Below are 56,066 nucleotides of genomic sequence, written 5' to 3' on the forward strand. Positions count from 1 at the left end.
CCCGCGATGGGTGTTCACGCCATTGGTGGTGGCGAGCATCGCTTGCTCGCCTTCCCTTCCGATGCGGCCGATGGCTTCGCGCAGCGGCAAGCCGATTTCGCCGAACTCAAGCGCGGCCTCGGCCATTTCCTTGAACGCCGGCCACAGCGCCAGCGCCGAGGCGTGCATCAATCCCAGGTGCAGGTCGGTGTGCGCACCGTTGCCGCGACGGTCGACCAGCGCCGGTTTCGGCGACAGGTCGGCTTCGTCGATCAGCGCGTCCACGGCCAGATCCGCCAGCCGTTCGGCGAGGGTGATGGTTTTGGGTTGCAGGTTGAGTGCGTGCATTACCAGCTCCTGAACTTGGCGGGCGGGTTGTAGAGGCCGCCGGACCACTCGACCAGATCGGCCACGCTTTTCGCCGCCAGCAATTCGCGGGTGGCGTCGGTGCGGCGGATGCCAAGGTCTTCGGGCAAGGCAATCAGGCCTTCGCGGCGCATGCGTTCGGTGTCTTTCGGGTTGTGCCGCAGGCCGATGGCGGTGACGCCGGCCACCGCTGCGATCATCGCCTGACGCTCTTCCAGCGAACGCGCCTTGTACAGGTAGGCGATGCCCTCTTCGGTCAGCAGGTGGGTGACGTCGTCGCCGTAGATCATGATCGGCGCGAGCGGCATGCCGCTTTTCTTCGCCACCTCCACCGCGTCGAGGGTCTCGACAAAGGTCGGTTTGCCGCCCTCCTGGAAGGTCTCGACCATCTGCACCACGAGTTTTTTGCCACGTTCGAGCATCGGCTGCTGCGAATCGTCATGGCGCATATCGAGCCAGGCCGGAGTGCCGTGACGCCGACCACGCGGGTCGTGGCCCATGTTCGGCGCGCCGCCGAACCCGGCGAGACGACCACGGGTCACGGTGGAGGAATGACCATCGCCATCGACTTGCAGGGTCGCACCGATGAACAGGTCCACCGCGTATTGCCCGGCCAGTTGGCAGAACATCCGGTTGGAACGCAGCGAGCCGTCACGGCCGGTGAAGAACACGTCGGGACGAGCGGCGATGTAGTTTTCCATGCCCAGTTCGGTGCCGAAGCAATGCACGCTTTCGACCCAACCGCTTTCAATCGCCGGGATCAGCGTCGGGTGCGGGTTGAGCGTCCAGTTGCGGCAGATCTTGCCCTTGAGGCCGAGGGATTCGCCGTAGGTCGGCAGGATCAGTTCAATGGCCGCGGTGTTGAAACCGATGCCGTGGTTCAGCGACTGCACGTTGTGTTTTTCGTAGATCCCACGGATGGCCATCATCGCCATCAGCACGTGCACTGGTTTGATGTGGCGCGGGTCGCGGGTGAACAGCGGCTCGATGTAGAACGGCTTGTCCGCCACCACCACGAAATCGACCCACGACGCGGGGATGTCCACACGGGGCAGCTCGCTGACATCGTCCACCAGTTGGTTGACCTGGACGATGACGATGCCGTCGCTGAACGCCGCCGGTTCGATCAGCGCCGGGGTGTCTTCGGTGCTTGGGCCGGTGTAGATGTTGCCGGCGCGGTCGGCCATGAACCCGGCCGAGAGCACGACGTTGGGGATCAGGTCCACCACCAGCCGGGCGTAGAGTTCGATGTAGGTGTGGATCGCGCCGATTTCCAGCAGACCGTCTTCGAGCAACTGGCTGATGCGCAGGCTCTGGGTGCCGGCGAAGGAGAAATCGAGCTTGCGGGCGATGCCGCGTTCGAACAGGTCCAGATGCTCGGAACGGCCGACGCTGGGCATGATCATGTGCAGGTCGTGGAGCTTTTCAGGATCGGCCTTGGCCAGCGCACGCGAAAGGAAATCCGCCTGCTTCTGGTTGTTGCCCTCCAGCACCACACGGTCGCCCGGATGGATCAGCGCTTCGAGTGCCGCGACGATTTTGTCGGTGGGCAACACCGCACCGTCGGCCAGACCTTTGACCAACTCAAGACGCCGCTGCTTCTCGCTGCGCCGCCGCGACCATCGCGCGTCGGGGGATATTGTTGTAGTCATGACCACTCCACGGGTTCGCTGTCGTGGGGTCACAGTAGGAGGGTTGGGTAGGGGCATCAATCAAGCTGGGTGGTGGATTGTTACGGTCAGAGTAATGGTTGCCTGAACTGACGTCATCGCTGGCAAGCCAGCGATAGGGCCAGTGAGGCGACACAGCTTTGAGACATGCAACGTTTTCTTCATTTACCCCCGGATTTCCAGCCTGCGTACAGCTGCCACCCCTTCGCCTGGAAATCGAATGGTGCAGCTAAAAATCACTAAATGAAGGTACTACTATGTTCAAAGTCACTCCCAATCCCCCAGACACAAACTCCCAATCCCCCCACGAAGACGAAAAGCTCAAGAAAGCCGCCGAGCGCGCCTTCTCCCATTACTTCCCACCCGCGTCCGAAAAATCGGACAAGCGCCGAAAATTCCAGCTGTTCACCGTTGCGCCTGGTATCACTACCGAAGCCCTGCTGACCAATGCTTCCGAAGACTTGCTGTCCATCAGCGCCATTGCGGCGGATCTGGCGGACGATGTGGAGGGCTCGCGTCAGTCTGTAGCCTTGGCGTTAAGCCGTATGGCGGATGGCGTGCATTTGTTGGTGGAGCGGGCGTTGGATCATCAGGAGGCGTTGGCTCAGGCCAAGCGCTGACGCGAAACCTCTGTGGCGAGGGAGCTTGCTCCCGTTCGACTGCGCAGCAGGCGCTAAATATTCAGCGTGCTGGAGATAATGGGGCCGCAGCGCAGCCCAGCGGGAGCAAGTTCCCTCGCCACAAAAGCTATTGCAATGGCCCAGGCCAAGGTAATCGCTCACTAAAATGACATTTTCATCGCAAAACAATATAACTGACTGTCATTTTTGACAGGTGCGACTCAGTCGCCGGTTGAGTTAGTGTAAAACCCAATGAAATTCATAAATATTAAATTGTTGTCTATTGAACAACTATAGCTCCACTTTTTCCCTGGGCGGGTGAACGCATCGTCGCGAGAGGACTGCTTAGATGATAGATCTCCAAAAAAAGTCAATGATACTTGATTTGCAAAAATCGCTGGATTTAACGCAAAGAGACTATCGCATCTGCGATAAAAAAACACCTCGGGAAAATTTATCTGACCTTGAGGTATTCACAATAAGGTTTGCGTTAAACAGTACATCTACTGATGAACTAATACTGTTCTTGGATGGAATATATGGCAGTACCGATGGTCGATCCATTAGGACCTTGCTATCACTCGCGGTTCTCTATGGTGCGGATCGATTTATCGTTAATTTGATTTCTCATCCTTTATTTGAGTTTGTTACAGCATACTCAAAAGAATTAGTTGATTTAGCGTCTGGTCTATTGTGCAAGAATGAGATCGAATCCGCTAAAACCTTAATACAGTATCTTGTCGGCGTTTGCCCGTATGATCTGAAAATAAAAGCTTTAGAGCTGAGGCTGACTGCTGAATGTTATGGAGAAAGAGAGGTCGATGAGCTATTTTTAAAAATAACTCCTCAAGACTTTATGATGGAGTCAAGCCTCGCGGAATTTAGAATAGACTTTCTCTGTGAACATAATAGGCTGGATGAGGCAGGAAAGCTGATTGCTGGGTATTCGGAACTTTCATGCGTGCCATCATCGCTCCTAGGAAGAATTATTTATTACCATATTGAAGTGGGAAACTTTTTTATTGGTAGAGCGTTATTAAAATACTGGTTGCGCCCTGAATTTTGCTATCACACACAAATGCAAACTGTCCTACGGGTAATCGACAGCAAAGCAGGGGCTCAAGAAGTGGTAGGAATGATAGAGGATGTTGAAGGCTGGTATCGTTTTCCAGATTTGCTTTCTTGCAGAGAGGCAATTTCCTCCACTTATGGCTTAACGTCCGGATATGATTTATCTGATTCTGGTTTTTTAGATTTTAATACTTTTGGATCGCCACTGAAAAATCCAGATGCCAAAAACGTTATTCTTTTTTGTATTGATCGTTCTTATCGAGTCCCCGCACTCGTGGCAATTTTTGGCTTGGTAAGGGAAATGTCTCATTGTTCAGAGAAACCAGTGCTTGCACTATTTCTGCCTGAGGTAGAAATGCCATTCTGGATAATGATATCCCAACAATTGTCAAAGTTTGAGGAATGGCCAGATTTTTTACTAATTCACGAAAACATGCCAGACATCAGCAAGACCCGAGAGCATTACGGTTGCCTGAGTCTACGCACACTTCCACCTATGGCTTACGGTAGATTGTTCGCTATAAAAATGCTGTCCCGCCTAGGCTATGATAAGTTGCTTTATTTAGACGCTGACGTTGTGATAACTAACGATCTCACACCCATTTTTGCTACTAATCAGCTGGGTTACCCAGTGTCTGGCGCCGTAGATAGGCCGATAGATAAAGTTGTTCGAGCGATGAAGATTCATGGGATATCAAATAAAAAATACATGAATTCTGGTGTCATGTTATTTAATCTCAAGCATCCGGCAACCGAGGTCATTTTGAAAAAGGCAATAGGCTACGTATTGGACCCGGATGTAGAGTTAATATTTCACGATCAGTGCGCGATTAATCGAGCGCTAAAAGGTCATTTTCATCCACTACCCAGAAAATATAATACTTTTTTATTTCCCGGCATGTTGACTAACCGAGAAAGTGAGAGTGTCATACTGAATTTCTTAGACTGTCCAAAACCATGGGAAGTTGCTCATCGAGGTGGGCATGCGGTGTCCCTATGGCATAACCAAATGTCACTTGCAAAAAAAGATTCAGAAAAATTTGGGCTTGATGAGCTGGAGTGTGTGAATAAAGAAATGATGCCAAGTTAGTTTTATCAAATTAATAAGCGACGATTAGAAGCTCGGGGAAAATACGCAGGCGCCAGCGTCACAGGGGGTAGTGAACGGCTGAGTGGTTGGTTGGCAGCAGCTAAATGTCGCAAAGCGGCCTCTTGCGTCTTTCGGATGAAATGAACTGTCAGTAGCGCAGAATGTTTAGCGCGCTGGAAATAATGGGGCCGCTGCGCAGCCCAGCGGGAGCAAGCTCCCTCGCCACAAAAGCCGTCGCGTTGCCAGCTCTGAAACTGAGGTCGGTCAGACCAGGCCGGCGTTTACCAGCAACTCCTCCAGCGCCAACAAATCCGGCACCTTCGCCACCTGCTCCCCGACCTGCACCGCCGCCTGCTCCAGCGCACACAACGGCACGTCGACATAACTCAACTGGCTGTCGAGCTTGTACGAGCGCGGAATCCCCTGCACCAGCAGCGCGATGAACTTCAACTCCGGCCGCCCGCCCAGGGCATTGAGGATGACAATCCGTGCCCGCTCGCCGATGACGATTTTGTTGCCGCACGCCGACTCGAAACTCAGCAGCGGAATCTGCCGCTCACGCCAGGTCACCCGCCCCAGATACCACGGCGGTGTGTCGAGATCGAAGGCGCTGGACTGGTAGTCGATCAGCTCGGCGACGGCGACGTTGGGCAGGATCAGGTTGCGATCCGCCAGCGGCAGCAGCAGCCCGGTGAGCTGGCTGCTGCGTTGGTTGTGCCGGGGTTCATGCATGTTTTTTGCTCCACAGGGCGATGCTTTCGAGCAGCACCGATTCCTGGTACGGCTTGCCGAGGTAGTCGTTGACGCCGATGGCCATCGCGCGGTCGCGGTGTTTCTGTCCGGTGCGCGAGGTGATCATGATGATCGGCAGATGCTGCAGGCGTTCATCTTGGCGTACCTGGGTCGCCACTTCGAAGCCATCCATGCGCGGCATTTCGATGTCGAGCAGCATCAGGTCCGGCATGTGTTCTTCCAGCAGCAGCATGGCATCGACCCCGTCCTTGGCGGTCAGCACGTTCATGCCATGACGTTCGAGCAGGCGGCTGGTGACCTTGCGCACCGTCACCGAGTCGTCGACCACCATCACCAGCAACGGCTTGTGCGGTTCGCTCTCGATTTCATGGCCGGCCGGACGCTGCGGCAACCGCGCCTGCATCGCGCGGATCGGCGCCAGCAGGTCGAGAATCAGCACCACCCGGCCATCGCCGAGAATCGTCGCCCCCGAAACGCCCTGCACCGAGGCGAACTGCGGGCCGAGGCTCTTGACCACGATCTCGCGGGTGCCGGCCATCGTGTCGACCTGCACCGCGATGTGCCGGTCGTTGCACTGCACCAGCAAGACCGGCACCGGCAGGCTCTGGCCGGACAGTTTCGGCCGTGGCGCGGTTTTCAGCAGCTCGCCCAGATAGCACAGTTCATAACGCTGGCCGCCGTACTGATAAGTCGGCGGGTCGAGACGGAAATGCCCGTCCAGTTCATTCGGCAGTACGCGGACGATGCCGTCGATGGTGTCCAGCGGAATCGCGTATTGATCCTCGCCGCACTGCACCATCAGCGCACGGTTGACCGACACGGTAAACGGCAGGCGAATGCGAAAATGCACGCCCTGCCCCGGCACCGAATCGATGCTCATGGTGCCGCCCAGTTGCCGCACTTCTTCATGCACCACATCCATGCCCACGCCGCGCCCGGAAATCTGGGTGATTTTCTCGGCCGTGGAAAAACCTGGCTGGAGGATGAACTGCAACACCTCGCGGTCGCTGATCTCGGCGTCCGGCGCCAGCAGGCCGCGCTTGATCGCCTTGCGCCGCACGGCATCCAGCGGCACGCCGGCGCCATCGTCGCGGATGTCGAACACGATGTCGCCGCCCTCGCGGGACAGGTCGAGGCTGATCTGCCCCTGCGCCGGTTTGCCCGCCGCCAGCCGGACTTCGGCGGACTCCAGGCCATGGTCGACGGCATTGCGCAGCATGTGTTCCAGCGGCGCCGCCATGCGCTCGAGGACGTTGCGGTCCATCTCGCCTTCGGCGTTGCCGACGCTGAACGCCACGTCCTTGCCCAGCTCTTCGGCGACCTGGCGCACGATGCGTTTCAGACGCGGCAACATGCGCTCGAACGGCACCATGCGCGTGCGCATCAGGCCTTCCTGCAACTCGGTGTTGATCCGCCCCTGCTGCTGCAACAGGTTCTCCGCGTCGTGGGTGCGCCGGTCGAGGGTTTCCTTCAAGTCCAGCAAGTCGGAAGCAGACTCGAACAGCGCCCGTGACAACTGCTGCAACTGCGAATGGCGGTCCATTTCCAGCGGGTCGAAATCTTCGTAACCGAGGCGTTCGGCATCCACTTGCTGACGGCTGAGGATCCGCCCCTGGGTTTCTGTGTCGAGCCGGCGCAACTGGTCGCGCATGCGCTCGATGGTGGTTTCCATCTCGTGCAGGGCGGTCTGCGCATCGTTGACTTGCTGCTCGATGCGCCCACGGAAAATCGAGGTTTCGCCAGCGAGGTTGACCAGCTCGTCGAGCAGTTCGGCGGAGACCTTGACCATGTCCGCCCCGGTCTCGGGCGCCGGGGCCGCAGGCTCGGCCTTGACCGCAACCGGCGGCACGGGCGCCGGGGTTTGCACCGGCACGGGATGGCTGAAATTCTGGATCGCGCTGATCAGCCGGTCCGCCGGCGGACACGGCTGACCGGCGCGCACCCCGTCGAGCATCTGCGCCAAGCGGTCATGGCCGCGCTGCAACAGCGCGAACAGTTCGGCGCTGCCCTGCAGGGTGCCGGCAGACAGGCTTTCGTAAAGGTTTTCCAACTCATGAGCAAGGTCGCCGATCGGGCCGATTTCCACCATCCGCGCGCCGCCCTTGAGGGTGTGCAGATCGCGCAGCAGGGTTTCCACTTCCTGGCGATTGCCGGGTTCGGCCTGCCAGCGCAGCAACGCGGCGCCGGAGTTTTCGATGATGTCGAAACCTTCCTCAAGGAAGATCTCCAGCAGCTCCGGATCGTGCCCGGGGCCGTCCTGTGTGGCGGAAGCGGTCGGCGTCTCAGGACTGGCGCTCGGGCCCTGGCGAAAGCGGCGGATCGCCTCGATCAGGTCCTGCGCCGGATCCAGCGGCTGGTGCCGGTGCAACTGTTCGAGGAACAGCGCCAGGCGCTCGTGGCTCTGGCGCAGCAATCGATCCAGAGCTTCGCTGTGGCTGTACCGACGATCCACCAGCCCTTGGTAAAGGCCTTCCAGCTCATGGGCCAGATCACCGACGGCCGCCACCTCGGCCATACGCGCGCCGCCCTTGAGCGTGTGCAAATCCCGTTGCAGCGACGACAGCGGTGCGCCGTTTTCCGGATCCTTCAGCCAGCGCTGCAAGGCTTGGCCGGCGCTGTCGAGAATGTCCACCGCCTCTTCGAGGAAGATCTCGACGATCTCGTCGTCCGGCCCGCTGTCGGCGCTGTGTTGTTGCAGTTCGGCGGTGGCGCTGCCCAGTTCGCGGATGCTCGTGGTGCGGCTGCCATCGCTGCGGATCAGGCCCATGGCCGACGGGTCGAGGCTCTCGTCGAGCAGTTCGTGCAAGGCGCGGATGCGTTGCGGTTGCGGGGTGATTTCCTGGCCGGCGGCCAGTTCGTCGAGCATGTTGATCAGCGCTTCATGAGCCTGCTGCGCCTCATGGAAAAACCGCTCGCTGACCGCCAGGCTGCTTTCTTCGACCGCACCGTATAGATCGAGCAAGGCTTCGCACAGCACATCCACCGGCAGCAGATCCGCCAGGTGTGCGCCCTCGCCCAGGGTGGTCAGCTCATCCAGCAGCGCGCTGAGTTCCTGACGTTCGCCGGGGTGCTGCTGCCAGCGCTGCAAGAGGCTTTCGGCGTCGAGCAGGATGTCCATGCCTTGGGCCAGGAAGTTGTTGATCAGTTGCGGATCGCGCTTGACCCGCACCGCACTGCTCGGGGCATTGAGGATCGATTCCAGACGCTCGCCGAGCAGGGTTTCGGTGCGTTTGATCAGCGACTGCGCGCCGACAATCGGCGCCAGCGGATCGTGTTTGAGCTGACGCAGACCGACGCGAAACAGGCCCTCGGCTTCGAGCAGCAGTTCCACTTCGTCGAGGTCTAGCGCCAGTTGATGGGCCTTGAATTCCCGGGCCAGTTTATCCAGCGGCGCCGCCAGTTCGGCAATCGGTGACACCCCCGCCATCGAGGCGCTGCCCTTGAGGGTGTGCAGGGCTCGTTGCAACTCGTCGCTGGCCTGCAACGGCACATGCTCGGCAGCCTGATCGAGGAAGCGATTGAGGCTGGCGAGGTGAGTCTCGGCTTCGTTGCGGAAGATCTCCAGCAACAGCGGATCGAGGGCCGTGACATCTTCCACATCTTCGGCGGGCAGCGGCGTGTCGCCCTTGGCCAGCGCATGGGCGCGGGCCGCCAGTTGATCGACATCGTGGCGCTGGCGCTGGCCGTTGGTGGCGAATTCGGCGATCAGGTCCGGCAACAGCAGCAGCGTGTCGGCCAGCAACTGGCGCACCGCCGGGCCGGGTTCGACGCTGTGTTCCAGCACGCGGTTGAGCAGGTTTTCCACCGCCCATGCCAGCTCGCCGAGGACCAGCGCGCGCACCATCCGGCCGCTGCCCTTCAGCGTATGGAAGCCGCGGCGCAGCTCACTGAGGGCGGCGCGGTCATCGGGCTCGGCAGACCAGCGCGGCAGGTAGTCGCTCAGCACCTCGAGCACTTCCCCGGTTTCTTCGAGGAACACTTCGCGCAGCTCGTCATCCACCGGTTCTTCATCGGCCGGTGGTGGCAGCAGGCTGCCCGGCGTGGTCAGCGCCGGCGGGTTGACCGCCGAGACCGGGCTGGCCAGCACTTCGGCCAACGACTGCACGATCTGCGGGTCGTCCAGCTCCTGTAAATCCTGCATCACCAGCGCTTCGCTGGGGCTGAGCACATCGTCGAGCACCGGCACATGCGGCTCGCCGGGCTGTTCGTCAGGAAAAAAACCGAGACTGGCGAGGCTTTTCTGCGCGATATCCAGCAAATGTTCGCTGGGTGCCTGCGGATCGTCGGTCAGGCGCTCGAGGTAATACTCGAGGCTAGTGATGGCGTCGGCGAGGCTGTCGAGTTGCTGCCAGCCCGGCTCGTGCGGGTCGAGCAACAGGTGCTCGCGGATAAATCCGTTACAGGCTTCGAGCAGGCTGGCCGCCCGCGCCAGCGGAATCATCGCCAGCGCACCGCGCACCTGGGTCAGCAGCGCCGGCAGGCTTTGCAGTTGCTGGCGGTCCCAGTCGGCGTCGATGTAGTCGACGATCATGTCCTTGGCCTGTTGCAGACAGATGCGCGCTTCCTTGATCACGATCTGATGAATCTGCGTCAGGTCGGTGGTCGGCAGCCGCGAGTCATCCGGGCTCTCCGGCTCCACCGTACCGACCATCCCGGCCAGCGTCGCCTCGACGTAGAGCAAGGCGCCGGCGACGTCCATCAGCGTGGCGTCGTTCGGTTCGCGCTGGCCCTGCGCGAGGCTGAGCACCACCGCCAGTTGATCGATGATCACCTTGCGCGGCTGGCCGAAACCGAGCACCGCCAGGGTGTCGGCGATCTGGCGCAGCGGCGCCAGCAGGCTGTCCAGGTCCGAGGCGTGCTGGCGGTCGCTGCGCACGAACAGGTCGAGGCGTTCCTTGACCCGCACCAGCTCTTCGCACAGCGCCGCGAGCACCGAGCGCATGGCATCGCGGTCAGGGCCGGCCAGGCGCGCGCGTTCTTCGTCGACCATCGCGCTGTCGGGCAGCGCGTCGTCCAGGGAGTAGCGATCTTTCATGGTCAGCATCTGCCCGGTGGGGTGTTCGGCTTTGGCGATATAAAACAGCAGGCTTTTCAGCAGTTCAGGCGGTGGCGGCTGGTTAAGGCCGGGCATGCCCTGTTCGAGCAGGCGCTTGAGTTCCTTGTCGGCGTCCTTGAACAGGCTGCGCAGCGCCGGGCTGTTGGCGATTCGCCCTTCACGCATGCCTTCGACCAGCGCCGAGGCGACTTGCCACAACGGGCTCAGCGGCGAGTTACCGCTCAACGCTTCGAGGCGGGTGAAGACCTTGGCCAGATAACCGAGGTGCGTCTGGTCATCCTGTTCGCGGAGCAATCCGACCAGCGCCATTTGCAGCATCTGGCGCAATTTGCGCAGCACATTCGGCAGCTCTGCCGGCTCCAGCAGCGCCAGGGTTTCCTCGCCCAAAGACGCAAGTTCAGGCAACTGCGGGCTGAACAGGCTGGTTTCCGACAACAGGCTTTCGCCCCGGGCGCTGCGCAAGTCGTTGATCAGCGGCAGCACCACCAGTGGCAGGTCGCGGCGGGCGCCCTGCACGCGGTCGAGGTAGATCGGCAATTGACCCAGCGCCTGCAACAGCAAGTGCAGCGCTTCGTCACGGTGGCTGACGCGGTCGTTCTGCAACGCTTCGACCAGGTGTTCCATTTCTTCGGCGAGCAATGCCGCGCCGTAGAACTCGACCATCTGCAGGCTGCCGTGCACCTGATGGATGCAGGCCAGGCATTCGTCCAGCCCGGGCACGGACTGCGGATCGTCGAGCACGGCTTCGATGGCCTGATGCGCCTGCCTCAGCGTCTCGGCGATTTCACCCTTGACCCATTCAAGGGCCACGTAATCGTGCCGGTCACCCATAACCACTCCGCTCGACATTGCCTCGCCCGCAGGCCTCACGCCTTGTCCGAGACGGGCGCAGACGCCGCCGGCAAGGTGAACCCGGACACCGAGCGACGCAACTGGCTGGCCATTTTCGCCAGGTTGCCGATGCTCTCGGCGGTAGCCGTGGAGCCGGACGAGGTCTGCGAGGTGATCTGCTGGATCACGTTCATCGTCAGGGAAATCTGCCCGGCCGAAGACGTCTGCTGCTGCGCCGCGTTGGAAATGCTCTGGATCAGCGCCGCGAGGGTCTTGGACACGCCTTCGATTTCTTCCAGGGCCACCCCGGCATCCTGCGCCAGCCGCGCGCCGCGCACTACTTCGGTGGTGGTCTGCTCCATGGAAATCACGGCTTCGTTGGTGTCGGTCTGGATCGCCCGCACCAGCGTCTCGATCTGCCGGGTCGCGGCGGACGAGCGCTCGGCCAGCCGCTGCACTTCGTCGGCCACCACGGCAAAACCGCGCCCGGCATCACCGGCCATCGACGCCTGAATCGCCGCGTTGAGGGCGAGGATGTTGGTCTGGTCGGCAATGTCATCGATCAGGCTGACGATGTCGCCGATTTCCTGGGACGACTCGCCCAGACGCTTGATGCGCTTGGCGGTGTCCTGGATCTGTTCGCGAATGTTGTCCATGCCGTGGATGGTGTTGTGCACCACTTCGTTGCCCTTGTTGGCAATCTCCACCGAACGCTCGGCCACTGCCGAGGATTCGGCGGCGTTGGCTGACACCTGATCGATCGACTGAGCCATGTCGCTGATCGCGGTCGAGGCTTCGGAAATCTGCTGGGCCTGATGCTCCGAGGCCTGGGCCAGATGCATGGCGGTGGCTTGGGTTTCCTGCACCGCAGCGGCGACCTGGCCGGCGGTGAGGTTGATGGTGGCGACCAGATCGCGCAACTGGTCGACCGAATAGTTGATCGAGTCGGCGATGGTTCCGGTGAAGTCTTCGGTCACCGAGGCGGTCACGGTCAGGTCGCCGTCGGCGAGGTCTTCGATCTCGTCGAGCAGGCGCATGATCGCGTTCTGGTTGCGTTCGTTCTTTTCGGCGGTCTCGCGCAACTGACGGTTGGTTTCCCGGACCATGACCAGGCCGATCAGGATGATCGAGGCCAGCGCCAGCAGGCCCAGTACGTAGCCGCCGATGGTGTCGGTGTTACGCCCGCCGGCAAGGTTTTCGAAACGGCTGGCCAGGTGCGAGGCTTCGTCGAGCAAGGTCTGCGACAGGCTGAAAATATTGGTGGCCGACTCACGGACCTTGAACAGCTCCGGCGAGGTTTCGAGGATTTCATCCACCGAACCCGAGACGAACTGGAACAGCTCGGAAATCTCGCTCAGACGCGCACGGGCATCGCGGTCTTCGACCTGGCTGATCTTCAGCGCCGGGTTGCCTTGCAACATGCCGTTGAGCACTTGGCCGAAGCGTGCGGCATCGCGGCCGAACGCGTCGGCAGCCTGCTGGGAGTTTTCATCGCCCGAGAGCACGGTGTTCACCGCACCGAGAATCCGCTCGGCCAGCAGCGACTGACGCTGGGCCATCGCCACCTGCGCCGCCGGCGCACCGCGTTGCAGGAGGATTTCCACGACCTTTTCGTATTCGATCTGCAACTGCGGCACGGTTTCGGCCAGGGTCGCGGCCACTTGATGCAGGGACAGCACGGTCTGCTCGCTGGAGAGAATCGCGTCGGTGTTTTTCAGCAGGCGTTCCCAGTCCAGCTGCACGGCGCGCATTTCCGGGCGCACGACGGATGGCGCCGGCGGCAGGCCGGTGCTCGGGTCGCCCTTCTTGAGGTAACCCCAGCGCTGGGCGAAGTCGTTGCGCGCATCGCTGAGCAGTTTGAACGCGGCGGCTTTGCCGGCGGCAGCCTCGGTGGCGTTCTTGGCGATCCGCTGCGACAGCACCCGCAGCTCGCCGGCGTGGCCGATGTACTGCTTGTCGTAGTTGGCCTGGGTGTTGAGGTAAGCGAAATTGGCGAACAGCAGCATGATGAACACGATCAGTGCGATAAACAGCACGATGATCTGCGAGCGGCTGCGCGAGCCTTCTGCGGGCTTGCCTGTTTTTGCTTTGATCATCGGTCCTCGCCTGTTAAACCGCGACGTGCATGAAACTCGGTGACTGCGCCAGCGCAAACAGGCTGAACACCCGCCAGTTCTGCTCGCGCCGGAAATAGCCCTTGATGAACTCGCCTTTGGAGCCCTGCCGTTTACTGATCGAGACGGATTCGAAACTGTCCTGCTCGAAGTGCTGCAGGCCGAAGACTTCATCGACCAGCAACCCGGCAAACACGTCCTGATGCTCTACCACCAATACCCGCCGCTGTTTGCGCATCGGTGACAGCTCATGGCCGAAAAAGCCGCACAGGTCCATGACCGGCAGCAGCCGTCCGCGCAGATTGGCCACGCCCTTGACCCATGGCTTGACGCCCGGCAGCTGGGTGACACGCAGTTCGGGCAGCACTTCGCTGACTTCGCCCATCGGCGTGACGTACCAGTGCTCGCCCAGACGAAAGCCGATGCCGCTCCAGCGATCCTGGCGCGCCGGTTGCGACGGCAGGTCCGCCGCCAGCAGGCGACAGCGCTGGTCGATCTGCCACAACAGTTCGAACGCGGTCAGCGACTCGCTCATGGCGGCGCGATCAACCGGCCAGCACGTTGTTCAGGGTCTTGATCAGCGTGTCTTCGTCGACCGGTTTGGTCAGGTAGTCCCTGGCGCCCTGGCGGGTGCCCCAGACCTTGTCGGTCTCCTGATCCTTGGTGGTGATGATGATCACCGGGATGTGGCTGGTTTCCGCATCCTTGGTCAACTGGCGGGTAGCCTGAAAGCCGTTGAGGCCGGGCATGACGATGTCCATCAGCACCGCGTCGGGTTTTTCCTGGCGGGCCAGGGCCACGCCGTCGGCGCCGTTTTCGGCTTTCAGCACTTCGTGCCCGTGCTTTTCCAGCATGCCGGTGAGTTTGTACATTTCGGTCGGCGAGTCATCGACGATCAGGATACGTGCCATGGTCTTCCCCATTTTTCTTGTCGACACCGGGCCCGCTGGCCGAGCGTCTCTGTGCGTGTCTTACTGCGGCAAAGCGGCAGCGAAGCCCGGAACATGGGCCGAGATCGCGTCGAGCAGTTCTTCCTTGCTGAAAGGCTTGGTCAAAAATTGATCGGAACCGACAATCCGCCCCTTGGCCTTGTCGAACAGCCCGTCCCGGGACGACAGCATGATCACCGGCGTGCCCTTGAACGCATTGTTGTTCTTGATTAAAGCGCAGGTCTGATAACCATCCAGACGCGGCATCATGATGTCGACAAAGATGATCCCGGGATGGTGGTCGGCGATCTTCGCCAGAGCGTCAAAACCGTCGATCGCGGTGATGACTTCGCACCCTGCATTTTTCAACAGGGTCTCGGCGGTGCGACGAATCGTTTTCGAGTCGTCGATCACCATGACCTTCAAGGCGCTGGACTGCTGTTCCATAAGGGGGCTCTACCGTCGCCTTTGCGAATCAATTTGTCCGTTTTGCGATGCGTAATGGCTGGAAACCCTTGATGTTCAAGGGCCAGCACGACATGGCAGCCTTTTTAGCACAGTCTCCTGATCCAATCTATCGACGGGTTTTTCCTTGACCGAAAACCCGCCCGGCGCCACTCTGGCGGCACTTTTTTCATACCGATCCGGTAGCCAATTTTCGAGGAAAACCCAATGAGCGTTCGCGTCGGGATTGTCATGGACCCAATCGCCAGCATTTCCTATAAAAAGGATAGCTCGCTGGCCATGCTGCTGGCGGCGCAGAAGCGCGGCTGGGAACTGTTCTATATGGAACAGAAAGACCTTTACCAGGGTGAAGGCCAGGCACGGGCGCGAATGAAGCCGCTGAAAGTCTTCGCCAACCCGGAAAAATGGTTCGAACTGGGCGCCGAGCAGGATTCGCTGCTCAGCGATCTGAACGTGATCCTGATGCGCAAGGATCCACCGTTCGACATGGAGTTCGTCTACTCCACCTACCTGCTCGAACAGGCCGAGTCCGCCGGGGTGCTGGTGGTCAACAAACCGCAGAGCCTGCGCGACTGCAACGAAAAGCTGTTCGCCACGCTGTTCCCGCAGTGCACGCCGCCAACCGTGGTCAGCCGCCGCGCCGACGTGCTGCGTGAATTCGCCGCCAAACATGGCGACGTGATCCTCAAGCCGCTGGACGGCATGGGCGGTACTTCGATCTTCCGTCACCGCGCCGGCGACCCGAACCTGTCGGTGATCCTGGAAACCCTGACGGCCCTCGGCGCCCAGCAGATCATGGGCCAGGCCTACCTGCCGGCGATCAAGGACGGCGACAAGCGCATCCTGATGATCGACGGCGAGCCGGTGGATTATTGCCTGGCGCGGATTCCGGCCCAGGGCGAAACCCGTGGCAACCTCGCGGCTGGCGGTCGTGGCGAAGCCCGTCCGCTGACCGACAAGGATCGCTGGATCGCCGCCCAGGTCGGCCCGACCTTGCGCGAAAAAGGCCTGCTGTTCGTCGGCCTGGACGTGATCGGCGAGCACCTGACCGAAATCAACGTCACCAGCCCGACCTGCATCCGCGAAATCGACAATGCCTTCGGCACCGACATCGGCAGCCTGCTGATGGATGCCATCGAGAAAAAGCTGCAAGCTTGATGTGCATCACATGCAGCCTGTCGCTTGATGCTTGAAGCCCAAGGCGTGAAACCAACATTGCGTTATCATGCGCGGCCTGTGAAAAACGCGATGTTGGTTTTCTTGTCATGACACTTCCGTCCGATCTGCCCGCTGAACTCGCCCATAAAGGCGTGCGCCCGGTCGATCGCCTCGGATTTACCCTGTTTCTCGCGGCGCTGATCCACCTGGCGCTGCTGCTCGGCGTGGGTTTCACCATGGTCGAGCCCAAGCAGATCAGCAAAACCCTGGAAATCACCCTCGCCACCTTCAAGAGCGAAAAGAAGCCGGCGAAGGCCGATTTCCTAGCCCAGGAAAACCAGGAAGGCAGCGGTACCCTCGACAAGAAGGCGATCCCCAAGACCACCGAAGTCGCGCCGTTCCAGGCAAACGAAGTCAAGAAAGTCACCCCTCCACCGGCCGCCAAGCCGGAAGTGCAGGAAGCCGCGCCCAAGGCGGCCGTGACCACCGTCGCGCCGAAACCGAAAAAGGCGCCGACCAAGAAAGAAGAAGCCAGGACCGAGACCAAACCGACGGTCGATGCGCCGACTTTCGACAGCTCGCAGCTCTCCAGCGACATCGCCAGCCTTGAAGCCGAACTGGCCAACGAACAACAGCTGTACGCCAAGCGCCCGCGCATCCACCGCCTCAGCGCCGCGTCGACCATGCGCGACAAGGGCGCCTGGTACAAGGACGAATGGCGCAAGAAGGTCGAGCGCATCGGCAACCTCAATTACCCCGACGAAGCCCGGCGCAAGCAGATCTACGGCAATCTGCGCCTGATGGTGTCGATCAACCGCGACGGCTCGCTGTATGAAGTGCTGGTGCTGGAGTCTTCCGGCCAGCCGCTGCTGGATCAGGCGGCGCAACGTATCGTGCGACTGGCGGCACCGTTTGCACCGTTTACCGGGGACCTGTCGGACATCGACCGGCTGGAAATCATCCGCACCTGGAAATTCGCCCGGGGTGACCGGCTGTCCAGTAACTGAGTCGATCTTTTGCCCGCTCCAGCTTGTCAGTTCGCCCCCCGAACGCCACACTACCGCACATGAAAAACGTCAGCCCCAGCTACCTCAAGCATCACTTCCTGATCGCCATGCCACACATGGCCGACCCGAACTTTGCCCACACCTTGACCTACATCGTCGAGCACACGGCCAATGGCGCCATGGGGCTGGTGGTCAACCGACCGCAAGAGCTGAATCTGGCCGACATCCTCGAACAACTGCGCCCTGACATCGACCCGCCAGCGCTGTGCCAGCATGTGCCGATCTTCATCGGCGGCCCGGTGCAGACTGATCGCGGTTTTGTCCTGCACCCGGCGGGCAAGACGTTCCAGGCGACCGTCGAGCTGGAGGGCGATCTGGCCCTGTCCACCTCGCAGGACGTGCTGTTCGCCATCGCCGATGGCGTGGGCCCGGCCAAAAGCGTCATCACCCTCGGTTATGCGGGCTGGGAAGCCGGGCAACTGGAGGCCGAGCTGGCCGACAACGCCTGGCTGACCTGCCCGTACGACGCCGACATCCTGTTCAACACCAGCAGTGAACTGCGCCTGGAAGCAGCGGCCAGGCACCTGGGGATCAACCTCAGCCTGCTGACCAGCCAGGCAGGACACGCCTGATGGCCCTGCGCCTGATCCTCGGCTTCGACTACGGCACCAAACAGATCGGCGTGGCGGTCGGCCAGGTGATTACCGGCCAGGCCCGCGAACTGTGCACCTTGAAGGCGCAAAACGGTGTGCCGGACTGGAATCAGGTCGAAGCCCTGATAAAGGAATGGAAACCCGACGCCGTGGTGGTCGGCCTGCCGCTGAACATGGACGGCACGCCCAGCGAGATGTGCGCCCGCGCCGAGAAATTCGCCCGCCGCCTCAATGGCCGCTTCAACCTGCCTTTCTATACCCACGATGAGCGCCTGACGACCTTCGAAGCCAAGGGCGAGCGACTGGTGCGCGGTGGGCAGAAGGGCAGCTACCGCGACAACCCGGTGGACGCCATCGCCGCCGCCCTGCTGCTGCAAGGCTGGCTCGACGAAAACACCGCACTATTTGAATCCTGACAAGCGCTACGGCGCTTTTCTTTTGGTTACAACCCGAGCCCCGGTTCGCGAGAACCGGCTCGACCCCGAGAAGGAGCAACCATGAGCCTGCCCAATCCCGCCGATCTGATCAGCCAGATGGCGACCCGCCTCAAGGCGCACCTTGCCCAGCGTGAAATCAGCGAACCGCGTTACATCGGCATCCGCACCGGCGGCGTCTGGGTCGCCCAGTCCCTGCTCAAAGAGCTGGGCAGCGATGCGCCATTGGGCACGCTGGATGTTTCCTTCTACCGCGACGACTTCAGCCAGAACGGCCTGCACCCGCAAGTGCGCCCTTCCGCCCTGCCCTTCGAAATCGAAGGCCAGCATCTGGTGCTGATCGACGACGTACTGATGAGCGGCCGGACCATCCGCGCTGCCATGAACGAACTGTTCGACTACGGCCGCCCGGCCAGCGTGACGCTGGTCTGCCTGCTGGACCTGGACGCCGGCGAACTGCCGATCCGCCCGAACGTGGTCGGCGCGACCCTGTCGCTGGCCGCCCACGAGCGGGTCAAGCTGTCCGGGCCGGAGCTGGCCCTCGAACTGCAAGACCTAGCCCTTTAATCCGCCCTATTGAGAGTCCCCCTCGCGATGACGCCTCTAGATACCAAGCGCCCGCTGCAGCTCAATGATCAGGGCCAGCTGCGCCACTTCCTCTCGCTCGACGACCTGCGCCGCGAGCTGCTGACGGAAATCCTCGACACCGCCGACTCGTTCCTCGAAGTCGGTGCCCGGGCCGTGAAGAAGGTCCCGTTGCTGCGCGGCAAGACCGTGTGCAATGTGTTCTTCGAAAACTCGACCCGCACCCGCACCACCTTCGAACTGGCGGCCCAGCGCCTGTCGGCGGACGTGATCACCCTGAACGTGTCGACTTCGTCGGCCAGCAAGGGCGAAACCCTGCTCGACACCCTGCGCAATCTGGAAGCCATGGCCGCCGACATGTTCGTCGTGCGCCACGGTGACTCCGGCGCTGCTCACTTCATCGCCGAACATGTCTGCCCGCAAGTGGCGATCATCAACGGCGGCGACGGCCGGCACGCGCACCCGACCCAGGGCATGCTCGACATGCTGACCATCCGCCGCCACAAGGGCGGTTTCGAGAACCTCTCGGTGGCCATCGTTGGCGACATCCTGCACTCGCGGGTGGCGCGCTCGAACATGCTCGCCCTGAAGACCCTCGGTTGCCCGGACATCCGCGTGATCGCGCCGAAGACCCTGCTGCCGATCGGCATCGAGCAGTACGGCGTGAAGGTCTACACCGACATGACCGAAGGCCTGAAAGACGTCGACGTGGTGATCATGCTGCGCCTGCAGCGTGAGCGCATGACCGGCGGCCTGCTGCCGAGCGAAGGCGAGTTCTACCGCCTGTTCGGCCTGACCACCGCGCGCCTGGCCGGCGCCAAGCCCGATTGCATCGTCATGCACCCCGGGCCGATCAACCGTGGCGTGGAGATCGAGTCGGCGGTGGCCGACGGCCCGCACTCGGTGATCCTCAATCAAGTCACCTACGGCATCGCGATCCGTATGGCCGTGCTGTCGATGGCCATGAGCGGGCAAACGGCGCAACGTCAATTCGAGCAGGAGAACGCCCAGTGAAGCTCAGCATTCTCGGCGCCCGCGTCATCGATCCAAGCAGCGGCCTGGATCAAATCACCGATATTCACGTTGAAGCCTGCAAGATCGTCGCCCTCGGCGCTGCACCGGCCGGTTTCACTGCCGTCGAAACCATCGATGCCCGAGGCCTTGTTGCCGCTCCAGGTCTCGTAGACCTCAACGTCGCCCTGCGCGAGCCGGGCTACAGTCGCAAAGGCACCATCGCCAGCGAAACCCGCGCTGCGGCGGCCGGTGGCGTGACCAGCCTGTGCTGCCCGCCGAAGACCAAACCGGTGCTCGACACCTCCGCCGTGGCCGAGCTGATCCTCGACCGCGCCCGCGAGGCCGGCAACACCAAGGTGTTCCCGATCGGCGCGCTGAGCAAAGGTCTGGATGGCGAACAGCTCGCAGAACTGGTGGCCCTGCGCGACGCCGGTTGCGTGGCGTTCGGCAACGGTCTGGAAAGCTTCCGCAACACCCGCACCCTGTGCCGGGCGCTGGACTACGCGGCAACGTTCGACCTGACGGTGATTTTCAACTCGCAGGATCACGACCTCGCCGATGGCGGCCTGGCCCACGAAGGCGCCACCGCCAGCTTCCTCGGCCTGCCGGGCATCCCGGAAACCGCTGAAACCGTGGCCCTGGCCCGTGATCTGTTGCTGGTCGAGCAAACCGGCGTGCGTGCGCACTTCAGCCAGCTGACCAGCGCTCGCGGCGTGGCCCTGATCGCTCAGGCCCAGGCTCGTGGTTTGAAAGTCACGGCGGATGTCGCCCTGTATCAGTTGATCCTGACGGACGAAGCGCTGATCGACTTCAGTAGCCTGTACCACGTGCAACCGCCGCTGCGCACCCGCGCCGACCGCGATGGTCTGCGTGAAGCGGTGAAGTCCGGCGTGGTCTCGGCCATCTCCAGCCATCACCAGCCCCATGAACGCGATGCCAAACTGGCACCGTTCGGCGCGACCGAGCCGGGTATCAGCAGCGTCGAGCTGTTGCTGCCGCTGGCGATGACGCTGGTCGAGGATGGTCTGCTGGATCTGCCGACCCTGCTGGCCCGCCTGAGCGCCGGCCCGGCCGAAGCCCTGCGCCTGCCGGCGGGCAAACTGGCGGTGGGTGGCGCGGCGGATATCGTGCTGTTCGATCCGAAGGCCTCGACCGTTGCCGGTGAAGCCTGGCTGTCGAAAGGCGAGAACTGCCCGTTCCTCGGCCATAGCCTGCCGGGTGTGGTGCGTTACACCTTGGTGGATGGCCGGATCAGTCACCAGGCGTAAAAAAAAATGGCGAGGGAGCCAGCTCCCTCGCCATCACTTACTGAAAGGCACCGCGCCCTTCGGCATTACGCACCGACACCTGATCGTTCAGCGTCCAGAAGTCATACAGCACCCCAAGAAAGAACAACCCGCCGGTCAGCAGATACACCAACCCGCTGATCCACTTGCCCTGATACATCCGGTGCACGCCGAGCGCGCCGAGGAAGGTCAGCAGAATCCACGCCACGTTGTACTCGATCGGGCCCGCGGCGAAACGCAGGTCAGCTTCGCGATCCATCGCCGGGATCAGGAACACGTCGATCAGCCAGCCGATCCCCAGCAACCCGAAAGTGAAAAACCAGATCGTGCCGGTCACCGGCTTGCCGTAATAGAAGCGGTGGGAGCCTGTGAAACCGAAAATCCACAACAGGTAACCGATCACTTTGCTGTGGGTGTCTTTTTCCTTCACACGGGGCAGCTGATAGCCGTTCATTAAGACCTCGATACACGCGATAGATAAATATTCTTTAATTCTTTGTGACTTTTTTACAGGTAGCCGACGTATGGCAAATGCTACCGTGTGTCCCGTCAAAGCCTTATAGCACCGGACTTCTGTCCGACAATTGCGTCTTTTTGCCGCTTATTTGGTTCCGTTGGCATCGGATTGAATCGACCAACGGCCTCGGAAGTGACAAAAAAGCTGTTATAAAGTTGCGCGCTAACACATCAAGAGCCCTGCCTAATGCGTCCATTTTTCAAGACATGGCTAACTATTTGCCTATTAATGCCACTGGCCGCCCACGCCACCAATCGTGAGCAACGTCTTCCCAACGTTAACGGTTTCACCCCTAAATCCCATGCCTCTGCTCCTTCGAACAAAGGCAAACAGGTCAAGCACACCACGCTGAGCAGCACCGGCCGCAGCAAGCTGGTGCCACCGATGGCGACCAAGGAAAGCAGCAACGTCCTCAGTCGCGCGGTAAACGTCCTCGGTACACCCTACCGTTGGGGCGGCAGCAGCCCGAGTAAAGGCTTCGACTGCAGCGGTCTGGTGAAATACGCGTTCAACGACGCCACGTTCGACCTGCCACGCACCTCGAACGCCATGGCCAGCGGTCACGGCGAGAAAGTCGAACGCAAGGACCTGAAGCCGGGCGACCTGATTTTCTTCAACATCAAGAGCCGTCGGGTCAATCACGTTGCCATCTACCTGGGCAACGACCGTTTCATCCATGCACCACGGCGCGGCAAAGCGGTGAGCATCGACACACTGAACAAGCCGTACTGGGAAAAGCATTACGTGGTGGCCAAGCGCGTATTGCCGAAGGAACAGGGGCAGATGCGCGTCGTTCAGCGCTGATTGTTCAGGTACAAAAAAACGCAGCCCACGGGCTGCGTTTTTTTTGCCTAGAAGTTATCTGGCGTGCGCGCTTTCTCCCGCGCATGTTCACGACTGATCAAGCCCTTGGTCACCAGATCCTTCAGGCACATGTCGAGTGTCTGCATTCCCAGCGAGCCACCGGTCTGTATCGCCGAATACATCTGCGCCACCTTGTCCTCGCGGATCAGGTTACGGATCGCCGACGTACCCAGCATGATCTCGTGCGCCGCCACCCGACCGCCGCCGATCTTCTTGATCAGCGTCTGCGACACCACCGCCAGCAACGACTCCGAGAGCATCGAGCGCACCATGGATTTTTCGTCCCCGGGGAACACGTCCACCACCCGGTCGATGGTCTTGGCTGCCGACGTGGTGTGCAAGGTGCCGAACACCAGGTGCCCGGTCTCGGCGGCGGTCAGCGCCAGGCGGATGGTTTCCAGATCGCGCATCTCGCCCACCAGGATCACATCCGGGTCTTCGCGCAGCGCTGAGCGCAATGCGGTGGCGAAACTGCGGGTATCACGATGGACTTCGCGCTGATTGATCAGGCATTTACGCGATTCGTGGACAAATTCGATCGGATCTTCAATGGTCAGGATGTGGTGATGACGATGGGTGTTGAGGTAATCGATCATCGCCGCCAGTGTCGTGGACTTGCCGGAGCCGGTCGGTCCGGTCACCAGCACCAGCCCGCGCGGCGCATCGGTGATCTTGCGAAAGACGTCGCCCATGGCCAGGTCTTCCATGCTCAGCACTTTTGACGGGATGGTCCGGAACACTGCGCCAGCGCCACGGTTCTGGTTGAAGGCATTGACCCGAAAGCGCGCCACATCGGGGACTTCGAAGGAAAAGTCGGTTTCCAGATGTTTCTCGAAGTCCACCCGCTGGGTGTCGTTCATGATGTCGTAGATCAGCTCGTGCACCTGCTTGTGATCCAGCGCCGGCAGATTGATCCGCCGCACATCGCCATCCACGCGGATCATCGGCGGCAGACCGGCCGACAGGTGCAGGTCGGAAGCGCCCTGTTTGGCGCTGAAGGCCAGCAGTTCAGTGATATCCATAGCGTCCCTCAATTCCAGTAGAATGCCGCGAACCTTCAGACCGCTGGCGCCAAATCCTGCCTGAAAAGTAGCCGAACGATGATCAGGCAAGGCAAAAGTCGGCGAAGAAGCGGAGTTGACGTCAGTCAATGAGCATTCTGAGGCGACTTTTAACGCCGCATGATCGAGTGCAGGCACTTTTCAGGCAGGATTTGATGTCCACGATAGCAGACAACATCCAACTGGTTAGTTCGCGTATTCAAGCAGCCGTCAAAGCGGCCGGACGCGATGAAAACAGCGTCCAGCTGCTGGCCGTGAGCAAGACCAAACCGGCACAAGCCCTGCGCGAAGCGTACGCCGCCGGTCTGCGCGACTTCGGCGAGAACTACCTGCAAGAGGCCTTGGGCAAGCAGCTCGAACTGGCCGACCTGCCCTTGATCTGGCACTTCATCGGCCCCATTCAGTCGAACAAGACCCGCTCGATCGCCGAGCATTTCGCCTGGGTGCACTCCGTGGATCGTCTGAAAATCGCCCAACGCCTGTCCGAGCAACGCCCGGCGGATCTGCCGCCACTGAACATCTGCATTCAGGTCAACGTCAGCGGTGAAGCCAGCAAGTCCGGCTGCACCCCGCAAGACCTGCCGGCCCTGGCTCAGGCCATCAGCGCCCTGCCGCGCCTGAAACTGCGCGGGTTGATGGCGATTCCCGAGCCGACCGAAGATCGCGCCGAGCAAGACGCTGCATTCGCTGCCGTTCAGAGATTGCAGGCCGGCCTCGATCTGCCGCTCGACACACTTTCCATGGGCATGAGCCACGACCTCGAGTCGGCCATTGCCCAGGGCGCGACCTGGGTCCGTATCGGTACGGCCCTGTTCGGCGCCCGCGACTATTCCCAATCTTGACCATTTCCAGATAAGGACCTGACATGAGCAACACACGTATTGCCTTTATCGGTGCCGGCAACATGGCCGCCAGCCTGATCGGCGGCCTGCGGGCCAAGGGTCTGGAAGCTGCACACATTCGCGCCAGCGATCCGGGCGAAGAAACCCGCGCCAAAGTCAGCGCCGAACACGGCATCGAAACCTTCGCCGACAACGCCCAGGCCATCGACGGCGCTGACGTTGTCGTGCTGGCGGTCAAGCCACAGGCCATGAAAGCCGTGTGCGAAGCGATTCGCCCGAGCCTGAAACCGAATCAACTGGTGGTCTCGATCGCCGCCGGCATCACCTGCGCCAGCATGACGGCCTGGCTGGGCGAGCAGCCGATCGTGCGTTGCATGCCCAACACCCCGGCGCTGCTGCGTCAGGGCGTGAGCGGCCTGTACGCCACCGGCGCCGTGAGCGCCGAACAACGCCAACAGGCTGAAGAACTGCTGTCCGCCGTGGGCATCGCCCTGTGGCTGAACGAAGAGCAGCAACTGGACGCCGTCACCGCCGTCTCCGGTTCCGGCCCGGCGTACTTCTTTCTGCTGATCGAAGCCATGACCGCCGCCGGCGTCAAACTCGGCCTGCCGAAGGAAACCGCCGAGCAACTGACCCTGCAGACCGCTCTCGGCGCCGCGCATATGGCGGTGTCCAGTGACGTCGACGCTGCCGAACTGCGCCGCCGCGTGACCTCGCCGGCCGGCACCACGGAAGCTGCGATCAAATCGTTCCAGGCCGGCGGCTTCGAAGCCCTGGTGGAAAAAGCACTCGGCGCCGCCGCGCACCGCTCGGCCGAAATGGCCGAACAACTGGGCAAATAAGGAGCCTCACATGATTGGATTGAACACCGCAGCGGTCTACGTGCTGCAAACCCTCGGCAGCCTGTACCTGCTGATCGTGCTGCTGCGCTTCGTCCTGCAACTGGTGCGGGCGAACTTCTACAACCCGCTGTGCCAGTTCGTGGTCAAGGCCACCCAGCCGCTGCTCAAGCCACTACGCCGGATCATCCCGAGCCTGTTCGGCCTCGACATGTCGTCGCTGGTGCTGGCGATCCTCGTGCAACTGGCGCTGATGGCGCTGACCCTGCTGCTGACCTACGGCACCACCGGCAACCCGCTGCAACTGCTGATCTGGTCGCTGATCGGCGTGACGGCGCTGTTCCTGAAGATTTTCTTCTGGGCCATGATCATCAGCATCATCCTGTCCTGGGTCGCACCGGGCAGCCACAATCCGGGCGCCGAGCTGGTGAACCAGATCTGTGAGCCGGCCCTGGCGCCGTTCCGCCGCATCCTGCCGAACCTCGGCGGTCTCGACCTGTCGCCGATCTTCGCCTTCCTCGTGCTGAAGCTGATCGACATGCTGGTGATCAACAACCTCGCGGCGATGACGATGATGCCGGAAATCCTGCGCCTGCTGATGTGAGCTGGTTTCGCTGGGACGGTGACGACCTGATTCTGGAGTGTCACCTGCAACCGGCCGCCCGCAGCGATGACTTCTGCGGGCTGCACGGCGATCGCCTGAAGATCCGCCTGACGGCGCCGCCGGTCGAGGGCAAGGCCAATGCGTATCTGATGGGGTTTCTGGCCAAGGCTTTTGGGGTTTCCAAGAGTCAGGTCAGTTTGCTCAGCGGCGAGCTGAACCGGCAGAAGCGAGTGCGCGTCAGCGCACCGAAAAAGCTGCCGGATCTGCCGGGGCTCTGCCGCCCCTGATCGTTGCTTGCCGCTAACCCCACCGGTCTTTAGACTTACGCCTCATTTCAACGAGAGCAGGGTCGATGCCAGCTGCCTTTCCCCCCGATTCTGTTGGTCTGGTGACGCCGCAAACGGCGCACTTCAGCGAACCGTTGGCCCTGGCCTGCGGCCGTTCGCTGGCCGATTATGACCTGATCTACGAAACCTACGGCACGCTGAACGCGCAAGCGAGCAACGCCGTGCTGATCTGCCACGCCTTGTCCGGCCACCACCACGCCGCTGGCTACCACAGCGTCGACGACCGCAAGCCCGGTTGGTGGGACAGCTGCATCGGTCCCGGCAAACCGATCGACACCAACAAGTTCTTCGTGGTCAGCCTGAACAACCTCGGCGGTTGCAACGGCTCCACCGGCCCGAGCAGCCTCAATCCGGAAACCGGCAAGCCGTTCGGCGCCGACTTCCCGGTGCTGACCGTGGAAGACTGGGTACACAGCCAGGCACGTCTGGCCGACCTGCTTGGCATCGGCCAATGGGCCGCGGTGATCGGTGGCAGCCTCGGCGGTATGCAGGCGCTGCAATGGACCATCACGTATCCGGATCGCGTGCGCCACTGCCTGGCCATCGCCTCGGCCCCCAAGCTGTCGGCGCAGAACATCGCCTTCAACGAAGTGGCGCGCCAGGCGATCCTCACTGACCCGGAATTCCACGGCGGCTCGTTCCAGGAACACGGCGTAATCCCCAAGCGCGGCCTGATGCTGGCGCGGATGGTCGGACACATCACGTATCTGTCCGACGACTCCATGGGCGAGAAATTCGGCCGTGGCCTGAAGAGCGAAAAGCTCAACTACGACTTCCACAGCGTCGAGTTCCAGGTCGAAAGCTACCTGCGCTATCAGGGCGAAGAGTTCTCCGGGCGCTTCGATGCCAACACCTATCTGTTGATGACCAAGGCGCTGGACTACTTCGATCCGGCAGCGAACTTCAACGATAACCTGGCGAAAACCTTCGAAGGTGCAAAAGCCAGGTTCTGCGTGATGTCGTTCACCACCGACTGGCGCTTCTCCCCGGCCCGTTCGCGGGAACTGGTGGACGCGCTGATGGCCGCGCGCAAGGACGTCAGCTACCTGGAAATCGACGCACCCCAGGGCCACGACGCCTTCCTGATTCCGATCCCGCGTTATTTGCAGGCGTTCGGCAATTACATGAACCGCATTACGTTGTGAGAAAGCCATGAGAGCTGATCTGGAAATCATCCAGGAATGGATCCCCGCCGGCAGCCGCGTGCTCGACCTCGGCTGCGGTGACGGCGAGTTGCTGACCTGGCTGCGCGACCACAAGCAGGTCACCGGCTATGGCCTGGAAAACGACCCGGACAACATCGCCGAGTGCGTGGCCAAGGGCATCAACGTCATCGAGCAGGACCTGGACAAGGGCTTGGGCAACTTCGCCAGCAACAGCTTCGATATCGTGGTGATGACCCAGGCCCTGCAAGCCGTGCACTACCCGGACAAGATCCTCGACGAAATGCTGCGGGTCGGCCGCCAGTGCATCATCACCTTCCCGAATTTCGGTCACTGGCGCTGCCGCTGGTACCTGGCGAGCAAGGGCCGGATGCCGGTGTCGGAATTCCTGCCGTACACCTGGTACAACACGCCGAACATCCACTTCTGCACCTTCGAAGACTTTGAAGAACTTTGTCGCGAACGTGAGGCGAAGGTCATTGATCGGCTTGCCGTGGATCAACAGCACCGCCACGGGTGGGCCAGTAAGCTATGGCCTAATCTGTTAGGTGAGATCGGTATCTACCGCGTCAGCAGCCCGGGGCTTGCGGATCACAGAATCGCGGTCTGAACCACGACATTGCGAGGAGTACGAACATGGGACGCTTGATTACCGCGCTATTGGCCGCCTGCCTGAGCCTGTCGGCCGTGGCCGCCGATGCCATCAAGGGCGAACGCAAGGAAGTGTTCGGTGATGTCACCGTGCATTACAACACCTTCAACTCGACCTTCCTGACGCCGGACATCGCCAAGGCTGCCGAGCTGATCCGCAGCAAGAACCAGGGTGTGATCAATGTCTCGGTAATCAAGGACGGCAAACCGCTGATCGCCCAGGTCACCGGCACCGTCAAGGACCTGACCAGCCAGAGCGTGCCGCTGACCTTCCGCCAGATCACCGAACAGGGCGCGATCTACTACATCGCCCAGTACCCGGTGGAACAGCAGGAAACCCGCACTTTTGAAATCAAGGTGCAGACCGGCGACAAGATCAACACCCTCAATTTCAACCAAGAGCTTTTCCCTGGCCAATGATCAATCTCAAGCGACTCGTACTGGCCAGCCATAATGCCGGCAAACTCAAGGAACTCCAGGCCATGCTCGGCGACTCGGTGCAACTGCGCTCGATCGGCGAATTCAGCAGCGTGGAGCCGGAAGAAACCGGTCTGTCGTTCGTCGAGAACGCGATCCTCAAGGCCCGCAATGCTGCGCGCATTTCCGGGCTGCCGGCGCTGGCCGACGATTCGGGCCTGGCGGTGGATTTCCTCGGCGGCGCGCCGGGCATCTATTCGGCGCGCTACGCCGACGGCAAGGGCGATGCGGCGAACAACGCCAAACTGCTCGACGCCTTGAAGGACGTGCCTGAAGCCGAGCGTGGCGCGCAGTTCGTTTGCGTGCTGGCGCTGGTGCGTCACGCCGACGATCCACTGCCGATCCTCTGCGAAGGTCTGTGGCACGGGCGCATTCTGACCGCCGCCAGTGGCGAGCACGGTTTCGGCTACGACCCGCTGTTCTGGGTGCCGGAGCGTAACGTGTCCAGCGCCGAACTGAGCCCGAGCGACAAGAACCAGATCAGCCACCGCGCCCGTGCAATGGATCTGCTGCGCCAGCGTCTGGGCTTGAAATGACCGATAGCTCCCGTGCGTCGTCGCTGATTATCGGCGGCGCCGCCTCCTCGCCTCGGGCGCCGTTGCCGACGCTGCCGCCTCTGGCGCTGTACATCCACATCCCGTGGTGTGTGCGCAAATGCCCGTATTGCGACTTCAACTCCCACACCGCCAGCCCGGTGCTGCCGGAGCAGGAGTACGTCGACGCGATGCTGGCCGACCTCGATCAGGATCTGCACGCGGTGTACGGCCGTGAGTTGAGTTCGATCTTTTTTGGCGGCGGCACGCCGAGCCTGTTCAGTGCCGAAGCGCTGGGCCGCCTGCTCGAAGGCGTGAAACAGCGCATTCCGTTTGCCGACGACATCGAAATCACCCTGGAAGCCAATCCCGGGACCTTCGAGCAGGAGAAGTTCGTCGCCTACCGCAAACTGGGGATCAATCGCCTGTCGATCGGCATCCAGAGCTTCCAGCAGGAAAAGCTCAAGGCCCTCGGCCGTATCCACAACGGCGACGAAGCGGTACGCGCTGCCGGCATGGCGCGCCAGGCCGGGTTCGATAACTTCAATCTCGACTTGATGCACGGCTTGCCGGACCAGTCGCTGGACGATGCCCTGAGCGATCTGCGCCAGGCGATCGAGCTGAAACCGACGCACATTTCCTGGTATCAGTTGACGCTGGAGCCGAACACCGTGTTCTGGAACCAGCCGCCGGTGCTGCCGGAAGACGACACGCTGTGGGACATTCAAGAGGCCGGGCAGGCGCTGCTGGCCGAGCACGGTTACGCGCAGTACGAAGTTTCGGCGTATGCCCAACCGGGTCGCCCGGCGCGGCATAACCTCAATTACTGGAGCTTCGGCGACTTCATCGGCATCGGCGCCGGCGCTCACGGCAAGCTCAGCCATCCGGACGGGCGCATCGTGCGCACCTGGAAGACGCGCTTGCCGAAGGATTACCTCAACCCGGCAAAAAGCTTCCAGGCTGGCGAGAAAGTCCTGACCAACGACGAGATGCCGTTCGAATTCCTGATGAACGCCCTGCGCCTGACCGCCGGCGTCGAATCACGCCTGTACCCGGAGCGCACCGGCCTGCCGCTGGAGAGCCTCGACGAACACCGGCGCGAGGCCGAACAAAGCGGTCTGTTGCAGGTCGAACCGTCACGTCTGGCGGCCACCGAGCGCGGACAACTGTTCCTCAACGACTTGCTGCAGAAATTTCTGAGCTGATCGCTCTTAAGGAAACCGCATGGATTTGATACTCGACCTGCTCGCCACCGTGTCCCGCTGGAGCCGCAGCAACCTCTCGGAAATCGCTCTGGCCCTGGTGGGCTGTCTGCTGGTGCTGTTCGGCGCTGACTTCAAGGGCTGGGTCGAGCAGCGCCTCGGCAGCATCGCCGGCGCCCTGCGCGTGCCGCTGATGGCCCTGCTGTGTCTGATCGGCAGCGGCGCGGCGCTGATCTACGCCACACCCTGGGTGGTGAAGGGCTTGAGCCAGTTCAACAACTACAGCCTGGCGCCGGTGTTGTTGGTGGTGCTGGTGTTGATTGGCGTAGTGGCCGACCGCCGCTGATTTTCAGTACACACAAAACAAATGTGGGAGCGAGCCTGCTCGCGATAGCGATTTAACATTCAACATCATCGTTGACTGTCAGACCGTTATCGCGAGCAGGCTCGCTCCCACATTGGGTTCTGCGTAAGGCTTAAGCGAGCTTTTCGAACTTCAGATCCCACACGCCATGCCCAAGACGTTCGCCGCGGCGTTCGAACTTGGTGATCGGGCGTTCGGCCGGGCGGGGTACGCACTTGCCGTCTTCGGCGAGGTTGCGATAGCCCGGGGCGACGTTCATCACTTCCAGCATGTATTCGGCGTACGGCTCCCAGTCGGTGGCCATGTGCAGAATGCCGCCAACCTTCAGCTTGCTGCGCACCAGTTCAGCGAAGGACGCCTGAACGATACGGCGCTTGTGGTGACGGCTCTTGTGCCACGGATCCGGGAAAAACAGCATCAGGCGATCGAGGCTGTTGTCGGCGATGCAGCGATTGAGCACTTCGATCGCGTCGCAATCGTAGACCCGCAGGTTGGTCAGCCCCTGAGTCAGCACGCCATTGAGCAGCGCACCAACACCCGGACGGTGAACCTCGACACCAATGAAATCCTGCTCAGGCGCCGCAGCGGCCATTTCCAGCAGCGAGTGGCCCATGCCGAAACCGATCTCCAGCGAACGCGGCGCGGAACGGCCGAACACCTGGTCGTAATCCACCGGCGCATCGGCCAGCGGCAGGACGAACTTCGGCGCGCCCTGATCCAGGCCGCGCTGCTGGCCTTCGGTCATGCGCCCGGCGCGCATCACGAAACTCTTGATGCGGCGGTGTTGGCGCTCGTCGCCTTCTTCCGTCTGGATTGGCGTGTCGTTCGATTCAGTCATCAATAGCTCTTACTTGATCAGACCATCCAGCGGCGAAGAGGCGCTGGCATAGAGTTTTTTCGGCATGCGGCCGGCGAGGTAGGCCAGGCGGCCCGCGACGATCGCGTGTTTCATGGCTTCGGCCATCATGATCGGCTGCTGGGCGTGGGCGATGGCCGAGTTCATCAGCACGGCGTCACAGCCCAGTTCCATGGAGATGGTGGCGTCGGAAGCGGTGCCGACACCGGCATCCACCAGCACCGGGATTTTGGCTTCTTCGAGGATGATCTGCAGGTTGTACGGGTTGCAGATCCCCAGGCCCGAACCGATCAGACCGGCCAGCGGCATCACCGCGATGCAGCCAATTTCCGCCAGTTGCCGGGCGATGATCGGGTCATCACTGGTGTAGACCATCACGTCGAAGCCTTCCTTGACCAGCACTTCGGCGGCCTTGAGGGTTTCGATCACGTTGGGAAACAGGGTTTTCTGGTCGGCCAGCACTTCCAGCTTCACCAGGTTGTGGCCATCGAGCAGCTCACGGGCCAGGCGGCAGGTGCGCACGGCTTCGACTGCGTCGTAGCAGCCGGCGGTGTTCGGCAGGAAGGTGTAGCGATCCGGCGACAGCACTTCGAGCAGGTTCGGCTCGCCTTCGATCTGGCCCAGGTTGGTGCGGCGCACGGCGAAGGTGACGATCTCGGCACCCGAGGCTTCGATGGCCAGGCGGGTTTCTTCCATGTCACGGTACTTGCCGGTACCGACCAGCAAACGCGACTGGTAAGTACGACCGGCCAGAACGAAAGGCTTGTCGCTACGAACGATGCTCATGGGGAATCCTCTGTTGGGGTGAGGGTCTTGCAGAATTCTCGGCCCATGCAGGCCTGGCGATCAGCCGCCGCCGATGGCGTGCACCACTTCGACGTTGTCGCCGTCGTTCAAAGTGGTGTCGGCATGCTGGCTGCGCGGGACGATATCCAGATTGAGTTCGACCGCCACCCGGCGTCCGGTCAGGTCCAGACGGGTCAGCAGGGCCGCAACGGTTTCACCGTCGGGCAGTTCAAAGGATTCACCGTTCAACTGAATGCGCATGCGCAACGCCGCCATCACTTTTTAGGGGGTGGCATTCTAGCCCGATCATGACCTAAAGGTCAGCACCAAGCGTCAAGCGGTTGGATACAGGCGCCAGGCGGCCAGCCCCAGGCACAGCCAGCCAATCAGGAATGCCAGACCGCCGAACGGGGTGATGATGCCGAGCTTGCCGATGCCGAGGGTGGTCAGCAGGTACAGGCTGCCGGAGAACAACAGGATGCCGACGCTGAACGAGATGCCGGCCCAGGCGACCAGCCGCCCCTGAAGCTGCGTGGCCAGCAGCGCCACGCCAAACAGCGCCAGTGCATGCACCAGTTGATAGGTGACGCCGGTGTGGAAGATCGCCAGGTATTCGGGTGTCAGGCGGTTTTTCAAGCCATGGGCGGCGAATGCGCCGAGGCCGACACCAGTGAAACCAAAAAAGGCAGCCAGCATCAGAAAGCTACGCAGCATGTAGAACTCCAGTCAGACTCGATCGGCAGGGTCTGTATAATGGCCCGCTCAACCGGTTCGGCCAAGCCATCTCTATGCTGCGTTTATTTCTCCGTCGTTTCACGAAGGCCCTGCTCTGGTTCGCGGGCGGCAGCGTATTGCTGGTGTTGGTGTTTCGCTTCGTGCCGCCACCGTTCACGGCGCTGATGGTCGAGCGCAAGATCGAATCCTGGGTCGACGGCGAGCCGATCGATCTGCAACGCACCTGGAAGCCTTGGGACGAGATCTCCGATGACCTGAAGGTCGCGGTGATTGCCGGCGAAGACCAGAAATTCCCCGAGCACTGGGGGTTTGACCTGAGTGCGATCAAGGCCGCACTGGCCCACAACGAGCTCGGCGGTTCGATCCGTGGTGCCAGCACCTTGAGCCAGCAAGTGTCGAAGAACCTGTTCTTGTGGTCCGGCCGCAGCTATCTGCGCAAGGGCCTGGAGGCGTGGTTCACCGCGCTGATCGAAGTGTTCTGGCCCAAGCAGCGGATTCTCGAGGTGTACCTGAACAGCGTCGAGTGGGATGACGGCGTGTTTGGTGCCGAAGCGGCGGCAAGGCATCACTTTGGCGTAGGCGCCAGGTCGCTGTCCCGGCAGCAGGCGAGTTATCTGGCGGCTGTGCTGCCGAATCCCCGGGTCTGGAGCGCCAGTCATCCGACCGCTTATGTGTCGCGCCGAGCCGGCTGGATTCGCCAACAAATGAGCCAGCTGGGTGGCGACAGCTACCTGCTGACGCTCAATGATTCGCGCCGCGCGCCTTGGGCCCAATGACTTTCCGACAGGCAAACAAAAACGCCCCGATCATCACTGATCGGGGCGTTTTTTATTGCCGGACTACCGGTTATGCGGCAATCGACAACTTGAGCTTGTTCATCGCACTCTTCTCGAGCTGACGGATCCGCTCGGCCGACACGTTGTACTTCTGCGCCAGGTCGTGCAGCGTGGCTTTCTCTTCTGCCAGCCAGCGCTGGTAGAGGATGTCGCGGCTGCGTTCGTCCAGCACTTCCAGCGCTTCGTGCAGGTTGTGATTGGAGTTGTCGCTCCAGTCGGCATCTTCCAGTTGACGCGCCGGATCGTACCGGTGGTCTTCCAGGTAGTTGGCCGGCGACTGGAAAGCGCTGTCGTCGTCTGCTTCCGCAGCCGGGTCGAAGGCCATGTCATGGCCGGTCAGGCGACTTTCCATCTCACGCACTTCACGCGGCTCGACGCCGAGGCTTTCCGCCACACGGTGGACTTCCTCGTTGTTCAGCCAGGCCAGACGTTTCTTCTGGCTGCGCAGGTTGAAGAACAGCTTGCGCTGGGCCTTGGTGGTCGCGACTTTCACGATCCGCCAGTTGCGCAGGATGAACTCGTGAATCTCGGCCTTGATCCAGTGCACCGCGAAGGACACCAGACGCACGCCCATTTCCGGGTTGAAACGCTTCACGGCCTTCATCAGGCCGACGTTACCTTCCTGGATCAGGTCAGCCTGAGCCAGACCGTAGCCGGAATAGCTACGGGCGATGTGTACGACAAACCGCAGGTGGGCGAGCACCATCTGCCGAGCCGCCCCCAGATCCTGCTCATAGTAGAGACTCTCGGCCAGTTCACGCTCCTGCTCCGGCGTCAGCAATGGAATGCTGTTGACGGTGTGCACGTAGGCTTCCAGGTTTGCGCCTGGAACCAATGCATACGCAGGTTGCAAAGAATTGGACATACGGAAAAACCTCCGACTTACATACTCATGCTTTTCAGCATTGCGAAAAATTGACCGGAAACTCAAATGAAAGTTTCCTTAACCACTGAAAGGTCAATCACGCGCAAAAAAGATTCTACTTCGGCGCCAGCTCCCTGAGATGACGTGCGACTGCAATCCATGCACCGATATAACCCAACAGCACCGCGCCAAGCAAGAGCGACAGACCGTCGGCAACTGGCACGCCGGCCAGTGCGAAATCGCTGCCGTACAAGCCGGCCAGCCCGACCACCGCATCGTTCAGCCAGTTCAGGCCGAACGCCAATACACCCCAGGACAGCAGCCCCGCACCGAAGCCATACAACGCGCCCATATAAAGGAAGGGACGACGCACATAGCTGTCGGTGCCGCCGACGAGTTTAATCACTTCTATCTCGGTGCGGCGGTTTTCAATATGAAGACGAATGGTATTGCCTATCACCAAAAGTAATGCGGAAACCAGCAACACCGTCAGACCGAACACGAAACGGTCACCGAGCTTGAGGATGGCGGCCAGACGCTCGACCCAGACTAGATCAAGTTGCGCCTGTTGTACCTTGGGCAGCTCGGAAAGTTTTTGTCTTAATGCTTCCAGGGTCGACTTGTCGACCTCGTTCGGCGTCACCAGCACCACGCCCGGCAACGGGTTTTCCGGCAGCTCACGCAGGGCTTCGCCCAGGCCCGACTGCTGCTGGAACTCTTCCAGCGCCTGGTCGCGACCGACATATTCAGCATCAGCTACGCCCGGCATGACTTTGATCTGATCACGCAACGCTTCGCCCTGAGCGGGACTGGCCTCGAGCTCCAGGTACAGCGAGATCTGCGCCGCGCGCTGCCACGAACCGCCCAGACGCTCGACGTTGCTCAGCAACAGCGAAAGGCCCATCGGCAGGCTCAGCGCAACCGCCATCACCATGCAGGTGAAGAAGCTGCCAATCGGCTGCTTGCCGAGACGGCGCAGGCTGTCGATCCAGCTGGCGCGATGGCTTTCGATCCAGGCACGGAACAGCGTGGCGAAGTCCGGGCCGTCGTCATCGTCGTGCTTTTTCTTCTTTGGCGGTTGCGGATCGGCGGCCTTCGGGGCCACGCGCTCGGAAACCTTCGGACTACGTGTCGCACTCATACGCCGGCCTCCCCGTCGCCGATCAATCGGCCGCGTTGCAGGGTCAGCATGCGATGGCGCATGCGCGCGATCAGCGCCAGGTCGTGACTGGCGATCAGCACGCTGGTGCCCAGACGGTTGATGTCTTCGAAAACGCCCATGATCTCGGCCGCCAGACGCGGGTCGAGGTTACCGGTCGGTTCGTCCGCCAGCAGCAAAGCCGGACGGTGAACGATGGCGCGGGCAATGCCAACGCGCTGTTGCTGACCGGTGGACAGATCGCCCGGATACAGCTCGGCCTTGTCCGACAGCGCCACGCGCTCCAGCGCCGAATCGACGCGCTTGGCGATCTCGACCTTGGACAGCCCGAGAATCTGCAACGGCAGCGCGACGTTATTGAACACCGTGCGATCGAACAACAGTTGATGGTTCTGAAACACCACGCCGATCTGCCGACGCAGGAACGGAATCTGCGCATTGCTGATGGTGCTCAGGTCCTGCCCGGCCAACAGCAGCTTGCCACTGGTCGGACGCTCCATCGCCAGCAGCAGACGCAACAACGTGGATTTACCGGCACCGGAGTGGCCGGTGACAAACAGGAACTCGCCGCGACGGACTCGAAAGCTCAGCTCATGCAAGCCGACGTGACCGTTCGGGTAGCGCTTACCGACCTGTTCGAAACGAATCATGAACGCTCCCGCTCGGCAAACAGTGCCTGGACAAAGGGTTCGGCTTCAAAGGTACGCAGATCGTCGATGCCTTCACCGACGCCGATGTAGCGGATCGGCAGGCCGAATTGCTTGGCCAGGGCGAAAATCACCCCGCCCTTGGCGGTGCCGTCGAGCTTGGTCAGCGCCAGGCCGGTCAGTTCGACGGTCTGGTTGAATTGCTTGGCCTGGTTGATGGCGTTCTGGCCGGTGCCGGCGTCGAGTACCAGCAGCACTTCGTGCGGCGCATCGGCGTCGAGCTTGCCGATCACCCGGCGAACCTTTTTCAGTTCTTCCATCAGGTTGTCTTTGGTGTGCAGACGACCGGCGGTGTCGGCGATCAGCACGTCGATGCCACGGGCCTTGGCGGCCTGCACGGCGTCGAAGATCACCGAAGCCGAGTCCGCGCCAGTGTGCTGGGCGATCACCGGAATCTTGTTGCGCTCGCCCCAGACTTGCAATTGCTCGACAGCCGCGGCACGGAAGGTGTCACCGGCGGCCAGCATGACTTTCTTGCCTTCCAGTTGCAGTTTCTTCGCCAGTTTGCCGATGGTGGTGGTCTTGCCGGCGCCGTTGACGCCGACCACCAGAATCACGAACGGCTTGTTCTGGGAAGCGATCTTCAGCGGCTGCTCGACCGGTTTGAGCATTGCCGCCAGCTCGGCCTGCAGGGATTTGTACAGGGCGTCGGAATCGGCCAGCTCTTTACGCGCGACCTTCTGGGTCAGCCGCTGGATGATCACCGAAGTCGCCTCGACGCCAACGTCGGCCGTCAGCAGGCGGGTTTCGAGATCGTCGAGCAGATCGTCATCGATGGCTTTCTTGCCGAGGAACAGGCTGGCCATGCCTTCGCCGATACTGGCGCTGGTCTTGGACAGGCCCTGTTTGAGACGGGCGAAGAAGCCGGCTTTGGTTTCTTCGGTGCGCGGGGCCTCGACCGGGGCTTCGACCTGGGTTTCCACAGGAACGACTGGCACTGCTGCTACCGGTGCAGGTGCAGGTGCAGGTGCAGGCTCGGGCGCTTCGACAATCGGGGCAACCGGGGGAGCAACCATGGGCTCTGGAATGACAGGAGCGGCTTCCACCACCGGCGCCTGAACAGGCTCTGGCGTGAACGCAGCCGGCGCGGGAATCGTTGGCGTAACGTGCGGCGCGGCCTCTTCGACCAGCGCCACCGGCTCTTCCGCCACCGGCAAGGTCAGCCACGGTTCGCTGGCCGGGGTCAGCGGCAACTCGGCGGCAGCCGGCGCTTCTGGCTCGGCCTCGGCCACCGGTTGCAGCACCGGCTCGGCGATCGGCAGCACAACCGGTGCCGGCGCGTCTTCTATTACGGGAGCGGGCGCAGGGGCCGGCTCAGGAATGACAGTCGGCTGTTCGACGACGGGTTCCTGCGGTTTCTTGCGCAGCCATCCGAACAGGCTTTTCTTCTCGCCAGCCGCAGCTGGGGTCTTCTTGTCGTCGTTGGAACCAAACATGGAGGACGGCTATCTCACGGTAGCGACGCGCCACAGGGGCGCCCCGGCAAATAATATTCGATGCAGAACAGACTGTGTTTCACCCAGCTTGTTCACGCGCAACATTTTGTCGAGGCGCAAGCGGCACCTCAAAAGATTGATCAACACGAAGGACTGATAGGCCATCGTCGGGGAAAAAGCAGAGTTTAGCGGACAAAATTGAGATTAAATCCGCAAATAGCATCATCTGCCTGCCAATCAAAGGCCTTATAGGCGTGGCCCCCGGTAAAACGGATCAGTATCCTAGCACCCTCTCGCCCGCCGACGCTAAGACCAAGCGGGCAGCCCAACAGGTTTAAAAACGAATGAATGCTCTAGCCCGCCGCGCCGCAGGCCTGCTGCTCAGCACAGTCTGCCTGCCCCTTTCGGCCCTGGCGGCCGATCCGCAACCGACCCATGAATTAACTCTCGACAACGGTTTGAAGGTCGTCGTGCGCGAAGACCATCGCGCGCCGGTGGTGGTGTCGCAGGTCTGGTACAAGGTCGGTTCCAGCTACGAAACCCCGGGCCAGACCGGTCTGTCCCACGCCCTCGAGCACATGATGTTCAAGGGCAGCGAGAAAGTCGGCCCCGGGGAAGCCTCGCTGATCCTGCGCGACCTCGGCGCCGAAGAGAACGCCTTCACCAGCGACGACTTCACCGCTTATTACCAGGTCCTGGCCCGCGACCGTCTGGGCGTGGCCTTCGAACTGGAAGCCGACCGCATGGCCAACCTGCGCCTGCCGGCCGACGAGTTCGCCAAGGAAATCGAAGTCATCAAGGAAGAGCGCCGCCTGCGCACCGACGACAAGCCGATGGCCAAGGCCTTCGAGCGTTACAAGGCCATGGCCTACCCGGCCAGCGGTTATCACACGCCGACCATCGGCTGGATGGCTGACCTTGAGCGAATGAAGGTCGAAGAGCTGCGTCACTGGTATCAGTCCTGGTACGTGCCGAACAACGCCACGCTGGTGGTGGTCGGCGACGTGACCCCGGACGAGGTGAAGACCCTTGCTCAGCGCTACTTCGGGCCGATCCCGAAGCGTGACGTGCCGCCGGCGAAAAAACCGCTGGAACTGGCCGAGCCCGGTGAACGCCAGATCACCCTGCACGTGCAGACCCAACTGCCGAGCCTGATGCTCGGTTTCAACGTCCCGAGCATCGCCACTGCCGAAGACAAACGTTCGGTCAACGCCTTGCGACTGATTTCGGCGTTGCTGGACGGCGGCTACAGCGGCCGCATCCCGACTCAACTGGAGCGCGGTGAAGAGCTGGTGTCCGGCGGTTCGTCGAGCTACGACGCCTACACTCGCGGTGACAGCCTGTTCACCCTGTCGGCCACGCCGAACACCCAGAAGAAAAAAACCATGGCCCAGGCTGAAGCCGGTCTGTGGAAACTGCTGGAACAGCTGAAAACCACCGCACCGTCCGCCGAAGAACTGGAGCGCGTACGCGCGCAGGTCATCGCCGGCCTGGTCTTCGAGCGCGATTCGATCACCAGCCAGGCCACCGCCATCGGCCAGCTGGAGACCGTCGGTCTGTCGTGGAAGCTGATGGACACCGAACTGGCCGATCTGGAAAGCGTCACCCCGCAAGACATCCAGAACGCCGCCAAGCTGTATTTCACCCGCGAACGTCTCAGCGTCGCCCACGTCCTGCCACTGGAGACGACTCATGAGTGAGCGCAAAACCCCACGCCTGCTGCTCGGCCTGATCGCCGTGGCCATCATCGGCTCCGCTGCGTTCTACCTGGTTCCAAGCGACAACACCAAGGCCAGCGAAGCGCTGGATAACGCCAAGTCCAGCCAGAAACTGCAATCGCTGGCCGAACTCGACGGCAAGGCCCCGGCCAGCCGCAAGCTCGACGTGCAGACCTGGAACACCGCCGAAGGCGCCAAGGTGCTGTTCGTCGAGGCTCGCGAACTGCCGATGTTCGACATGCGCCTGATCTTTTCCGCCGGCAGCAGCCAGGACGGCAACGCGCCGGGCCTGGCCCTGCTGACCAACGCCATGCTCAACGAAGGCGTGGCGGGCAAGGATGTCGGCGCCATCGCTCAGGGTTTCGAAGGGCTGGGCGCGGATTTCGGCAACGGCGCCTACAAGGACATGGCCATCGCGTCGCTGCGCAGCCTGAGTGCCGCCGACAAGCGCGAGCCGGCGCTGAAGCTGTTCTCGGAAGTGGTGGGCAAACCGACCTTCCCGGCCGACTCCTTCGCGCGCATCAAGAACCAGATGCTCGCCGGTTTCGAGTACCAGAAACAGAACCCCGGCAAACTCGCCAGCCTGGAGCTGATGAAGCGCCTGTACGGCGATCACCCGTACGCCCACGCCAGCGACGGCAATGCGCAAAGCGTGCCGAAGATCACGCTGGCGCAACTGCGTGAGTTCCACGCCAAGGCCTATGCAGCCGGCAACGTGGTGATCGCGCTGGTGGGCGATCTGTCCCGCAGCGAAGCCGAGGCGATTGCCAATCAGGTGTCCGCTGCGCTGCCAAAAGGCCCGGCGCTGGCGAAGGTCGAGCAACCGACCGAGCCGAAACCCGGCATCGGCCACATCGAGTTTCCGTCGAAGCAGACCAACCTGATGATCGCGCAACTGGGCATCGACCGTGATGACCCGGACTACGCCGCGCTGTCGATGGGCAACCAGATCCTCGGTGGCGGTGGCTTCGGCACTCGCTTGATGAGCGAAGTGCGCGAGAAGCGCGGCCTGACCTACGGCGTGTATTCGGCCTTCAGCCCGATGCAGGCGCGCGGCCCGTTCATGATCAACCTGCAGACCCGCGCGGAAATGAGCGAAGGCACCCTGAAACTGGTGCAGGACGTGCTCGCCGACTACCTCAAGACCGGCCCGACCCAGAAAGAACTCGACGACGCCAAGCGCGAACTGGCCGGCAGCTTCCCGCTGTCCACCGCGAGCAACGCCGATATCGTCGGTCAGCTCGGTGCCATGGGTTTCTACAACCTGCCGCTGAATTATCTGGACGACTTCATGCGTCAGTCCCAGAGCCTGACGGTCGAGCAGGTTCGCGACGTCCTGAACAAACACTTGAGCACGGATAAACTGGTCATCGTCAGCGCTGGCCCGACCGTGCCGCAAAAGCCGTTACCGGCCCCATCTGATAAACCTGCCGAGCAGCCGCTCGGGGTTCCGGAGCATTAATGGCCAGTCCAAAGAAACCTGTACAAAAACTGCACAACGGTGTGAACCAGTTGCGCATCATCGGCGGCGAATGGCGCAGCCGAAAGCTGAGCTTTCCTGATGCGCCGGGTCTGCGTCCGACCCCGGACCGGGTGCGTGAAACCCTGTTCAACTGGCTCGCGCCCTACGTTGCCGGGGCGAAGGTGCTCGACCCGTTTGCCGGCAGCGGCGCGCTATTTCTCGAAGCACTGTCCCGTGGCGCGGCCCTGGGTCAGGCGCTGGATGCCAGCCATGTCGCGGTGTCCAGCCTGAAAGAACACCTCGGCACGTTGCGCTGCACCAACGGTCACGTGCAGACCGCCGATGCGCTGCGCTACCTGGAAACCCAGACTGCGACCGCGTTCGACCTGGTGTTCCTCGACCCGCCGTTCAATCAGAACCTGCTGCCCGCCGTGTGCACGCTGCTCGAAGAGCGCCAATGGCTGGCCGACGATGCGTGGATCTACACTGAAAGCGAAACCGCGCCATCGACCCTCGGCCTGCCGGGCAACTGGCGCCTGCACCGCGAGCAAAAATCCGGGCGGGTGTACTACGCGTTGTGGCAACGTATGGCAGTGATCGCCGGTTAACCGACCGGCTTGAAAAAGCGGCGAGTCTCAGCCGAGGCTCGCTGCGCTGCATCGAGAGCAATCGTGTCCCCTTCGTCAAAACCGTTCATCCCCGCCTTCGGCCTCGGCAATCCACACCTGCAAACCTTGTGGGGGCCGCTATGGCGTAAAACCGTGCACCTTGATCGCCAGCGCGAACGGCTGTGGCTGGACGACGGCGATTTCCTCGACCTCGACTGGTATGGCCCGCACAGCGCTGAAGCGCCACTGGTACTGGTGCTGCACGGGCTGACCGGTTCTTCCAACTCCCCCTACGTCGCCGGAATCCAGGCAGCGCTCGCCGCGCAAGGCTGGGCCAGTGTCGCGCTGAACTGGCGCGGCTGCTCCGGCGAGCCGAACCTGCTGCCGCGCAGCTACCACTCCGGGGCCAGCGAAGACCTCGCCGAAACCATTCGCCACCTGAAGGCCAAGCGGCCATTGGCGCCGTTGTATGCGGTCGGCTATTCCCTCGGCGGCAATGTGCTGCTCAAGCATCTGGGGGAAACCGGCAGCGCCAGCGGCGTGCTCGGTGCGGTGGCGGTGTCGGTGCCGTTTCGCCTCGATCAGTGTGCCGACCGCATTGGTCAGGGCTTCTCGAAGGTCTATCAGGCGCACTTCATGCGCGAGATGGTGGCCTACATCAAGAACAAGCAGCGTCAGTTCCAGCATGACGGGCGCGAAGATGGTCTCGCCGCACTGGCCGCCCTCGGTTCGCTGGAAAACATGCGCACCTTCTGGGATTTCGATGGCCGGGTGACCGCGCCACTGCACGGTTTTGCCGATGCCGAGGATTACTATCGCCGGGCATCCAGCCGCTATTTTCTCGGCGAGATCCGCACGCCGACCCTGATCATTCAGGCAGCGGACGACCCGTTCGTGTTTCCCCACAGCCTGCCTTCGGCCAATGAGTTGTCGGCCACGACGCAGTTCGAATTGCAGAGCAAGGGCGGGCACGTCGGCTTCGTCGACGGCACGCTCCGCCAGCCGGGTTATTACCTGGAACGACGTATTCCGCAGTGGCTGGCCGACGCGGGGCGATGAGGTCATGAGCGATCAGGGCGAGTCGATCCGCTTCTGGCAAGCCGCGCCCCTGGCCGGGGTCGAGCTGTTGACCGCGCGCTACATCGAGCATCGTTTCGCCCCGCACGTCCACGACGGTTATGTGATCGGCATGATCATGGCCGGCGCCCAGCGCTACCGTTATCGCGGCGCCGAACACCTGGCGGGCAGCGGCACGCTGGTGCTGATCAATCCGGACGAAGTGCATAACGGCCACAAGGGCACCGAGGACGGCTGGCTGTACCGGGCGTTTTATCCCGACACCGGGCAGATCGTCGCGCTGCTGAATGAACTGGAACTGCCGACCGCACCGATGCCGGCCTTCGGGGCGACGCTGTATCGCGATCCGGACCTGGTCAACGGTTTCTGTCAGTTGCACCGCTTGCTCGAAAGCCCCGCCACCGCGTTGCAACAGCAAACCGTGTGGCGGGAAATGATGATGTTGCTGTTGCAGCGTCACGCGGCGGTGCAGATCAGCGGCAACCCCGGCAAGGAGCACCGCGCAGTGGCGATGGCCAAGGAGTTGCTGCACGCGCAACTGGCGGCGCCACCCTCGCTGGAAGAACTGGCGGCGGCCGTGAACCTCTCGCCCTTCCACTTCGCCCGGGTGTTCCGCCGCGCCACCGGCATGCCGCCGCACAGCTGGCTCATGCAGCAGCGAATCGCCTGCGCGCGGGGTTTGTTGCAGAGCGGCTGCCTGCCGGTGGAGGTCGCCACGCAGCTGGGATTTGCCGACCAGAGCCATCTGAGCCGCCAGTTCAAACAGGTATACGGCGTGGGGCCGGCGGCCTATCGCAGTGCGCGGCTGGATCGCTGAGCGTTTACTCGCCGGTGGCGATACCGCGCGAAGGCTCGTTGATCCACTCGCTCCACGATCCGGCATACAGCGAACCCAATGGATAACCCGCCAGACACAGGGCAAACAGGTTGTGACACGCCGTCACCCCGGAGCCGCAGTAAGCCACCAGATCGTTCGGCGAGCGCCCGCCGAGTTTCGCGGCGAAACGCTGCTTGAGCTGATCGGCCGGCAGGAAACGCCCGTCGCTGCCCAGGTTGTCGGTAAACGCCGCGCATTGCGCGCCGGGAATGTGCCCGGCGATCGGGTCGATCGGCTCCACTTCGCCCTTGAAGCGCGGCAAGGCGCGGGCATCGAGCAGGGTCAGGGCCGGCTGGCCGAGGCGTTGCTGCAATTGCTCGGCGCTGAGCAGCAGGCGCATGTCCGGCTTGCCGCTGAAGTTGCCCCGGGCCGCTGACGGTGGATCGAGACTCAACGGCAGCCCCGTCGCATGCCAGGCCTTGAGCCCGCCATCGAGAATGAACACGCCGTCGCGCTTGCCCAGCCACGCCAGCAACCACCAGGCCCGCGCCGCATAGGCGCCCGGGCCGTCGTCATACAGAACCACGTCGCTGTCGTTATTGATGCCGAACGCTTGCAGGCGTTCGATCAGCGCCGCCGGCTCCGGCAGCGGATGGCGACCGGTCACGCCCTTGATCACCGGGCCGCTGAGGTCGCGTTCAAGATCGGCGAAATGTGCCCCGGCAATGTGCCCCTCGGCGTAGCTGCGCTGGCCGTAATCCGGGTCTTCGAGGGCAAAACGGCAATCGAGAATCACCAGCCCCGGTTGCGCCTTGCGGGCATCCAGTGCGGTCGGGCTGATCAGTTGCGCAATCGGCATAGCGAACGACTCCAGTGAGGAAATGGGCTTACGGTCTCTCTTCGAGGGCCTGGGCCAGCGGCACGTAGAACTCTTCGAACAAGGCGTTGACCTCATCGCGGGCCTGCTCGGTGACGAACCCTGCTTCCAGCACCAGCACCTGATACACGCCACGTTTGATGGCCTGTTCGCTGAGGTAGTTGGAATTCTCCCGGGTCGTGCACAGGAAGCGCACCCATGAGGTGAGGATGATCCACGCGTTGAGAGTCAAGGATTCGATCTGCACCCGATCCATTTTCAGGATGCCGGCGGCAACGAACCCTTCATAGATCGCCGCGCCCTGGATCACGCAGCGCTGGGAGAAGCGCCGGTAGCGCCCGGCCAGCTCAGGATCGCTGTCGAGCAGATGCTCGAGATCGCGGTGCAGGAAACGGTAGCGCCACATCGCCGACAGCAGCTCCTTGAGATAGAAGCGCTTATCTTCGACCGTCGCGGCACGGCCCTGAGGCGGACGCAGGAAGCTGTCCACCAGGCTTTCGTACTCACTGAACAGCACGGCGATGATCGCCTGCTTGTTGGGGAAGTGGTAGTACAGATTGCCCGGAGATATCTCCATGTGGGCGGCGATGTGATTGGTGCTGATGCTGCGCTCGCCCTGCTGATTGAACAGCTCGAGGCTGTTCTGCACGATGCGCTCGCTGGTTTTGATCCGTGGGGCCATGGCTTGAGCTTTAATTCAGAGTGCGTTGGGGGGCATCTTACGGCCTAACCGGAACGGGATAAAACCAGGATGCGCAAGGAAGCCATTTGACTTTCTAGAGCATAGACTCTAAAAAGCTCCTCACAACAACAACTTCGGAGCCGCCGATGACTGCCGATATTGCCTACCTGCAAACGCTGCAACAGCCGCTGGAAGAGCTCAACCGGCTGTTTGACGCGCAGCGTGCCGCCTACGCTGCCAACCCGATGCCGCCTGCGGCCCAGCGCCAGCAATGGCTCAAGGCCCTGCGCGATTTGCTGAGCAGTGAGCGGCAGGCCTTGATCGACGCCATCAGCTCCGACTTCAGCCACCGCAGCGCCGATGAAACCCTGCTCGCCGAGCTGATGCCGAGCCTGCACGGCATTCACTACGCCAGTCGGCACATCAGCCAGTGGATGAAACCTTCAAAACGCAAAGTCGGCGTTGCTTTCCAGCCCGCGTCGGCGAAAGTCGTGTACCAGCCGCTGGGCGTGGTGGGCGTCATCGTGCCGTGGAACTACCCGCTGTTCCTGGCCATCGGCCCGCTGACCGGCGCCCTTGCGGCCGGCAATCGGGTGATGCTCAAGCTCAGCGAATCGACCCCTGCCACCGGCCTGCTGCTCAAGGAACTGCTGGCGCGGATCTTCCCCGAGGATCTGGTGTGCGTGGTGCTCGGCGAGGCCGATGTCGGCGTGGCGTTTTCGAAGATGCGCTTCGACCACCTGCTGTTCACCGGATCCACCAGCGTCGGCAAGCATGTGATGCGTGCAGCGGCAGAAAACCTGACGCCAGTGACGCTGGAACTGGGCGGCAAATCCCCGGCCATCGTCTCCCACGACGTGCCGCTCAAGGACGCCGCCGAGCGCATCGCTTTCGGCAAGACCCTCAACGCCGGCCAGACCTGCGTGGCCCCGGACTACGTGCTGGTGCCGGAAGAGCGCATCGGCGGTTTCGTCGAAGCCTATCGCCAGGCCGTGCGCGGGTTTTATCCGACACTCGCCGACAACCCGGACTACACCGCCATCATCAACGAGCGCCAACTGGCGCGGCTCAACAGCTACCTCAGCGACGCCACCAGCAAGGGCGCGCTGCTGATTCCGCTGTTCGACCAAGGCCAGGGCCGACGTATGCCGCACAGCCTGCTGCTGAATGTCAGCGACGAGATGACGGTCATGCAGGACGAGATCTTCGGCCCGTTGCTGCCGATCGTGCCGTATCAGGATCTGGATCAGGCATTTGCTTACATCAATCAGCGGCCACGTCCTCTGGCTCTTTACTACTTCGGCTACGACAAGCGCGAACAGAAACGCGTGCTCAGCGAAACCCATTCCGGTGGCGTCTGCCTCAACGACACGCTGCTGCATGTGGCGCAGGACGACATGCCGTTCGGCGGCATCGGCCCGTCGGGCATGGGCCATTACCACGGGCACGAAGGTTTCCTGACGTTCAGCAAGGCCAAAGGTGTGCTGGTCAAACAACGCTTCAACGCGGCGAGGCTGATCTACCCGCCCTACGGCAAATCCATTCAGAAACTGATCCAGAAACTGTTCATTCGCTAACGTCATCGCCGGGTAATAACAACAATGCACCCAAGCCTGACCGAAACACCTGCCCTGTCGCGCCGCGGCCTGCTGAAATTCAGCCTGGGTGCCACGGCTTTCCTCGCCACCGCTGGCCTTGGTGCCAGCCTCAGCGGCTGTTCGTCGAGCGTTTCAGCCAACGGGTTCGCCACGCTGCGCAGCGCTGATCTGCTGTTTCTGCGTGCGTTGATTCCAGTGATGCTGGATGGCGCCGTTACTGTGGAAAAGATGCCCGCTGCTGTCGACGGAACGCTTAAGTCGCTGGACTACAGCCTCGATCACCTGTCGCCGGAAATGCTCAAGCTCACCCGGCAACTGTTCGACGTGCTGGGCATGGCCGTGACGCGCGGACCATTGACCGGGATCTGGGGCAGTTGGGAAAACGCCAGCCCCGAGGCGATCCGCCATTTCCTCGAACGCTGGGAAAACAGCTCGCTGAGCCTGCTGCGCATGGGCCACAGCTCATTGCTGCAAATGGTGATGATGGCCTGGTACACCCGCGCCGAATCCTGGGCCCATTGCGGTTACCCCGGCCCGCCCGCCGTTTGAGCCTGGCGACCCACGCAAAACAATAATAAGAGAACCTGATCGATGCCCGTACCCGACCCGTTTCGCGAAGGCCTCGCCCGTGGCTGGAAAACCTACAACGGCGCGCAACTCAGCGATGACCTGACCCTGGAAGCTGATGTCGCCATCATCGGCAGCGGCGCCGGCGGCGGCACCACGGCGGAAATCCTCAGCGCCGCCGGCTATAAAGTGCTGCTGATCGAAGAAGGCCCGCTCAAGACCAGCAGCGATTTCAAACTGCTGGAAGACCAGGCCTACAGCAGCCTCTACCAGGAAGGCATCGGCCGCATGAGCAAGGACGGCGCGATCACCATCCTTCAGGGCCGCGCGGTCGGCGGCACCACGCTGATCAACTGGACATCGAGTTTTCGCACCCCCGAACCGACCCTCGAACACTGGGCCAGGGAGCACAACGTCAAAGGCCACAGCCCCGCCGACATGGCGCCGTGGTTCGAAAAAATGGAGCAGCGTCTCGGCGTCGCCCCGTGGATGGTGCCGCCCAACGCCAACAACGACGTGATCCGCAAAGGCTGCGAACAACTCGGCTACAGCTGGCACGTGATCCCGCGCAACGTACGCGGCTGCTGGAATCTGGGCTACTGCGGCATGGGCTGCCCGACCAACGCCAAGCAATCGATGATGGTCACGACCATTCCGGCGACCCTGGAAAAGGGTGGCGAACTGCTCTATCTGGCCCGGGCCGAAAAGCTTTTGATCAACGGCGACAAGGTCATCGGCCTGCAATGCGTGGCGATGGACGAACGTTGCGTCGAGCCGACTGGGCACGCCATTACCGTCAAGGCACGCCACTACGTGCTGGCCGGCGGCGGGATCAACAGCCCGGCGCTGCTGATGCGTTCGGACGCGCCGGATCCGCACAAACGCCTGGGCAAGCGCACCTTCCTGCATCTGGTGAACATGTCCGCCGGGCGTTTCGACGAGGTGATCAACCCGTTCTACGGTGCGCCGCAGTCGATTTACTCGGACCATTTCCAGTGGAAGGACGGCACCACCGGCCCGATGGCCTACAAACTCGAAGTGCCGCCGCTGCACCCGGCGCTGGCCGCCACGTTGCTCGGCGGGTTCGGTCAGGAAAGCGCGCAACACATGGCGGACCTGCCCCACACCCACGCGATGCTGGCCCTGCTGCGTGACGGTTTTCACCCGGACAGCCCGGGCGGCAGCGTCGAGCTGCGCGGTGACGGCTCGCCAGTGCTCGACTATCAGGTGTCGCCTTACACCTGGGAAGGCTTGCGCCGATCCTTCCACAGCATGGCCGAGATCCAGTTCGCCGGCGGCGCCAAAGCGGTGATGCCGATGCACGCCGATGCGCGCTACGTGAACAGCCTGGCCGAGGCCCGCTCGTTGATCGACAGCCTGAGCCTCGAGCTGTATCGCACCCGCCTGGGCAGCGCCCACGTCATGGGCGGTTGCGCAATGGGCGAGGACCCGAAAAGCGCGGTCACCGACAGCCTCGGCCGCCATCATCAACTGCGCAATCTGTCGATTCATGACGGCTCTTTGTTCCCCACCAGCATCGGCGCCAACCCGCAGTTGTCGGTGTACGGTCTGACGGCACAACTGGCAACATCCCTCGGCGAACGGCTGAGAAACCCGTGAAAAAGACGAAAATTCCGCTCGTCTATAGTGCTTTCTTACCCAACAGGCGACTTTCCCGACCGGGACGGCTGCGATACCATCCGACTCCCCAACGGATTCCCGCCAGGACGACGCGATGAACCGAGTGTTGTACCCAGGTACCTTCGACCCTATTACCAAGGGCCATGGCGATCTGGTCGAACGCGCCTCGCGCCTGTTCGACCACGTGATCATTGCCGTCGCCGCCAGCCCCAAGAAGAATCCGCTGTTCCCGCTGGAACAACGGGTCGAGCTGGCCCGCGAGGTCACCAAACACCTGCCGAACGTGGAAGTGGTCGGCTTCTCGACGCTGCTGGCGCATTTCGCCAAAGAGCAGAACGCCAACGTGTTCCTGCGTGGCCTGCGCGCGGTATCGGACTTCGAATACGAATTCCAGCTGGCCAACATGAACCGTCAGTTGGCCCCGGATGTGGAGAGCCTGTTTCTCACCCCGTCCGAGCGTTATTCGTTCATTTCCTCGACCCTGGTGCGGGAAATCGCGGCCCTGGGCGGCGATATCAGCAAGTTCGTCCACCCGGCGGTGGCCGAGGCCCTGACCCTGCGCTTCAAGAAGTAACGACCGTTCAAACGGCGCCCGCGTGCACTACGGGCGCCAATGCGGCACAATTGCGCGCATTGATTCATAGCGCCCGGGCTCCCCGCCCCGGCTGGAGTTAGCATGTCCCTGATCATCACCGACGATTGCATCAATTGCGACGTCTGCGAACCCGAGTGCCCGAACGCCGCCATCTCCCAGGGCGAAGAGATCTACGTGATCGACCCGAACCTGTGCACCCAGTGCGTCGGTCACTACGACGAGCCGCAGTGCCAGCAGGTCTGCCCGGTGGATTGCATTCCACTGGACGAAGCCCATCCGGAGACTGAAGAACAGTTGATGGAGAAGTACCGCAAGATCACCGGCAAGGCCTGAGTCCTTCAGCGCTCTCCTTCCCGACCAGGCTCGCTCCCACATTTGAAATGCATTCCACTGTGGTAGCGACGGTGCGACGACTCGACCTGCTCGCGAAAGGGCCATCGGCAACACCGTAAAAAATGGATCAGCTCACTCGCGCTGCTCGAATCCCTCCCCTGTGCAGCCCAGGCATCGCACGAACGCCGCTTTCGCCGGCGCCACCACCAGCGCCTCCCCCGCATCGCCAATTCCGCCACCCAGCGCGGTGAACGGCAACGACACGACAAACGCCCCGGCGCCGATCACCGTCGCCACCACCAGCAATGGTCGGGCAATCAGCAGGTCGCCGAGCATGGCGTAAGCCGGTGGATTCTGGATGGCGTAACGCGGATCACCGCTGCCGCCTTCCGTGGCCTGAACGGTCAGACTGAAGCACAGCAGCAGTGCGGCGATGAGGGTTTGCAAGGACTTCATGGCACGATCCTTCGGGCTGAACAGTGAGACATCTCACTATAGACCGTAGGACTTTTTCGGACGCCCTGCTCAGCTCTGGCAGCGCGGACACCAGACGCTGGCGCGCTGGCCGAGCTTGATTTCCCGCAGGCCCGTGCCACAGACCTTGCAGTGCTCGCCACCGCGACCGTAGACAAACAGCTCCTGCTGGAAATACCCCGGCTGCCCGTCGCCACCGATGAAGTCGCGCAACGTGGTGCCGCCACGCTCGATGGCCGCGGCGAGGATGCGTTTGATCTCGATCGCCAGCTTCAAGTAGCGCGCCCGGGAAATGCCCTTGGCTTCGCGGCGCGGATCGATGCCGGCGGCGAACAGCGCTTCGGTCGCGTAGATATTGCCGACCCCCACCACCACCGCGTTGTCCATGATGAACGGCTTGACCGCCATCGACCGCCCGCGCGACAGCTGATACAGCCGCTCGCCATCGAACAGATCGGTCAACGGCTCCGGACCCAGACGGATCAGCAATTCGTGATTGAGCGGATCGTTGCTCCAGAGCATCGCCCCGAAGCGCCGTGGATCGGTGTAGCGCAGGGCCAGGCCCGATTCCAGTTCTATATCGACATGCTCATGCTTGGCCGCCGGCATCCCGACCTCAACCAGCCGCAAATTGCCCGACATGCCCAGATGGCTGATCAAGGTGCCGACTTCGGCGTTGATCAACAGATACTTGGCGCGCCGCTCGACCAGCACGATGCGCTGCCCGGACAGGCGCACATCGAGGTCTTCGGGAATCGGCCAGCGCAGCCGCCGGTCACGCACGATCACCCGGCTGACACGCTGGCCTTCCAGGTGCGGGGCAATACCGCGGCGGGTGGTTTCGACTTCCGGCAATTCAGGCATGAGTGTCTCGAATCAAGGGTCTTTTTAAATCAGTGCGCGCCAAGTTCGCGGATGGTCTGCTTCAACGTTTCAAAGTCGTAATCCGAGAGGCCGATGTATTCCAGCACCAGCGGCCCGACCGCCTGCCATTCGAAGTCTTCGGTCTGGTTACCCAAAACCCGGTACGACGCGCAGATGTGCTCGGCCATTTTGAGGATCGCCAGCAGGTTTTTCATCTGACTGTTGCGCGAGGTCTCGTCGCTGAAGATCGCCAGCGCGTTGTGGTGATTGGCGATGGCCGCGCTGACATGCTCCGGCAGGCGCCAGGACTTGGCGGTGTAGTAGCCGACCACCGAGTGATTGGTGTTGTAGACGTCGTTCTCGGTGTCCACAATCCGGCGCTCGGCACCCGCGTTGGCGTAAGCCGTTTCGAGCGTCGCCATGTAATCCGGGAAACGCTGAAGCATCAGCGGAACGCCGCAGTCATGGAACAGGCCCAAGGCGTAAGCCTCGTCGCTCGCCTCGGTGCCGACGCGTTTGGCCAGGGTCAGGCAGGTCATGGCCACGTCCTGGGCGGTGTCCCAGAAACGGTTGAGGGTGACGATAGTGTCGTCGTTCATTTCACCCTTGATTGACATCGCGTTGATCAGATTGATGATCGAACGGCTGCCCAACAGGTTCACCGCGCGCTTGATCGAAGTGATCTTATTGCTCAGGCCGTAATAGGGCGAATTGACGATTTTCAGCAGCGAGCCGGACAGGCCGGGATCCTGGGAGATCAGCTTGGCGATCGTCTCCAGGTCGGGGTCGGGCATGTACTGCTCCATTTGCAGATCCACCATGATCTGCGGCTGCGCGGGCACACTGATGCCTTGCAGGGACTGTTGAATCTGTTCGGTGGTCAGCTCTTGGGACATAAGTACACACTCTGGGACAGGCGGCGATTCTAACCTCTAAAAACCGACGCACGACACACCAGTGGGCAATTCGCAGGAACTTTCACTTTCCACCAGCCTTCGGAATCTGTAGTGCCCGGAGCAGTTCTCCATCTGTCTCGGGCAGTAATTCCAACAGACTCAGGAGCTTAACGATGGCTACTTCTCTCAGCGGCAAGCGCGTCGCTTTTCTCGTAACCGACGGTTTCGAGCAGGTTGAACTGACTGGCCCCAAACAGGCACTGGAGCAGGCGGGAGCGCAGGTTGACATCCTCTCCGCCGAAGCCGGCAGCGTCAAAGGCTGGAACCACGATAAACCTGCAGACGACTTCAAGGTCGACCAGACCTTCCAGGGCGCAAGCATCGAACAATACGACGCCGTGGTGCTTCCCGGCGGTGTGCAGAACTCTGACACCATCCGCATCGACCAGGACGCCCAGCACCTGGTCAAGACCGGCACCTCCGCCGGCAAACCGATCGCGGTGATCTGCCATGGCAGCTGGCTGCTGATTTCGGCAGGACTGGTCAATGGCAAGACTATGACCAGCTACAAGACGGTCAAGGACGATCTGGTCAACGCGGGGGCAAACTGGGTCGATCAGGAGGTGGTCAAGGACGGCAACCTGATCAGCAGCCGCCAACCGGACGATATTCCGGCGTTCAGCGACGCACTGATCGACGCGCTGTCGGCATAGGGCTCCGGCGCGTTTCATCGCACGCCAAACCCGGCATAAGGCGCAACACGGTATACTCCCGCTCTTTTTTCCGGAGCGACGTCATGTCCCTGCCTAGCTTGCGCCTCAAAGCCAACGCCGACCGTCGCCTGCGCGCCGGTCACCTGTGGATCTACAGCAACGAAATCGACGTGGCCGCAACCCCGTTGCACGGCTTCAAGGCCGGCGACCAGGCGATCCTCGAAGCCGCCGGCGGCAAGCCGCTGGGCATTGTCGCCATGAGCCCGAACAACCTGATCTGCGCGCGCCTGCTGTCGCGCGACATCAAGCTGCCGCTGGACAAGTCGCTGCTGGTGCATCGCCTGAACGTGGCCCTGTCGCTGCGCGAGCGCCTGTTCGACAAGCCGTTCTATCGTCTGGTCTACGGCGATTCCGACCTGCTGCCGGGTCTGGTGGTCGACCGTTTCGGCGACATCCTCGTGGTGCAACTCGCCTCCGCGACCATGGAAGCCCATAAAGATGACGTGATCGCGGCGCTGACCCAAGTACTCAAGCCAAGCGGCATCCTGTTCAAGAACGACTCCGCCGCCCGCGATGCCGAAGGCCTCGAGCGTTACACCGAAACCGTCTTCGGCGTGGTACCGGAGTGGGTGGCGCTGGAAGAGAACGGCGTGAAATTCGAAGCGCCGGTGGTTCAGGGTCAGAAAACCGGCTGGTTCTACGATCACCGCATGAACCGCGCACGCCTGGCCCCTTACGCCAAGGGCAAGCGCGTGCTGGACCTGTACAGCTACATCGGTGGCTGGGGTGTGCAGGCGGCCGCGTTCGGCGCCAGCGAAGTGTTCTGCGTCGACGCTTCGGGCTTCGCCCTCGATGGCGTTGAGCGCAACGCTGCACTGAACGGCTTTGCCGACAAGATGACCTGCATCGAAGGCGACGTCTTCGAAGCCCTCAAGGAACTCAAGGCCAGCGAAGAGCGCTTCGACGTGATCGTTGCCGACCCGCCTGCGTTCATCAAGCGCAAGAAAGACCTGAAAAACGGTGAAGGCGCCTACCGTCGCCTGAACGAGCAAGCCATGCGCCTGCTCAACAAGGACGGCATCCTGTTCAGTGCTTCGTGCTCGATGCACCTGCCGGAAGACGACTTGCAGAACATCCTGCTGACCAGCGCCCGTCACCTGGACCGCAACATCCAGCTGCTGGAGCGTGGCGGCCAGGGCCCGGATCACCCGGTACACCCGGCCATTCCGGAAACCCGCTACATCAAGAGCATCACCTGCCGCCTGCTGCCTAACAGCTGACAGACACACGGCACTGACGCTGTCGAAAGGGGAGCCCAGAGGCTCCCCTTCTTTTTGTCTTTAACTTTCCTTTCCTACATTTATCGTCCTGGCGACGTGCAGGATATTTCCGCGAATACTTTATTTACTGAAATTTAACTTACAAACTCACTCCCATCCAAAGATCACTCCGACAGAATTACTGGAATATTCCTACTTAATATTTGCTTGCGATTAACCCATTACAAACTATTATTAAGTCGTCACCAAGGAGGTGACACAAACTAACCACGAAGCACCAATGAACAAGGAGTTCAATCATGAAAGCAATTACTCTGGAATCCCGCACCCTCGCAAACCTGGCTTTTCTGGTCGCACCTAAAGTCCGTTAAGTAAGGTTGGCGCTGGGTATAGCCGGCTACCCAGCGCCTCTGACAAAGCATCCATCCAGAGCAACGTGCCCCGACATGCATATAAACCCTTATTTATTCATACTGCCACGAACACCCGGCCAGATAGTCTGGAATTACAAAGACCATACTCAACATGAACTTAACCTTGAGTATTCCACTCGATTGGCGCAACTTATTCACAACCCTGATTTATATGACAACAACAACACAATAGACACAAAACTTTTAGATAGCGGAATACTGATTTCTTCAAAAAAACCAGCGCCCGTCTGGGGCTGGGATGAACTGTCCAGGATCTACCATATCGGCACTCGGGATATTCCGTGCGAACAGACTCCCCGAAATATTCAGGAATGGTCCAGGCAATACCTCGAACACTGCAACACAGTGCTTGCCACTTCACCTCCGCCCGACATCCCTGCGGATACCGGTCCGAACGCGCTCATCACCCTGCCCGCACCGCTCGTACTGAATGACGACAGCCTGTTGAGTTCACTGACCCGACGAAAGACCTGCCGCTCCTTCACCGGTGCCGCCGTTTCGCTGGATGATGTCGGCACCTTGCTTTACCTGTCACTCGGCTACCTGCGAGAACGCGCAGCCGACCGCGACGACAGCATCGCCGACGGACTTGGAGCGCGACGCAGCAGCCCTTCCGGAGGCGGCCTCAATGCCTGCGCCGGGTTCGTGCTGGTGCAGAACGTCGACGCACTGGCGCCTGGCGTCTATGCCTACCACCCTGCCGAACATGCCCTGAGCTTCATCAGCACGTTGCCCGACAGCGAATTTGGCAATCTGCTGGGGGGCCAGCACTTCATCAACAACTTGCCATTGGGCCTGTTCATCACCGCCCGCTTCGACCGGCTCTGGTGGAAATACCCGCATTCGCGCGCCTATCGAATGGCGTTCGTCGAAGCCGGGCACCTTTCGCAGACGTTTCAACTGGTGGCCACCGCGCTGGGCATGAACACCTGGCTCACGGGCGCGTTTTCCGATGAGCAGGTCGAAACATTGCTGAAGCTCGAGAACAGTGCGGAACAACCCTTGTTCTTCGTCGGTTGCGGGGAAAGCGATGGCCAGGCGATGTGTCAGGAAATGCGCGACCTGCTGCGTGAGGCACAGCCATGAGCGCCCTCGCCCCGAAGCCGGTCTTTCAGTTCACCCTGAGCGACTGGAACACCCGCGCCTCGGTCCGCACCAGCCCCCACGATTACCACTTGCCGGACAACGTGCAGGAACAACTGGAGACCCGGCACTGGTTTCCGCCGGCGTTCCTGCCCTATCTGGCCCACCCGTCTATTGAAGCAGCGGGCCGTTCGATGCTGCATCGGCTCACGGCCCGACATCTGGTGCATTTTCTCGACTACACCACGTTGCTCGAACACCGGATCGTCAATCGCGCCGTCGAAACCATCGTGCATGGCGAGCTTCCGGTCGCGGTGCTGGCGCCGATGAAAACCGCCGCGCTCCAGCTCTACACCGACGAGGGCTATCACGCGCTGTTTTCCAGTCAGGTGGCGGAGCAGATCGCCAGCCTCTACGCCATC

Annotated in this window: 58 protein-coding genes (2 of these 58 cut by a window edge); 35 read left to right on the forward strand and 23 right to left on the reverse strand. The window is 61.6% G+C overall.

From position 1 onward, the window contains the following. Together L6D74_RS01020 and mdcA are read right to left on the reverse strand one after the other, a co-directional pair. Positions 1–327, reverse strand: partial view of a triphosphoribosyl-dephospho-CoA synthase gene (locus L6D74_RS01020; RefSeq protein WP_236187493.1) — the beginning only. The gene continues 546 nt to the left of window position 1, outside the view; the window shows 327 of its 873 coding nt (coding positions 1–327); it begins with the start codon at positions 325–327; its stop codon lies beyond the left edge, outside the window. Next, entirely contained in the window at positions 327–1,997 is a 1,671-nt protein-coding gene (mdcA, locus tag L6D74_RS01025) for a malonate decarboxylase subunit alpha (RefSeq protein WP_236187494.1), read from the reverse strand. The genes L6D74_RS01020 and mdcA overlap by 1 nt, the downstream gene beginning before the upstream one ends. 275 nt (positions 1,998–2,272) lie before the next feature. Between mdcA and L6D74_RS01030 the strand changes: the two genes are divergently transcribed. Together L6D74_RS01030 and L6D74_RS01035 are read left to right on the forward strand one after the other, a co-directional pair. Further along, entirely contained in the window at positions 2,273–2,635 is a 363-nt protein-coding gene (locus tag L6D74_RS01030) for a DUF6124 family protein (protein WP_236187495.1), read from the forward strand. Between the two features lie 349 nt (positions 2,636–2,984). Then, positions 2,985–4,796: a glycosyltransferase family 8 protein gene (locus L6D74_RS01035; RefSeq protein WP_236187496.1), complete on the forward strand. Its 1,812-nt coding sequence runs from the start codon at positions 2,985–2,987 to the stop codon at positions 4,794–4,796. 264 nt (positions 4,797–5,060) lie between these two features. On the opposite strand, the gene L6D74_RS01040 is transcribed toward L6D74_RS01035, so the two are convergent. The 6 genes from L6D74_RS01040 to pilG are packed head-to-tail and all read right to left on the reverse strand — an operon-like array spanning position 5,061 to position 14,926. Beyond that, a complete protein-coding gene (locus L6D74_RS01040) occupies positions 5,061–5,528 on the reverse strand; it encodes a chemotaxis protein CheW (RefSeq protein WP_236187497.1) in 468 nt (155 codons plus the stop codon). Then, the gene (locus L6D74_RS01045) at positions 5,521–11,436 is read right to left on the reverse strand and encodes an Hpt domain-containing protein (protein WP_236187498.1); all 5,916 of its coding nucleotides are present in this window, start codon (positions 11,434–11,436) and stop codon (positions 5,521–5,523) included. The genes L6D74_RS01040 and L6D74_RS01045 overlap by 8 nt, the downstream gene beginning before the upstream one ends. A 35-nt stretch (positions 11,437–11,471) precedes the next feature. After that, a complete protein-coding gene (locus L6D74_RS01050; protein WP_064600068.1) occupies positions 11,472–13,532 on the reverse strand; it encodes a methyl-accepting chemotaxis protein in 2,061 nt (686 codons plus the stop codon). Positions 13,533–13,545: 13 nt separating this feature from the next. Continuing rightward, the gene (locus L6D74_RS01055) at positions 13,546–14,085 is read right to left on the reverse strand and encodes a chemotaxis protein CheW (protein ID WP_007953327.1); all 540 of its coding nucleotides are present in this window, start codon (positions 14,083–14,085) and stop codon (positions 13,546–13,548) included. 10 nt (positions 14,086–14,095) lie between these two features. Beyond that, the gene (gene pilH, locus L6D74_RS01060) at positions 14,096–14,461 is read right to left on the reverse strand and encodes a twitching motility response regulator PilH (protein WP_011336365.1); all 366 of its coding nucleotides are present in this window, start codon (positions 14,459–14,461) and stop codon (positions 14,096–14,098) included. 60 nt (positions 14,462–14,521) lie between these two features. Beyond that, entirely contained in the window at positions 14,522–14,926 is a 405-nt protein-coding gene (gene pilG / locus L6D74_RS01065) for a twitching motility response regulator PilG (protein ID WP_007953330.1), read from the reverse strand. Positions 14,927–15,151: 225 nt separating this feature from the next. Between pilG and gshB the strand changes: the two genes are divergently transcribed. From gshB to L6D74_RS01100, 7 genes are all read left to right on the forward strand, one after another. Next, entirely contained in the window at positions 15,152–16,102 is a 951-nt protein-coding gene (gshB, locus tag L6D74_RS01070; protein ID WP_085611972.1) for a glutathione synthase, read from the forward strand. A 107-nt stretch (positions 16,103–16,209) separates the two neighbouring features. Continuing rightward, the gene (locus tag L6D74_RS01075; RefSeq protein ID WP_039767939.1) at positions 16,210–17,109 is read left to right on the forward strand and encodes an energy transducer TonB; all 900 of its coding nucleotides are present in this window, start codon (positions 16,210–16,212) and stop codon (positions 17,107–17,109) included. A 59-nt stretch (positions 17,110–17,168) separates the two neighbouring features. Continuing rightward, complete coding sequence (locus L6D74_RS01080; protein WP_011336368.1) at positions 17,169–17,741, forward strand: YqgE/AlgH family protein; 573 nt, start codon at positions 17,169–17,171, stop codon at positions 17,739–17,741. Then, positions 17,741–18,178, forward strand: a complete 438-nt coding sequence (ruvX, locus tag L6D74_RS01085; RefSeq protein ID WP_007953334.1) for a Holliday junction resolvase RuvX — start codon at positions 17,741–17,743, stop codon at positions 18,176–18,178. The genes L6D74_RS01080 and ruvX overlap by 1 nt, the downstream gene beginning before the upstream one ends. Before the next feature lie 81 nt (positions 18,179–18,259). Continuing rightward, positions 18,260–18,763, forward strand: coding sequence for a bifunctional pyr operon transcriptional regulator/uracil phosphoribosyltransferase PyrR (gene pyrR / locus L6D74_RS01090; protein ID WP_236187499.1), 504 nt, complete (start codon positions 18,260–18,262; stop codon positions 18,761–18,763). 27 nt (positions 18,764–18,790) lie between these two features. Further along, entirely contained in the window at positions 18,791–19,795 is a 1,005-nt protein-coding gene (locus tag L6D74_RS01095; protein ID WP_236187500.1) for an aspartate carbamoyltransferase catalytic subunit, read from the forward strand. Beyond that, the gene (locus L6D74_RS01100) at positions 19,792–21,063 is read left to right on the forward strand and encodes a dihydroorotase (RefSeq protein WP_236187501.1); all 1,272 of its coding nucleotides are present in this window, start codon (positions 19,792–19,794) and stop codon (positions 21,061–21,063) included. Before L6D74_RS01095 ends, L6D74_RS01100 begins: the two co-directional genes overlap by 4 nt. A gap of 37 nt (positions 21,064–21,100) precedes the next feature. Here the strand turns inward: L6D74_RS01100 and L6D74_RS01105 are convergent, their stop codons facing one another. After that, positions 21,101–21,535, reverse strand: a complete 435-nt coding sequence (locus L6D74_RS01105) for an NINE protein (protein ID WP_064600078.1) — start codon at positions 21,533–21,535, stop codon at positions 21,101–21,103. A 249-nt stretch (positions 21,536–21,784) separates the two neighbouring features. On the opposite strand from L6D74_RS01105, the gene L6D74_RS01110 reads away from it, so the two are divergent. Further along, a complete protein-coding gene (locus L6D74_RS01110) occupies positions 21,785–22,402 on the forward strand; it encodes a C40 family peptidase (RefSeq protein ID WP_039767935.1) in 618 nt (205 codons plus the stop codon). Positions 22,403–22,449: 47 nt separating this feature from the next. On the opposite strand, the gene L6D74_RS01115 is transcribed toward L6D74_RS01110, so the two are convergent. After that, positions 22,450–23,484, reverse strand: a complete 1,035-nt coding sequence (locus L6D74_RS01115) for a type IV pilus twitching motility protein PilT (protein ID WP_236187502.1) — start codon at positions 23,482–23,484, stop codon at positions 22,450–22,452. A gap of 194 nt (positions 23,485–23,678) precedes the next feature. Here L6D74_RS01115 and L6D74_RS01120 point away from each other — a divergent pair, with 194 nt between their 5' ends. From L6D74_RS01120 to L6D74_RS01165, 10 genes are all read left to right on the forward strand, one after another. Next, complete coding sequence (locus tag L6D74_RS01120; RefSeq protein ID WP_064600083.1) at positions 23,679–24,365, forward strand: YggS family pyridoxal phosphate-dependent enzyme; 687 nt, start codon at positions 23,679–23,681, stop codon at positions 24,363–24,365. A gap of 23 nt (positions 24,366–24,388) precedes the next feature. Continuing rightward, on the forward strand, positions 24,389–25,207 hold the full coding sequence (proC, locus tag L6D74_RS01125; protein ID WP_064600085.1) for a pyrroline-5-carboxylate reductase: 819 nt from the start codon (positions 24,389–24,391) through the stop codon (positions 25,205–25,207). Between the two features lie 10 nt (positions 25,208–25,217). Continuing rightward, entirely contained in the window at positions 25,218–25,808 is a 591-nt protein-coding gene (locus tag L6D74_RS01130) for a YggT family protein (RefSeq protein ID WP_011336374.1), read from the forward strand. Next, positions 25,805–26,095, forward strand: coding sequence for a DUF167 domain-containing protein (locus L6D74_RS01135; protein WP_085646973.1), 291 nt, complete (start codon positions 25,805–25,807; stop codon positions 26,093–26,095). The genes L6D74_RS01130 and L6D74_RS01135 overlap by 4 nt, the downstream gene beginning before the upstream one ends. Positions 26,096–26,160: 65 nt before the next feature. After that, entirely contained in the window at positions 26,161–27,300 is a 1,140-nt protein-coding gene (gene metX, locus L6D74_RS01140) for a homoserine O-succinyltransferase MetX (protein WP_039767930.1), read from the forward strand. A gap of 7 nt (positions 27,301–27,307) precedes the next feature. Beyond that, positions 27,308–27,928, forward strand: coding sequence for a methionine biosynthesis protein MetW (gene metW, locus L6D74_RS01145; protein ID WP_011336377.1), 621 nt, complete (start codon positions 27,308–27,310; stop codon positions 27,926–27,928). A 26-nt stretch (positions 27,929–27,954) separates the two neighbouring features. Next, complete coding sequence (locus tag L6D74_RS01150; RefSeq protein WP_011336378.1) at positions 27,955–28,389, forward strand: DUF4426 domain-containing protein; 435 nt, start codon at positions 27,955–27,957, stop codon at positions 28,387–28,389. Continuing rightward, entirely contained in the window at positions 28,386–28,982 is a 597-nt protein-coding gene (rdgB, locus tag L6D74_RS01155; RefSeq protein ID WP_236187503.1) for an RdgB/HAM1 family non-canonical purine NTP pyrophosphatase, read from the forward strand. The genes L6D74_RS01150 and rdgB overlap by 4 nt, the downstream gene beginning before the upstream one ends. Next, complete coding sequence (hemW, locus tag L6D74_RS01160) at positions 28,979–30,184, forward strand: radical SAM family heme chaperone HemW (protein WP_236187504.1); 1,206 nt, start codon at positions 28,979–28,981, stop codon at positions 30,182–30,184. Before rdgB ends, hemW begins: the two co-directional genes overlap by 4 nt. A gap of 19 nt (positions 30,185–30,203) precedes the next feature. Further along, positions 30,204–30,527 (forward strand): DUF3392 domain-containing protein, encoded by a 324-nt coding sequence (locus L6D74_RS01165; RefSeq protein ID WP_074690154.1) that lies wholly within the window; start codon positions 30,204–30,206, stop codon positions 30,525–30,527. Positions 30,528–30,657: 130 nt separating this feature from the next. Here the strand turns inward: L6D74_RS01165 and trmB are convergent, their stop codons facing one another. From trmB to L6D74_RS01185, 4 genes are all read right to left on the reverse strand, one after another. After that, a complete protein-coding gene (gene trmB / locus L6D74_RS01170; protein WP_085646976.1) occupies positions 30,658–31,383 on the reverse strand; it encodes a tRNA (guanosine(46)-N7)-methyltransferase TrmB in 726 nt (241 codons plus the stop codon). 9 nt (positions 31,384–31,392) lie between these two features. Beyond that, positions 31,393–32,187, reverse strand: a complete 795-nt coding sequence (locus L6D74_RS01175; RefSeq protein WP_007953385.1) for a thiazole synthase — start codon at positions 32,185–32,187, stop codon at positions 31,393–31,395. 60 nt (positions 32,188–32,247) lie between these two features. Beyond that, positions 32,248–32,448, reverse strand: a complete 201-nt coding sequence (thiS, locus tag L6D74_RS01180) for a sulfur carrier protein ThiS (RefSeq protein ID WP_007953386.1) — start codon at positions 32,446–32,448, stop codon at positions 32,248–32,250. 72 nt (positions 32,449–32,520) lie between these two features. Further along, positions 32,521–32,901, reverse strand: a complete 381-nt coding sequence (locus L6D74_RS01185) for a DUF423 domain-containing protein (protein ID WP_064600093.1) — start codon at positions 32,899–32,901, stop codon at positions 32,521–32,523. Between the two features lie 74 nt (positions 32,902–32,975). Between L6D74_RS01185 and mtgA the strand changes: the two genes are divergently transcribed. Next, positions 32,976–33,698 carry a monofunctional biosynthetic peptidoglycan transglycosylase gene (mtgA, locus tag L6D74_RS01190; protein WP_085611980.1) on the forward strand — a complete coding sequence of 241 codons (723 nt, stop codon included), beginning with the start codon at positions 32,976–32,978 and terminating at the stop codon, positions 33,696–33,698. A 70-nt stretch (positions 33,699–33,768) separates the two neighbouring features. Here the strand turns inward: mtgA and rpoH are convergent, their stop codons facing one another. From rpoH to ftsY, 4 genes are all read right to left on the reverse strand, one after another. Then, the gene (gene rpoH, locus L6D74_RS01195; protein ID WP_007953393.1) at positions 33,769–34,623 is read right to left on the reverse strand and encodes an RNA polymerase sigma factor RpoH; all 855 of its coding nucleotides are present in this window, start codon (positions 34,621–34,623) and stop codon (positions 33,769–33,771) included. Positions 34,624–34,738: 115 nt separating this feature from the next. After that, positions 34,739–35,764, reverse strand: coding sequence for a permease-like cell division protein FtsX (gene ftsX / locus L6D74_RS01200; protein ID WP_085646978.1), 1,026 nt, complete (start codon positions 35,762–35,764; stop codon positions 34,739–34,741). Further along, positions 35,761–36,432 carry a cell division ATP-binding protein FtsE gene (ftsE, locus tag L6D74_RS01205; RefSeq protein WP_007953396.1) on the reverse strand — a complete coding sequence of 224 codons (672 nt, stop codon included), beginning with the start codon at positions 36,430–36,432 and terminating at the stop codon, positions 35,761–35,763. Before ftsE ends, ftsX begins: the two co-directional genes overlap by 4 nt. Beyond that, positions 36,429–37,925 (reverse strand): signal recognition particle-docking protein FtsY, encoded by a 1,497-nt coding sequence (gene ftsY, locus L6D74_RS01210; RefSeq protein ID WP_236187505.1) that lies wholly within the window; start codon positions 37,923–37,925, stop codon positions 36,429–36,431. Before ftsY ends, ftsE begins: the two co-directional genes overlap by 4 nt. A gap of 344 nt (positions 37,926–38,269) precedes the next feature. On the opposite strand from ftsY, the gene L6D74_RS01215 reads away from it, so the two are divergent. The 5 genes from L6D74_RS01215 (at position 38,270) to L6D74_RS01235 (ending at position 43,607) form a co-directional block, all read left to right on the forward strand. Then, complete coding sequence (locus tag L6D74_RS01215; protein WP_236187506.1) at positions 38,270–39,625, forward strand: M16 family metallopeptidase; 1,356 nt, start codon at positions 38,270–38,272, stop codon at positions 39,623–39,625. Next, complete coding sequence (locus L6D74_RS01220) at positions 39,618–41,105, forward strand: M16 family metallopeptidase (RefSeq protein WP_064600103.1); 1,488 nt, start codon at positions 39,618–39,620, stop codon at positions 41,103–41,105. The genes L6D74_RS01215 and L6D74_RS01220 overlap by 8 nt, the downstream gene beginning before the upstream one ends. Then, positions 41,105–41,713, forward strand: coding sequence for a 16S rRNA (guanine(966)-N(2))-methyltransferase RsmD (gene rsmD / locus L6D74_RS01225; RefSeq protein WP_085646981.1), 609 nt, complete (start codon positions 41,105–41,107; stop codon positions 41,711–41,713). The genes L6D74_RS01220 and rsmD overlap by 1 nt, the downstream gene beginning before the upstream one ends. A 63-nt stretch (positions 41,714–41,776) precedes the next feature. Then, positions 41,777–42,772: a hydrolase gene (locus L6D74_RS01230; protein WP_236187507.1), complete on the forward strand. Its 996-nt coding sequence runs from the start codon at positions 41,777–41,779 to the stop codon at positions 42,770–42,772. 4 nt (positions 42,773–42,776) lie between these two features. Next, positions 42,777–43,607, forward strand: coding sequence for an AraC family transcriptional regulator (locus L6D74_RS01235; protein WP_085611989.1), 831 nt, complete (start codon positions 42,777–42,779; stop codon positions 43,605–43,607). 4 nt (positions 43,608–43,611) lie between these two features. Here L6D74_RS01235 and L6D74_RS01240 read toward each other — a convergent pair whose 3' ends face one another. Continuing rightward, the gene (locus L6D74_RS01240; protein WP_236187508.1) at positions 43,612–44,466 is read right to left on the reverse strand and encodes a sulfurtransferase; all 855 of its coding nucleotides are present in this window, start codon (positions 44,464–44,466) and stop codon (positions 43,612–43,614) included. 28 nt (positions 44,467–44,494) lie between these two features. Next, on the reverse strand, positions 44,495–45,166 hold the full coding sequence (locus L6D74_RS01245) for a TetR/AcrR family transcriptional regulator (protein WP_039767914.1): 672 nt from the start codon (positions 45,164–45,166) through the stop codon (positions 44,495–44,497). Positions 45,167–45,312: 146 nt separating this feature from the next. Here L6D74_RS01245 and L6D74_RS01250 point away from each other — a divergent pair, with 146 nt between their 5' ends. From L6D74_RS01250 to L6D74_RS01270, 5 genes are all read left to right on the forward strand, one after another. Beyond that, positions 45,313–46,743 carry a coniferyl aldehyde dehydrogenase gene (locus L6D74_RS01250; RefSeq protein ID WP_236187509.1) on the forward strand — a complete coding sequence of 477 codons (1,431 nt, stop codon included), beginning with the start codon at positions 45,313–45,315 and terminating at the stop codon, positions 46,741–46,743. A gap of 24 nt (positions 46,744–46,767) precedes the next feature. After that, on the forward strand, positions 46,768–47,313 hold the full coding sequence (locus L6D74_RS01255; protein ID WP_236187510.1) for a twin-arginine translocation pathway signal protein: 546 nt from the start codon (positions 46,768–46,770) through the stop codon (positions 47,311–47,313). Positions 47,314–47,355: 42 nt separating this feature from the next. Next, positions 47,356–48,951 carry a GMC family oxidoreductase gene (locus L6D74_RS01260; RefSeq protein ID WP_236187511.1) on the forward strand — a complete coding sequence of 532 codons (1,596 nt, stop codon included), beginning with the start codon at positions 47,356–47,358 and terminating at the stop codon, positions 48,949–48,951. A 115-nt stretch (positions 48,952–49,066) separates the two neighbouring features. Further along, a complete protein-coding gene (gene coaD / locus L6D74_RS01265) occupies positions 49,067–49,546 on the forward strand; it encodes a pantetheine-phosphate adenylyltransferase (protein ID WP_007953414.1) in 480 nt (159 codons plus the stop codon). A 102-nt stretch (positions 49,547–49,648) separates the two neighbouring features. Continuing rightward, on the forward strand, positions 49,649–49,900 hold the full coding sequence (locus L6D74_RS01270) for a YfhL family 4Fe-4S dicluster ferredoxin (protein WP_003195146.1): 252 nt from the start codon (positions 49,649–49,651) through the stop codon (positions 49,898–49,900). A 132-nt stretch (positions 49,901–50,032) separates the two neighbouring features. Here the strand turns inward: L6D74_RS01270 and L6D74_RS01275 are convergent, their stop codons facing one another. From L6D74_RS01275 to L6D74_RS01285, 3 genes are all read right to left on the reverse strand, one after another. Further along, positions 50,033–50,356 carry a multidrug transporter gene (locus tag L6D74_RS01275; protein WP_074690137.1) on the reverse strand — a complete coding sequence of 108 codons (324 nt, stop codon included), beginning with the start codon at positions 50,354–50,356 and terminating at the stop codon, positions 50,033–50,035. 69 nt (positions 50,357–50,425) lie between these two features. After that, positions 50,426–51,238 carry a bifunctional DNA-formamidopyrimidine glycosylase/DNA-(apurinic or apyrimidinic site) lyase gene (mutM, locus tag L6D74_RS01280; RefSeq protein WP_236187512.1) on the reverse strand — a complete coding sequence of 271 codons (813 nt, stop codon included), beginning with the start codon at positions 51,236–51,238 and terminating at the stop codon, positions 50,426–50,428. Between the two features lie 29 nt (positions 51,239–51,267). Next, positions 51,268–52,080: an HDOD domain-containing protein gene (locus L6D74_RS01285; RefSeq protein ID WP_178076163.1), complete on the reverse strand. Its 813-nt coding sequence runs from the start codon at positions 52,078–52,080 to the stop codon at positions 51,268–51,270. Positions 52,081–52,307: 227 nt separating this feature from the next. Between L6D74_RS01285 and L6D74_RS01290 the strand changes: the two genes are divergently transcribed. The 4 genes from L6D74_RS01290 to L6D74_RS01305 form a co-directional block, all read left to right on the forward strand. After that, complete coding sequence (locus L6D74_RS01290; RefSeq protein WP_064600129.1) at positions 52,308–52,847, forward strand: type 1 glutamine amidotransferase domain-containing protein; 540 nt, start codon at positions 52,308–52,310, stop codon at positions 52,845–52,847. 83 nt (positions 52,848–52,930) lie between these two features. Further along, positions 52,931–54,127: a class I SAM-dependent rRNA methyltransferase gene (locus tag L6D74_RS01295; RefSeq protein ID WP_039767907.1), complete on the forward strand. Its 1,197-nt coding sequence runs from the start codon at positions 52,931–52,933 to the stop codon at positions 54,125–54,127. Between the two features lie 446 nt (positions 54,128–54,573). After that, on the forward strand, positions 54,574–55,647 hold the full coding sequence (locus tag L6D74_RS01300; RefSeq protein WP_236187513.1) for a SagB family peptide dehydrogenase: 1,074 nt from the start codon (positions 54,574–54,576) through the stop codon (positions 55,645–55,647). After that, positions 55,644–56,066 carry the beginning of a diiron oxygenase gene (locus L6D74_RS01305; RefSeq protein WP_236187514.1) on the forward strand. It continues 534 nt past the right edge of the window, so the window shows 423 of its 957 coding nt (coding positions 1–423); its start codon is at positions 55,644–55,646; its stop codon lies beyond the right edge, outside the window. The genes L6D74_RS01300 and L6D74_RS01305 overlap by 4 nt, the downstream gene beginning before the upstream one ends.

Source organism: Pseudomonas pharyngis, assembly GCF_021602345.1.
Classification (GTDB): domain Bacteria; phylum Pseudomonadota; class Gammaproteobacteria; order Pseudomonadales; family Pseudomonadaceae; genus Aquipseudomonas; species Aquipseudomonas pharyngis.

Coding starts and splice junctions, on each gene's coding strand:
- mdcA (WP_236187494.1), bottom strand. CDS start 1,997: ATGACTACAACAATATCCCCCGACGCGCGATGGTCGCGGCGGCGCAGC.
- L6D74_RS01030 (WP_236187495.1), top strand. CDS start 2,273: ATGTTCAAAGTCACTCCCAATCCCCCAGACACAAACTCCCAATCCCCC.
- L6D74_RS01035 (WP_236187496.1), top strand. CDS start 2,985: ATGATAGATCTCCAAAAAAAGTCAATGATACTTGATTTGCAAAAATCG.
- L6D74_RS01040 (WP_236187497.1), bottom strand. CDS start 5,528: ATGCATGAACCCCGGCACAACCAACGCAGCAGCCAGCTCACCGGGCTG.
- L6D74_RS01045 (WP_236187498.1), bottom strand. CDS start 11,436: ATGGGTGACCGGCACGATTACGTGGCCCTTGAATGGGTCAAGGGTGAA.
- L6D74_RS01050 (WP_064600068.1), bottom strand. CDS start 13,532: ATGATCAAAGCAAAAACAGGCAAGCCCGCAGAAGGCTCGCGCAGCCGC.
- L6D74_RS01055 (WP_007953327.1), bottom strand. CDS start 14,085: ATGAGCGAGTCGCTGACCGCGTTCGAACTGTTGTGGCAGATCGACCAG.
- pilH (WP_011336365.1), bottom strand. CDS start 14,461: ATGGCACGTATCCTGATCGTCGATGACTCGCCGACCGAAATGTACAAA.
- pilG (WP_007953330.1), bottom strand. CDS start 14,926: ATGGAACAGCAGTCCAGCGCCTTGAAGGTCATGGTGATCGACGACTCG.
- gshB (WP_085611972.1), top strand. CDS start 15,152: ATGAGCGTTCGCGTCGGGATTGTCATGGACCCAATCGCCAGCATTTCC.
- L6D74_RS01075 (WP_039767939.1), top strand. CDS start 16,210: ATGACACTTCCGTCCGATCTGCCCGCTGAACTCGCCCATAAAGGCGTG.
- L6D74_RS01080 (WP_011336368.1), top strand. CDS start 17,169: ATGAAAAACGTCAGCCCCAGCTACCTCAAGCATCACTTCCTGATCGCC.
- ruvX (WP_007953334.1), top strand. CDS start 17,741: ATGGCCCTGCGCCTGATCCTCGGCTTCGACTACGGCACCAAACAGATC.
- pyrR (WP_236187499.1), top strand. CDS start 18,260: ATGAGCCTGCCCAATCCCGCCGATCTGATCAGCCAGATGGCGACCCGC.
- L6D74_RS01095 (WP_236187500.1), top strand. CDS start 18,791: ATGACGCCTCTAGATACCAAGCGCCCGCTGCAGCTCAATGATCAGGGC.
- L6D74_RS01105 (WP_064600078.1), bottom strand. CDS start 21,535: ATGAACGGCTATCAGCTGCCCCGTGTGAAGGAAAAAGACACCCACAGC.
- L6D74_RS01110 (WP_039767935.1), top strand. CDS start 21,785: ATGCGTCCATTTTTCAAGACATGGCTAACTATTTGCCTATTAATGCCA.
- L6D74_RS01115 (WP_236187502.1), bottom strand. CDS start 23,484: ATGGATATCACTGAACTGCTGGCCTTCAGCGCCAAACAGGGCGCTTCC.
- L6D74_RS01120 (WP_064600083.1), top strand. CDS start 23,679: ATGTCCACGATAGCAGACAACATCCAACTGGTTAGTTCGCGTATTCAA.
- proC (WP_064600085.1), top strand. CDS start 24,389: ATGAGCAACACACGTATTGCCTTTATCGGTGCCGGCAACATGGCCGCC.
- L6D74_RS01130 (WP_011336374.1), top strand. CDS start 25,218: ATGATTGGATTGAACACCGCAGCGGTCTACGTGCTGCAAACCCTCGGC.
- metX (WP_039767930.1), top strand. CDS start 26,161: ATGCCAGCTGCCTTTCCCCCCGATTCTGTTGGTCTGGTGACGCCGCAA.
- metW (WP_011336377.1), top strand. CDS start 27,308: ATGAGAGCTGATCTGGAAATCATCCAGGAATGGATCCCCGCCGGCAGC.
- L6D74_RS01150 (WP_011336378.1), top strand. CDS start 27,955: ATGGGACGCTTGATTACCGCGCTATTGGCCGCCTGCCTGAGCCTGTCG.
- rdgB (WP_236187503.1), top strand. CDS start 28,386: ATGATCAATCTCAAGCGACTCGTACTGGCCAGCCATAATGCCGGCAAA.
- hemW (WP_236187504.1), top strand. CDS start 28,979: ATGACCGATAGCTCCCGTGCGTCGTCGCTGATTATCGGCGGCGCCGCC.
- L6D74_RS01165 (WP_074690154.1), top strand. CDS start 30,204: ATGGATTTGATACTCGACCTGCTCGCCACCGTGTCCCGCTGGAGCCGC.
- trmB (WP_085646976.1), bottom strand. CDS start 31,383: ATGACTGAATCGAACGACACGCCAATCCAGACGGAAGAAGGCGACGAG.
- L6D74_RS01175 (WP_007953385.1), bottom strand. CDS start 32,187: ATGAGCATCGTTCGTAGCGACAAGCCTTTCGTTCTGGCCGGTCGTACT.
- thiS (WP_007953386.1), bottom strand. CDS start 32,448: ATGCGCATTCAGTTGAACGGTGAATCCTTTGAACTGCCCGACGGTGAA.
- L6D74_RS01185 (WP_064600093.1), bottom strand. CDS start 32,901: ATGCTGCGTAGCTTTCTGATGCTGGCTGCCTTTTTTGGTTTCACTGGT.
- mtgA (WP_085611980.1), top strand. CDS start 32,976: ATGCTGCGTTTATTTCTCCGTCGTTTCACGAAGGCCCTGCTCTGGTTC.
- rpoH (WP_007953393.1), bottom strand. CDS start 34,623: ATGTCCAATTCTTTGCAACCTGCGTATGCATTGGTTCCAGGCGCAAAC.
- ftsX (WP_085646978.1), bottom strand. CDS start 35,764: ATGAGTGCGACACGTAGTCCGAAGGTTTCCGAGCGCGTGGCCCCGAAG.
- ftsE (WP_007953396.1), bottom strand. CDS start 36,432: ATGATTCGTTTCGAACAGGTCGGTAAGCGCTACCCGAACGGTCACGTC.
- ftsY (WP_236187505.1), bottom strand. CDS start 37,925: ATGTTTGGTTCCAACGACGACAAGAAGACCCCAGCTGCGGCTGGCGAG.
- L6D74_RS01215 (WP_236187506.1), top strand. CDS start 38,270: ATGAATGCTCTAGCCCGCCGCGCCGCAGGCCTGCTGCTCAGCACAGTC.
- L6D74_RS01220 (WP_064600103.1), top strand. CDS start 39,618: ATGAGTGAGCGCAAAACCCCACGCCTGCTGCTCGGCCTGATCGCCGTG.
- rsmD (WP_085646981.1), top strand. CDS start 41,105: ATGGCCAGTCCAAAGAAACCTGTACAAAAACTGCACAACGGTGTGAAC.
- L6D74_RS01235 (WP_085611989.1), top strand. CDS start 42,777: ATGAGCGATCAGGGCGAGTCGATCCGCTTCTGGCAAGCCGCGCCCCTG.
- L6D74_RS01240 (WP_236187508.1), bottom strand. CDS start 44,466: ATGCCGATTGCGCAACTGATCAGCCCGACCGCACTGGATGCCCGCAAG.
- L6D74_RS01245 (WP_039767914.1), bottom strand. CDS start 45,166: ATGGCCCCACGGATCAAAACCAGCGAGCGCATCGTGCAGAACAGCCTC.
- L6D74_RS01250 (WP_236187509.1), top strand. CDS start 45,313: ATGACTGCCGATATTGCCTACCTGCAAACGCTGCAACAGCCGCTGGAA.
- L6D74_RS01255 (WP_236187510.1), top strand. CDS start 46,768: ATGCACCCAAGCCTGACCGAAACACCTGCCCTGTCGCGCCGCGGCCTG.
- L6D74_RS01260 (WP_236187511.1), top strand. CDS start 47,356: ATGCCCGTACCCGACCCGTTTCGCGAAGGCCTCGCCCGTGGCTGGAAA.
- coaD (WP_007953414.1), top strand. CDS start 49,067: ATGAACCGAGTGTTGTACCCAGGTACCTTCGACCCTATTACCAAGGGC.
- L6D74_RS01270 (WP_003195146.1), top strand. CDS start 49,649: ATGTCCCTGATCATCACCGACGATTGCATCAATTGCGACGTCTGCGAA.
- L6D74_RS01275 (WP_074690137.1), bottom strand. CDS start 50,356: ATGAAGTCCTTGCAAACCCTCATCGCCGCACTGCTGCTGTGCTTCAGT.
- mutM (WP_236187512.1), bottom strand. CDS start 51,238: ATGCCTGAATTGCCGGAAGTCGAAACCACCCGCCGCGGTATTGCCCCG.
- L6D74_RS01290 (WP_064600129.1), top strand. CDS start 52,308: ATGGCTACTTCTCTCAGCGGCAAGCGCGTCGCTTTTCTCGTAACCGAC.
- L6D74_RS01295 (WP_039767907.1), top strand. CDS start 52,931: ATGTCCCTGCCTAGCTTGCGCCTCAAAGCCAACGCCGACCGTCGCCTG.
- L6D74_RS01300 (WP_236187513.1), top strand. CDS start 54,574: ATGCATATAAACCCTTATTTATTCATACTGCCACGAACACCCGGCCAG.